This window comes from Streptomyces kaniharaensis (genome assembly GCF_009569385.1).
GTDB lineage: Bacteria > Actinomycetota > Actinomycetes > Streptomycetales > Streptomycetaceae > Kitasatospora > Kitasatospora kaniharaensis.
This window is the reverse complement of the sequence record NZ_WBOF01000001.1, coordinates 3,115,460-3,171,990: the sequence shown is the minus strand read 5'-3', so window position 1 is coordinate 3,171,990 and position 56,531 is coordinate 3,115,460. Positions and strand designations below refer to the sequence as shown.

Annotated in this window: 50 protein-coding genes, 1 tRNA gene and 4 pseudogenes (2 of these 55 running past the window's edge); 21 read left to right on the top strand and 34 right to left on the bottom strand. The window is 73.7% G+C overall.

The features are described from left to right. On the bottom strand, window positions 1-207 hold the 5' portion of the coding sequence (locus F7Q99_RS14545; RefSeq protein WP_326846662.1) for a GNAT family N-acetyltransferase. Its footprint begins 393 nt before the window's first position; 207 of the gene's 600 nt are visible here — the first part of the coding sequence; it begins with the start codon at window positions 205-207; its stop codon lies beyond the left edge, outside the window. 90 nt (window positions 208-297) lie between these two features. Here F7Q99_RS14545 and F7Q99_RS14540 point away from each other — a divergent pair, with 90 nt between their 5' ends. Then, window positions 298-1,053, top strand: a complete 756-nt coding sequence (locus F7Q99_RS14540) for a Clp protease N-terminal domain-containing protein (RefSeq protein ID WP_153461735.1) — start codon at window positions 298-300, stop codon at window positions 1,051-1,053. A gap of 58 nt (window positions 1,054-1,111) precedes the next feature. Here F7Q99_RS14540 and F7Q99_RS14535 read toward each other — a convergent pair whose 3' ends face one another. Further along, window positions 1,112-1,603 (bottom strand): NUDIX domain-containing protein, encoded by a 492-nt coding sequence (locus tag F7Q99_RS14535; RefSeq protein WP_153461733.1) that lies wholly within the window; start codon window positions 1,601-1,603, stop codon window positions 1,112-1,114. Between the two features lie 123 nt (window positions 1,604-1,726). On the opposite strand from F7Q99_RS14535, the gene F7Q99_RS14530 reads away from it, so the two are divergent. Then, window positions 1,727-2,056 (top strand): STAS domain-containing protein, encoded by a 330-nt coding sequence (locus tag F7Q99_RS14530; protein WP_230210219.1) that lies wholly within the window; start codon window positions 1,727-1,729, stop codon window positions 2,054-2,056. On the opposite strand, the gene F7Q99_RS14525 is transcribed toward F7Q99_RS14530, so the two are convergent. From F7Q99_RS14525 to F7Q99_RS14510, 4 genes are all read right to left on the bottom strand, one after another. Further along, a complete protein-coding gene (locus F7Q99_RS14525; RefSeq protein WP_153461729.1) occupies window positions 1,964-2,941 on the bottom strand; it encodes a sigma-70 family RNA polymerase sigma factor in 978 nt (325 codons plus the stop codon). The two genes, F7Q99_RS14530 and F7Q99_RS14525, sit on opposite strands and share 93 nt — an antisense overlap. Window positions 2,942-3,026: 85 nt before the next feature. After that, entirely contained in the window at window positions 3,027-4,271 is a 1,245-nt protein-coding gene (locus F7Q99_RS14520; protein WP_153461727.1) for a serine hydrolase domain-containing protein, read from the bottom strand. A gap of 193 nt (window positions 4,272-4,464) precedes the next feature. After that, window positions 4,465-4,737, bottom strand: a complete 273-nt coding sequence (locus tag F7Q99_RS14515; RefSeq protein ID WP_153461725.1) for a hypothetical protein — start codon at window positions 4,735-4,737, stop codon at window positions 4,465-4,467. A 119-nt stretch (window positions 4,738-4,856) separates the two neighbouring features. Next, window positions 4,857-5,126 (bottom strand): UBP-type zinc finger domain-containing protein, encoded by a 270-nt coding sequence (locus tag F7Q99_RS14510; protein WP_153461722.1) that lies wholly within the window; start codon window positions 5,124-5,126, stop codon window positions 4,857-4,859. A 228-nt stretch (window positions 5,127-5,354) separates the two neighbouring features. Between F7Q99_RS14510 and F7Q99_RS14505 the strand changes: the two genes are divergently transcribed. Then, complete coding sequence (locus F7Q99_RS14505; RefSeq protein WP_153461720.1) at window positions 5,355-7,859, top strand: lysylphosphatidylglycerol synthase domain-containing protein; 2,505 nt, start codon at window positions 5,355-5,357, stop codon at window positions 7,857-7,859. 89 nt (window positions 7,860-7,948) lie between these two features. Here F7Q99_RS14505 and F7Q99_RS14500 read toward each other — a convergent pair whose 3' ends face one another. Then, a complete protein-coding gene (locus F7Q99_RS14500; RefSeq protein ID WP_153461718.1) occupies window positions 7,949-8,146 on the bottom strand; it encodes a hypothetical protein in 198 nt (65 codons plus the stop codon). 196 nt (window positions 8,147-8,342) lie between these two features. Between F7Q99_RS14500 and F7Q99_RS14495 the strand changes: the two genes are divergently transcribed. The 5 genes and pseudogenes from F7Q99_RS14495 to F7Q99_RS41150 all read left to right on the top strand — a co-directional run. Next, window positions 8,343-8,813, top strand: a complete 471-nt coding sequence (locus F7Q99_RS14495) for a carboxymuconolactone decarboxylase family protein (RefSeq protein WP_153461716.1) — start codon at window positions 8,343-8,345, stop codon at window positions 8,811-8,813. A 162-nt stretch (window positions 8,814-8,975) separates the two neighbouring features. Further along, window positions 8,976-9,620 carry a class I SAM-dependent methyltransferase gene (locus F7Q99_RS14490; protein ID WP_153461714.1) on the top strand — a complete coding sequence of 215 codons (645 nt, stop codon included), beginning with the start codon at window positions 8,976-8,978 and terminating at the stop codon, window positions 9,618-9,620. Beyond that, window positions 9,617-10,186: a TrmH family RNA methyltransferase gene (locus tag F7Q99_RS14485; RefSeq protein WP_326846661.1), complete on the top strand. Its 570-nt coding sequence runs from the start codon at window positions 9,617-9,619 to the stop codon at window positions 10,184-10,186. The genes F7Q99_RS14490 and F7Q99_RS14485 overlap by 4 nt, the downstream gene beginning before the upstream one ends. A 197-nt stretch (window positions 10,187-10,383) precedes the next feature. Further along, window positions 10,384-10,947 carry a hypothetical protein gene (locus F7Q99_RS14480; RefSeq protein ID WP_153461712.1) on the top strand — a complete coding sequence of 188 codons (564 nt, stop codon included), beginning with the start codon at window positions 10,384-10,386 and terminating at the stop codon, window positions 10,945-10,947. Window positions 10,948-11,060: 113 nt separating this feature from the next. Further along, window positions 11,061-11,156 (top strand): annotated as a pseudogene (locus tag F7Q99_RS41150) (DNA-binding response regulator); the annotation flags it as partial. A gap of 169 nt (window positions 11,157-11,325) precedes the next feature. Here F7Q99_RS41150 and F7Q99_RS14470 read toward each other — a convergent pair. The 13 genes and pseudogenes from F7Q99_RS14470 to bldG all read right to left on the bottom strand — a co-directional run bounded on the left by F7Q99_RS14470 (window position 11,326) and on the right by bldG (window position 28,209). After that, window positions 11,326-11,399 (bottom strand) — tRNA-Thr (locus F7Q99_RS14470). Between the two features lie 80 nt (window positions 11,400-11,479). Beyond that, on the bottom strand, window positions 11,480-12,130 hold the full coding sequence (leuE, locus tag F7Q99_RS14465; RefSeq protein ID WP_326846660.1) for a leucine efflux protein LeuE: 651 nt from the start codon (window positions 12,128-12,130) through the stop codon (window positions 11,480-11,482). A 125-nt stretch (window positions 12,131-12,255) separates the two neighbouring features. Next, the gene (locus F7Q99_RS14460; RefSeq protein ID WP_153461708.1) at window positions 12,256-13,905 is read right to left on the bottom strand and encodes an alpha/beta hydrolase; all 1,650 of its coding nucleotides are present in this window, start codon (window positions 13,903-13,905) and stop codon (window positions 12,256-12,258) included. A gap of 98 nt (window positions 13,906-14,003) precedes the next feature. Next, window positions 14,004-15,116, bottom strand: coding sequence for a hypothetical protein (locus tag F7Q99_RS14455; protein ID WP_153461706.1), 1,113 nt, complete (start codon window positions 15,114-15,116; stop codon window positions 14,004-14,006). Between the two features lie 235 nt (window positions 15,117-15,351). After that, complete coding sequence (locus tag F7Q99_RS14450; RefSeq protein ID WP_326846659.1) at window positions 15,352-16,563, bottom strand: DNA polymerase III subunit delta'; 1,212 nt, start codon at window positions 16,561-16,563, stop codon at window positions 15,352-15,354. A gap of 186 nt (window positions 16,564-16,749) precedes the next feature. Beyond that, a complete protein-coding gene (gene tmk / locus F7Q99_RS14445; RefSeq protein ID WP_153461702.1) occupies window positions 16,750-20,154 on the bottom strand; it encodes a dTMP kinase in 3,405 nt (1,134 codons plus the stop codon). A 169-nt stretch (window positions 20,155-20,323) separates the two neighbouring features. Further along, entirely contained in the window at window positions 20,324-23,200 is a 2,877-nt protein-coding gene (gene topA, locus F7Q99_RS14440; protein WP_326846658.1) for a type I DNA topoisomerase, read from the bottom strand. Between the two features lie 385 nt (window positions 23,201-23,585). Then, a complete protein-coding gene (locus tag F7Q99_RS40405) occupies window positions 23,586-24,044 on the bottom strand; it encodes a DUF3592 domain-containing protein (RefSeq protein ID WP_195911066.1) in 459 nt (152 codons plus the stop codon). Between the two features lie 222 nt (window positions 24,045-24,266). Beyond that, window positions 24,267-25,799 (bottom strand): DUF7059 domain-containing protein, encoded by a 1,533-nt coding sequence (locus F7Q99_RS14430; RefSeq protein ID WP_326846657.1) that lies wholly within the window; start codon window positions 25,797-25,799, stop codon window positions 24,267-24,269. Window positions 25,800-25,880: 81 nt separating this feature from the next. After that, window positions 25,881-26,624 (bottom strand): small secreted protein, encoded by a 744-nt coding sequence (locus F7Q99_RS14425; protein ID WP_153461700.1) that lies wholly within the window; start codon window positions 26,622-26,624, stop codon window positions 25,881-25,883. 119 nt (window positions 26,625-26,743) lie between these two features. Then, window positions 26,744-27,113: pseudogene (locus F7Q99_RS14420) on the bottom strand (cyclophilin-like fold protein). Between the two features lie 173 nt (window positions 27,114-27,286). Continuing rightward, the gene (locus F7Q99_RS14415; protein WP_153461698.1) at window positions 27,287-27,706 is read right to left on the bottom strand and encodes an ATP-binding protein; all 420 of its coding nucleotides are present in this window, start codon (window positions 27,704-27,706) and stop codon (window positions 27,287-27,289) included. Window positions 27,707-27,867: 161 nt separating this feature from the next. Next, complete coding sequence (gene bldG, locus F7Q99_RS14410) at window positions 27,868-28,209, bottom strand: anti-sigma factor antagonist BldG (RefSeq protein ID WP_316522720.1); 342 nt, start codon at window positions 28,207-28,209, stop codon at window positions 27,868-27,870. Between the two features lie 223 nt (window positions 28,210-28,432). Here bldG and F7Q99_RS14405 point away from each other — a divergent pair, with 223 nt between their 5' ends. Beyond that, complete coding sequence (locus F7Q99_RS14405; protein WP_153461696.1) at window positions 28,433-30,790, top strand: DEAD/DEAH box helicase; 2,358 nt, start codon at window positions 28,433-28,435, stop codon at window positions 30,788-30,790. Here the strand turns inward: F7Q99_RS14405 and F7Q99_RS14400 are convergent. The 7 genes from F7Q99_RS14400 to ssd form a co-directional block, all read right to left on the bottom strand. After that, window positions 30,785-31,219 carry an Rv3654c family TadE-like protein gene (locus F7Q99_RS14400; RefSeq protein ID WP_153461694.1) on the bottom strand — a complete coding sequence of 145 codons (435 nt, stop codon included), beginning with the start codon at window positions 31,217-31,219 and terminating at the stop codon, window positions 30,785-30,787. The genes F7Q99_RS14405 and F7Q99_RS14400 overlap by 6 nt on opposite strands. Continuing rightward, entirely contained in the window at window positions 31,207-31,608 is a 402-nt protein-coding gene (locus tag F7Q99_RS14395) for a TadE family type IV pilus minor pilin (RefSeq protein ID WP_153461692.1), read from the bottom strand. Before F7Q99_RS14395 ends, F7Q99_RS14400 begins: the two co-directional genes overlap by 13 nt. Next, complete coding sequence (locus F7Q99_RS43645) at window positions 31,598-31,870, bottom strand: DUF4244 domain-containing protein (protein WP_407697783.1); 273 nt, start codon at window positions 31,868-31,870, stop codon at window positions 31,598-31,600. The genes F7Q99_RS14395 and F7Q99_RS43645 overlap by 11 nt, the downstream gene beginning before the upstream one ends. A 43-nt stretch (window positions 31,871-31,913) precedes the next feature. Continuing rightward, complete coding sequence (locus tag F7Q99_RS14385) at window positions 31,914-32,498, bottom strand: type II secretion system F family protein (RefSeq protein ID WP_153461690.1); 585 nt, start codon at window positions 32,496-32,498, stop codon at window positions 31,914-31,916. 226 nt (window positions 32,499-32,724) lie between these two features. Beyond that, a complete protein-coding gene (locus F7Q99_RS14380) occupies window positions 32,725-33,873 on the bottom strand; it encodes a type II secretion system F family protein (protein WP_153461688.1) in 1,149 nt (382 codons plus the stop codon). A 103-nt stretch (window positions 33,874-33,976) separates the two neighbouring features. Beyond that, on the bottom strand, window positions 33,977-35,344 hold the full coding sequence (locus F7Q99_RS14375; protein WP_153461685.1) for a TadA family conjugal transfer-associated ATPase: 1,368 nt from the start codon (window positions 35,342-35,344) through the stop codon (window positions 33,977-33,979). Next, on the bottom strand, window positions 35,344-36,468 hold the full coding sequence (gene ssd / locus F7Q99_RS14370; RefSeq protein WP_153461683.1) for a septum site-determining protein Ssd: 1,125 nt from the start codon (window positions 36,466-36,468) through the stop codon (window positions 35,344-35,346). Before ssd ends, F7Q99_RS14375 begins: the two co-directional genes overlap by 1 nt. A 643-nt stretch (window positions 36,469-37,111) precedes the next feature. Between ssd and F7Q99_RS14365 the strand changes: the two genes are divergently transcribed. Continuing rightward, the gene (locus F7Q99_RS14365; RefSeq protein ID WP_326846656.1) at window positions 37,112-38,017 is read left to right on the top strand and encodes an HAD family hydrolase; all 906 of its coding nucleotides are present in this window, start codon (window positions 37,112-37,114) and stop codon (window positions 38,015-38,017) included. A 431-nt stretch (window positions 38,018-38,448) separates the two neighbouring features. Here F7Q99_RS14365 and F7Q99_RS14360 read toward each other — a convergent pair whose 3' ends face one another. Beyond that, on the bottom strand, window positions 38,449-39,339 hold the full coding sequence (locus tag F7Q99_RS14360; RefSeq protein WP_326846655.1) for a Fic family protein: 891 nt from the start codon (window positions 39,337-39,339) through the stop codon (window positions 38,449-38,451). A 220-nt stretch (window positions 39,340-39,559) separates the two neighbouring features. Here F7Q99_RS14360 and F7Q99_RS14355 point away from each other — a divergent pair, with 220 nt between their 5' ends. From F7Q99_RS14355 to F7Q99_RS14325, 7 genes are all read left to right on the top strand, one after another. Continuing rightward, window positions 39,560-40,567, top strand: coding sequence for an ATP-binding protein (locus F7Q99_RS14355; RefSeq protein WP_153461681.1), 1,008 nt, complete (start codon window positions 39,560-39,562; stop codon window positions 40,565-40,567). A gap of 429 nt (window positions 40,568-40,996) precedes the next feature. Further along, window positions 40,997-43,405: a SulP family inorganic anion transporter gene (locus F7Q99_RS14350; RefSeq protein WP_153461679.1), complete on the top strand. Its 2,409-nt coding sequence runs from the start codon at window positions 40,997-40,999 to the stop codon at window positions 43,403-43,405. A 210-nt stretch (window positions 43,406-43,615) separates the two neighbouring features. Then, the gene (acs, locus tag F7Q99_RS14345; RefSeq protein WP_153461677.1) at window positions 43,616-45,571 is read left to right on the top strand and encodes an acetate--CoA ligase; all 1,956 of its coding nucleotides are present in this window, start codon (window positions 43,616-43,618) and stop codon (window positions 45,569-45,571) included. A gap of 234 nt (window positions 45,572-45,805) precedes the next feature. Then, complete coding sequence (gene nhaA / locus F7Q99_RS14340; protein WP_326846654.1) at window positions 45,806-47,194, top strand: Na+/H+ antiporter NhaA; 1,389 nt, start codon at window positions 45,806-45,808, stop codon at window positions 47,192-47,194. Window positions 47,195-47,412: 218 nt separating this feature from the next. After that, a complete protein-coding gene (locus tag F7Q99_RS14335; protein ID WP_153461673.1) occupies window positions 47,413-47,889 on the top strand; it encodes a phage holin family protein in 477 nt (158 codons plus the stop codon). Window positions 47,890-47,966: 77 nt separating this feature from the next. Then, window positions 47,967-49,064, top strand: coding sequence for an alpha/beta fold hydrolase (locus F7Q99_RS14330; RefSeq protein ID WP_230210218.1), 1,098 nt, complete (start codon window positions 47,967-47,969; stop codon window positions 49,062-49,064). A gap of 183 nt (window positions 49,065-49,247) precedes the next feature. Continuing rightward, complete coding sequence (locus tag F7Q99_RS14325) at window positions 49,248-49,457, top strand: hypothetical protein (RefSeq protein ID WP_153461671.1); 210 nt, start codon at window positions 49,248-49,250, stop codon at window positions 49,455-49,457. A gap of 115 nt (window positions 49,458-49,572) precedes the next feature. Here the strand turns inward: F7Q99_RS14325 and F7Q99_RS14320 are convergent, their stop codons facing one another. From F7Q99_RS14320 to nth, 4 genes are all read right to left on the bottom strand, one after another. Further along, the gene (locus F7Q99_RS14320; RefSeq protein ID WP_195911065.1) at window positions 49,573-50,274 is read right to left on the bottom strand and encodes a metal-dependent hydrolase; all 702 of its coding nucleotides are present in this window, start codon (window positions 50,272-50,274) and stop codon (window positions 49,573-49,575) included. A 187-nt stretch (window positions 50,275-50,461) separates the two neighbouring features. Further along, complete coding sequence (locus F7Q99_RS14315; RefSeq protein WP_326846653.1) at window positions 50,462-51,646, bottom strand: MarP family serine protease; 1,185 nt, start codon at window positions 51,644-51,646, stop codon at window positions 50,462-50,464. Between the two features lie 46 nt (window positions 51,647-51,692). After that, window positions 51,693-52,436 carry an NUDIX hydrolase gene (locus F7Q99_RS14310; RefSeq protein ID WP_326846652.1) on the bottom strand — a complete coding sequence of 248 codons (744 nt, stop codon included), beginning with the start codon at window positions 52,434-52,436 and terminating at the stop codon, window positions 51,693-51,695. After that, a complete protein-coding gene (gene nth, locus F7Q99_RS14305; RefSeq protein ID WP_153461666.1) occupies window positions 52,433-53,302 on the bottom strand; it encodes an endonuclease III in 870 nt (289 codons plus the stop codon). Before nth ends, F7Q99_RS14310 begins: the two co-directional genes overlap by 4 nt. 239 nt (window positions 53,303-53,541) lie before the next feature. Here nth and F7Q99_RS14300 point away from each other — a divergent pair. Together F7Q99_RS14300 and F7Q99_RS14295 are read left to right on the top strand one after the other, a co-directional pair. Further along, window positions 53,542-53,646 (top strand): annotated as a pseudogene (locus F7Q99_RS14300) (DUF1772 domain-containing protein); the annotation flags it as partial. Window positions 53,647-53,762: 116 nt separating this feature from the next. Beyond that, entirely contained in the window at window positions 53,763-54,551 is a 789-nt protein-coding gene (locus F7Q99_RS14295) for an alpha/beta fold hydrolase (protein ID WP_153461663.1), read from the top strand. A gap of 75 nt (window positions 54,552-54,626) precedes the next feature. On the opposite strand, the gene F7Q99_RS14290 is transcribed toward F7Q99_RS14295, so the two are convergent. Continuing rightward, window positions 54,627-54,767, bottom strand: a complete 141-nt coding sequence (locus F7Q99_RS14290; protein WP_268267547.1) for a hypothetical protein — start codon at window positions 54,765-54,767, stop codon at window positions 54,627-54,629. 17 nt (window positions 54,768-54,784) lie between these two features. Between F7Q99_RS14290 and F7Q99_RS14285 the strand changes: the two are divergent. Next, window positions 54,785-54,994 (top strand): annotated as a pseudogene (locus tag F7Q99_RS14285) (helix-turn-helix domain-containing protein); the annotation flags it as partial. Window positions 54,995-55,146: 152 nt separating this feature from the next. Further along, window positions 55,147-55,821, top strand: a complete 675-nt coding sequence (locus F7Q99_RS14280; protein WP_030392646.1) for a Crp/Fnr family transcriptional regulator — start codon at window positions 55,147-55,149, stop codon at window positions 55,819-55,821. A 122-nt stretch (window positions 55,822-55,943) separates the two neighbouring features. Here F7Q99_RS14280 and F7Q99_RS14275 read toward each other — a convergent pair whose 3' ends face one another. Continuing rightward, window positions 55,944-56,531: the 3' portion of an MBL fold metallo-hydrolase gene (locus tag F7Q99_RS14275; protein ID WP_326846651.1), read on the bottom strand. 246 nt of this gene lie beyond the right edge of the window; the window shows 588 of its 834 coding nt (coding positions 247-834); its start codon lies off the right edge, out of view; its stop codon occupies window positions 55,944-55,946.

Sequence of the window (56,531 nt, the reverse complement as noted above, 5' to 3'; positions counted from 1 at the left end):
CAGCGCGGCCACCACCCGGGCGCCGTCCAGGAGCAGCAGCGAGACCGGGCACAGGGCCGGATCGTGCACCGGCCCGCCGGACGGGCCGGGCGGGCCCGGCCAGGCCAGATCCTGCAACTCCGCCACCTGGAGCTTGAGTTCGGCGGGCACCTCGGGCTCGGGCAGGGTGAGGATCCGCAGCTCGGCGGTCATGTCCGACACGTTCACTCCGCTCCGTCCTCCGACCTCTCGAAGCCTACCCGGCAACATCGTCAACTATCGGTTGACGACACTGCATCGACAACCTACGGTTGACGCATGGAGAATCCCGTTGTTCCCAGCACGACTCCGCTGCGCCTCGACGACCTGATCACCGCGATCAAGAAGGTCCACACCGACGCGCTCGACCAGCTGTCCGACGCGGTCATCGCCGCCGACCACCTGGGCGACCTCGCCGATCACCTGATCGGCCACTTCGTGGACCAGGCCCGCCGCTCCGGCGCGTCCTGGACCGACATCGGCCGGAGCATGGGCGTGAGCAAGCAGGCCGCCCAGAAGCGCTTCGTCCCCAAGGACCCCGCCACCCCCAACGACCTCGACCCCAGCCAGGGCTTCGCCCGCTTCACCGACCGGGCCCGGCACGTCGTCGTGGTCTCACAGGAGGAGGCCAGGAAGGCGGGCAACGCCGAGATCACCGCCGAGCACCTGCTGCTCGGCCTGATCGCCGAACCCGAGGGCATCGGCGCCAAGGCGCTCGCCGCCCAGGGCGTCAGCGCGGAGGCGGTCCGCACCGCGGCGGGCGCCGCCCTGCCGGCCCCCGCCGACGAACTGCCCGCGCTGATCCCGTTCGACGCGCAGGCCAAGAAGGTGCTGGAGCTGACCTTCCGCGAGGCCCTCAAGCTCGGGCACAACTACGTCGGCACCGAGCACATCCTGCTCGCCCTGCTGGAGCAGGCGAACGGCACGGGCGTGCTCGCCGACCTGAACGTGGACCGGGCCGAGACGGAGACCTTCGTCTCGGAGGCGATCACCGCCATCATCGCCGCCCGGAGCGCGGACCCGACGCAGCCGTGAACCGCGAACGGGTCCCGGGACGGTCGACCGTCCCGGGACCCGCATGCGTGAACCGCCGTCAGAAGCCCGAGACGTGCGTGGTGACGATCCGCACCCGCCCGTCGACGGCCGCCTCCAGCGCGGCCCGCAGCCGCGCCGAACGGGCCGGGCCGAGCAGCTCCAAGGCCTCCTCCTCGGTGACCCAGCGGTAGTCGTCGAGCTCACCGGCCGGGACGGTCACGGGGGTGCCGTCCGGAACGGTGCCGAAGTCGAAGAGCAAGTGCTCGGCGGGATGGTCGAGTTCGGCCGAGGGGTGGGTCCAGGAGATCGCCAGCAGGTCACCGGCGGCCTTGACGATCCCGGTCTCCTCCTCCAACTCCCGCACGGCGCACTCGACCGGGCCCTCGCCGAGGTCGATCGTGCCGCCCGGGAACTGCCAGTGCTCGCGGTACCCGGCCTTCACGATCAGGATCCGGCCGGACTCGTCCCGCAGCAGGCAGCCGGCCGCCGCGTAGATCCGGGGCAGGGACGCCAGCCACTCTTCACGGGCCTTCACGGGGTCGGTCGGCACTGCGGTCCTCCTCGGGCACGGTGGTTTCTGAGGCCCTACTCTGCCACCGCCCGGCCGCCGGTCGGGCGGTGGCCGTTTCGCACCGGACCGATGAGCCGGGGCCGTCGGCGCAGTCCAATCCGCATGGAGACCAAGCGAACGACCGCCGCCCCGGCGCTGACCTGCGACCTCGGCGCCCTCACCGCCCCCGACCTGGCCGTCGTCGACGCCCTCGCCCGGCTGCGGCTCGCCGCCGCCCGGCACGGCGTGGGCGTGCGGCTGCTGAACGCGAGCGGCCCGCTGCGGGAGCTGCTCGCGTTCAGCGGACTGGCGGACGTCCTGCCCGCGGCGCCGGAGATCCTGCCCGCGGCACCCGGGCGCCTACTCCGCGGCCAGCCGGGGCGGGAGACCGAACAGCGGGAACACCACGTCGGTGTCGAGGAAGTTGGTGAACCCGGTGAACCGGCCCTCTGACACCTCCGGCACGATCAGCGCCCACGGCTCCCACCCGCCCGCCGGGCTCGGCCGGTACTGGCCGAACGCCGGGCCGCCGTTGGCCGTCACCGGGACCAACCGCGAGCCCCGGCAGCCGTGGCCCGGGCCGAGCATCCACGCCCGGATCTCGTCCCGGCCCCGCAGCCACATCGCGTACGGCGGCATGTTGAGCGTGACGTCCTCGTGCAGCAGCGCGGCGAGGCCGTCCATGTCGTACGCCTCGAACGCGCTCACGTAGCGGGCCAGCAGCGCGCGGTGGTCGTCGTCCAGGGCGGCGGCCCGGCGGGCGGACTCGCCGTCCGTGGCGAGCACCGCGCGCGCCCGCTGGAGCGCGCTGTTGACCGAGGCCACCGTGACGCCGAGCAGTTCGGCCACCTCGGCGGCCTTCCAGCCGAGCACCTCGCGCAGGATCAGCACCGCCCGCTGCCGGGGCGCGAGGCGCTGGAGCACCGCGACGAAGGCCAGCTTCACCGACTCGCGCCGGGCGGCCACCTCGGCCGGATCCCCGGTCTCGGGCAGCACCCGGCCGTCCGGCGCGGGGCCGATCCAGGTCACCTCGGGCAGCTGGGTGTCGCTCGCGGTGGCCACCGTCACCGGGCCGGCCAGGTCCATCGGGCGGGCCCGGTGGTTGCGGCCGTTCAGCGCGTCCAGGCAGACGTTGGTGGCGATCCGGTACAGCCAGGAGCGCAGCGCGGCCCGGCCCTCGAAGCCCTTGTGCCCCCGCCAGGCGCGGATCATGGTCTCCTGGGCCGCGTCCTCGGCCTCGAAGACCGAGCCGAGCATCCGGTAGCAGTAGCCGGTCAGTTCGGTCCGGTGCCGCTCCAGCTGGAGCTCGACCGGCTCCTCCGTGATCGCGTCGACCATCGTGCGCCCCCGTCGTCCTGACGTGCACTCAGGCCGCGCACGTGGTGAACGGCACGAACGTACCGCAGCCGACCGACAGCCCGCCTCAGCGCTGCGGGTACACCTGCCCCGAGCCGAACGAGGCGGTGGCCAGCTTCCACAGGGTCGGGAACTCCTCGCCGCTGATGCCGGTCGGGTTCAGCGCGACCACCACGGTCCGGGAGAGGTCGCGGGTGGCGAAGACGCCGTTGCTGTAGCCGGGCCGGGAGCCGGCCTTGCCCCAGATCTCCGTGCCGTTCGGCAGGACGGCGCGCATCAGGCCCTTGCTGAAGCACGCGTGCCCGGCGGTGGGGCCGATCTCGCAGTTCTTGTTGTTGTGGTTCGGCAGGTTCGGGACGGCGAACAGCTCGGCCTGCTGCGCGGGCGGCAGCAGGCGGCCGCGGAACAGGGCGGTGAAGAAGCGCTCCAGGTCGGCGGGGGAGGAGATCATGCCTCCCTCGGCCCACGGGTACGGGCTCTGCTCGGTGACGTCCACCCGGGTGCTCGCGCCGTCGGCGGCCGGGACGTCCACGTAGGCGGGCGCGTGCGGGTCCGGGAGGTCGAGGTCGTCGGCGGCCGGGACGTAGGTGTCGTGCAGGCCGAGCGGGCGGGTGATCCGCCGCTCCACCTGGTGGGCGAAGGTGTCGCCGGTGACCTTCTCGATCACCATCCCGGCGACGAAGGTGTTGTTCCCGTTGTACTGCTGCGCGGTGCCGGGCGGGAAGCTCATCGGCTGGGTGAGCATGTCCGCCACCACCTGCTCGGGCGTGAAGGCGTCCGCCTTGTGCGCGACGAACCACCGCGTGCTGCCGTCCCCGGACGTCAGGCCGCCACCGCCGGGCAGGCCGCTGGTGTGGTCGAGCAACTGGCCGACGGTGACCGGCGGGTAGCCCTCGGGCAGGAGCCCCGGCAGGTAGTGCTGCACGGTGCCGTTCAGGTCGACCCTGCCCTCGGCGGCCAGTTGGAGCATCACGGTCGCGGTGAACACCTTGGAGATGCTGCCGATCCGGAAGTCGGCGTTCGCCGGGACGTCCTCTCCCCCTGTGCCGCGCCACCGCCCGTCCCGGCCGCCGACCCGGACCACCGCGCCGGTGACGTTCGCCGGCAGGGCGTCGAGCGTCGCCGCGAGCGTGGCGCGGTCCACCGGTCCGGCCTGGCCGGCGCCGGCAGCGACGGTGATCGGTGTGCGGTCCGCCCCGCCCGCCGCGTCCGCCGCGAGGGCGGGCGTCGCCGCCCCGGCCGTGACGGCGGCGAGCACGGCTCCCGAAGCGACGAGGACGGTCCAACGGCGGTTGCGCGTACGGGTGTTCATGTGAATGCTCTCCAACTGCGACTAGTCCGGCAGGTGCTGGCGCCGAGAACTGGCGCCGACCGAACGAGTCTGCGGGAGAGCGGCGGCGCGGCCCATCCGGGACGACCCCCCACCCGCCCCCGAGAACCGCCCCTGATCACACGTCAGGGGTGGACACCCGGTGCGGGCGTCCACCCCTGTGCGGCGGGAGCGTTCAGTGCGCGGAGTGCTTCTCCGCGCCGCGGTGCCGGTGGCCCTTGAGCTCGGCGTGCATGGCCGGGGCGGCGAGCATCGAGGACGTCCCCGTCTCGCGCCCGCCGTGCCGGAAGGGGTCTCCGGCGGCGTACCCGGCGGTGGCGGCGGGCGGGGCGTTGGTGCGCAGTCGAGGCGCGAGCGACTTGGGGCTGCTCGCCATGCCACGGCGCTCCAGCAGTTCCTGGGCGCCCCGGCGGAGCTTGCCGGTGCTGGCCGTCGTTCGCTTGGTCATCGTCGACCTCCTTCGGCGGTCACCGGCCGGACGGGCGCCGACCGGAGGGCCGCACGGGCGTTATGTCCGGATTTTATCCGGGTTACACCGCCACGCCACGGGGAACGGGCGTCCCGCGCTCAGCCCATGACCTCGTGGACGAAGCACCAGCGCCAGTCCTCCCCCGGCTCGTACGAGCGGACCACCGGGTGCGAGGTGGCGTGGAAGTGCGCGGCGGCATGCCGCTGTGGCGAGAAGTCGCAGCAGCCGATATGGCCGCAGTCCAGGCAGATCCGCAGGTGCACCCAGTCCCGGCGCCCCTGTGCCAGGCACTCGGCGCAGCCGTCGGTGGGCGGGAGGGGGTCGATGGTCCGGGGGGCCATGGCGAGGTCTTCGCAGGCGGCACTCATGAGCGCAGGGTAGTGACGGCCGGCCCGGGCTGTGTCCCAAGACACGCCCGCCCGCGTCCGCCGTGGGTCTCCTCCCGAACCGGCGATGCGCCCGGAGCCGGCGGAACTCCTTGCTGCGCACCGACGGTTCGCCCACCGGCGCGCGCGGCCCGGCGCCCTCCGTGTGCGGCCCGGCATCCCGGCGTAGACGGGCGACCGTCTTCAGACCGGCATGGGAGCATGCCACCCGTGGCAATCGTGACAGGGAGAACGGACGGCGGCACCGGCGGTAGCGACACCGCCGGTGCGCCCAGGCGCATACGCGAGCGGGGTCCGCGAGGCCGGGGCCAGGTGGCCGACAGCGGCCGGATCCGCCAGCCGGTCGCCCTGATCCGGCTGGTCACCGGCCTCGTCGGCATCGCCCTCACCCTGCTCCTCGCCGACTACGCGCGCGCCACCACCGTCGGCATCGCCGCCGACGTCGCCGGGGCCACCGAACTCGTGCCCCGCCCGCTCGCCGACCTCGCCGACGGCCTCACCACCGCCGCCGTCCTGCTCCTGCCGGCCGGCCTCGCCGCCCGCCGCCTCCTCGGCCCCGACCGGCGGCGCGCCCTCCAGCAGGTCTCCGACGGCCTGCTCGCCGCCGTCCTCGCCTACGGCGTCTCGCTCGCCGTCGACCTGTGGGCCGACGGCGTCGCCCCGGCCTCCCTGCTCGCCGCCCTCACCCAGGCCCTGCCGGGCGGCCACCCCGGCCACACCGAGCCGGTGTACGGCTACCTCGCGCCCGTCCTCGCCTTCATGGCGGCCTCCGGCAGCCGCGAACGCCGCTTGTCCCGGGCCGTCCTCGCCCTCTCCGGCCTCGCCGGACTCGCCGGCGGCTACGCCACCCCCACCGCCCTGCTCCTCGGCCTCCTCCTCGGCTGGACCGCCGCCCACGGCGTCCTCTACGCCTTCGGCACCCCCGATCCCCGGCCGCGGCCCGCCGAGATCCTCCGCAGCCTGCGCGAAACCGGCCTACGCCCCGCCGACGTCCACCCCGCGGGCCCCGACCGCTACCTCGTCCGACAGGCCGACGGCCGCCCCGACCTCGACGTCCAGCTGCTCGACCGCCAGGCCGTCACCGCCGCGGCCGTCCAGCGCGCCTGGCGGCGCCTGCGGCTGCGCACCGCGCCCCACCCGCGCGCCCTGCGCTCCCCGCGCACCGGCCTGGAACACGAGGCCCTGGTCTCGTACGCGGCCGTCGCCGCCGGCGTCCGCACCCGCCGCATCGCCGCCACCGCCGGCCTCGGCCACGACACCGCCCTCATCGCCTACGAGCACCTCGCCGGCCGCACCCTCGACGAACTCGCCGACGAGGAGATCACCGACGCCCTCCTCACCGACGCCTGGCAGCAACTCGCCCGCCTCCAGCGCCGGGAGATCTCCCACCGCGCGCTCGTCCCCTCCGCCCTCCTGGTGGACGACGCGGGCGCGGTGCACCTGGTCGACTTCGCGGACGGCGACATCGCCGCGAGCGAACTCGTCCTGCGCTGCGACATCGCCCAGCTCCTCACCACGCTCGCGCTCCGCACCGGCGCCGCCCGTTCCGTCCGCACCGCCGTCGCCGCACTCGGCCCCGACCCCGTCGCCGGCGCCCTCCCCCTCCTCCAGCCCATAGCCCTCGCCCCCACCACCCGCCACTGCCTGAAACGCGCCGCCCAGCGGCCGAACGGCGAGCAGGCCGGTCAAGCGGCCTCACCGCCGGTCGACCTGCTCGACGCGATCCGGGCCGAGGTGCTTCGGGCGCAGCCGCAGGCGGCGGTGAGGCCGGTGCGGCTGGAGCGGCTGCGGCCCCGGACGCTGCTCGCGGTGGCGGGCGGGGTGGTCGCCGGGTGGCTGCTGATCCCGCAGCTGTTCGCGACGGAGCAGAATCCGATCGCCGCCGTGGCCGATGCCGATCCGGTGTGGCTGCTGCTCGCCCTGTTCGCCGCCGCGACGAGCCACGTGACCGCCGCCATGGGCTTCGTCGGGTTCGTACCGGAGCGGTTGGACTTCCGGAACGCGGTGTACGCGCAGCTCGCCGGGTCGTTCGTGAAGCTGGTGTCGCCGGGCGGGGTCGGCGGGGTCGCGTTGAACACGCGGCTCCTCCAGCAGGCGGGCATCCCGACCGCGCAGGCGTTGTCCAGTGTCGGGGTGGGCCAGCTGATCGGCCTGGTGCTGCACCTGTTGCAGCTGGGCGCGTTCGTCTATCTGCTGGGCCAGGAGCCCGGCGGCTCGGAGCTGGACGCGCTGCCTGCCGTGGCGGGCGGCCTGGCGGGGGCGGCGGTGCTGCTCGCGGCCGTGTCCGCGGTGCCGCCGGCCCGGCGGTGGCTGGCGGCGCGGCTGCGGCCGCTGACGGCCGAGGTGCTGCCCCGCCTGCTGGAGCTGCTGCGCAATCCGGGGCGGCTGACGGTCGGCGTGGCGGGGCAGCTGCTGGTCTCGATGTGTCTGACCACCTGCCTGTACTGCTGTGCCCGGGCGGTGGGCCGGGAGCCGTCGTTCGCGGCGGTCGCGGTGGTGTTCCTGACCGGCAGCCCGGTCGGCAACGCGGCTCCGACCCCCGGCGGGGCAGGGGTCATGGACGGTGTGCTGGTGGGACTGCTGCAGTCGGCGGCGTCGATGGAGGAGGGCGGCGCGGTGGCCGCGGTGGTCCTCTACCGTTCGCTGACGCTGATCCTGCCGGTGCTGCCGGGCTGGGCGGCGTTCGCGTGGCTGCAGCGCCGCCGCGCCCTGTAGCAGCCCTGCAGGTCCTGACAACGGTACGAACGGCTGACGGTACGAACGGCTGACGGTAGGGACGGCCTGACAGTAGGGACGGCCCCCGCCTACTCGCGGTACTCGTCCTCGTCGAGCTGGACCACGCGGCTCTGCTCGGCGGCGTCCGCGACGTCGGTGGCGGGGTCGGCGCCGACGGCCCGGCGCTCGGCCACCTCGTCGTACTCGTCGCTCTCGGGTGCCTCGTCGTCGGGCTCGACGGTCTCGACGGCCTCGTCGATCAGGTAGTCCTCGTGATTCTGCGGCATGGCGTCCGTCCTCGCTGTAGGGAGGCTCCCACGGGCCCGGATGGCGGTACTCAGTATCCGCCGCCGGGCGCTCGGACGCGACGTGCCGACGCCACCTGGCGTGTTGTCCGGCGCCCGCCGCCCGCACAATTGACCCACGAATCCGGTGATCGAATGACACACAGACATGGTTCATTCCGATCCTAGAGTCGTTGTCATGACGACGAACGAGATCGCCGAAGCCCCCGCCCGCCGCCTCGACTACGCCCGCACCGTCCCCAAGGTGTTCCGCGCGATGATCGCCCTGGACGCCGCCGCCCGCGAGGGCCTGGACCCGGCCCTGGTCGAGCTGGTGCAGATGCGCACCTCGCAGCTGAACGGCTGCGCCTACTGCCTGGACATGCACGCCAGGGACGCCCGCAAGGCCGGCGAGACCGACGAGCGGATCTACCTGCTGCCGGTGTGGCACGAGGCCCCGGCCGGGGTCTACTCCGCGCGCGAGCGGGCCGCCCTGGCGCTCGCCGAGGAGATCGCCGCCATCGGCGGCGGCGTCTCGGACGCGGTGTACGCGCGTGCCGCCGCCCACTTCGGGGAGGAAGAGCTGGCCCACCTGATCTCGGTCTGCCTCACCATCAACGCCTGGAACCGGATCAACGTGGCCACCCGCAAGGCCCCGGGCACCCTGTAGTTCAGCCCCGGCCGTGGTCCCGTTCCCGCCCCCTGTCCCGCCCGGCCGCCGCGGGCCGGGCGGAACGCGCCCCGGACCGCCGGGGGTACGATCGGTGCCGTACCAGGGCTTACCCACACCCACCCGGTGGCCCCGAGGCCCACACGAACGACGGGGAACAGCATGTCCGGCTCGCACTACTTCACGGGTGCACCCGAGGTCGCCAGCGAGCGCCGGCCGATCACGGTCTCCCTGCCGGACGTCACCCTGGAACTGACCACCGACGCCGGGGTGTTCTCGCGCAGCCGGCTCGACCCGGGCACCCGGATCCTGCTGGAGCACGCCCCGCCGCCACGCGTCCGCGGCCCGATCCTGGACGTCGGCTGCGGCTACGGCCCGATCGCGCTCACCTGGGCGACCCGGCGCAAGCGCCTCCCGGTCTGGGCGGTGGACGTCAACGAGCGTGCCCTGGAGCTCGTGCGGCTGAACGCCGAGGCACTGCAGCTGGGGAACGTGCACGCCGCGCTGCCCGACGACGTCCCCGAGGACGTCCGCTTCGCGACGATCTACTCCAACCCGCCGATCCGGATCGGCAAGGCCGCGCTGCGCCGGCTGCTGACGCACTGGCTCGGCCGCCTGACCCCCGACGGTTCGGCGTTCCTGGTCGTGCAGAAGCACCTGGGCTCGGACTCGCTGCAGAAGTGGCTGAACGAGCAGGGCTACCCGACCTCCCGGGTCACGTCGGTCAACGGGTTCCGGATTCTGGAAGCGCGGCCCCACCCGGAAGCGGGCGAGGGCTCCGAGAGTGGACGAGGTACGACGTCGTGAAGCAGCTCCGCGGGACCGAACTGAAGCGTCTGCACCGCTCGTGGCGGCGCAGCAACGAGTTCCGGCTCGCGATGATCCTGGAGAACCTGCAGTCGCCGTTCAACGTCGGCTCGGTCGTCCGGACCGGCGCGGCGATGGGCGCCGAGAAGCTGTACCTGACCGGGGACACCCCGTCGGTGCGCTCGGCCGGTGCGCAGAAGGCCGCGATGGGGACCGACAAGTACCTGAAGGTGGAGCACTTCCCAACCGTCGCCGAGGCGGTCGCGGCGGCGAAGGCGGACGGCTTCAAGGTGGTCGGCCTGGAGCTGGCGGACGAGGCGGTGCCGATGTTCGCGGCCGAGCTGACCCCGGCGGTGGCCTTCGTGCTGGGCCACGAGGACCGCGGGATCACGCCGGAGGCGCTGGCGCTCTGCGACCAGGTGGTGTTCGTCCCGCAGCTGGGCCGGGTCGGCTCGCTGAACGTGTCCGCCGCCGCGACGGTGGCCTGCTACGAGGCGCGCCGCCAGGGGTACGCGATCAGCGGCACCCCGGACGGCAGCGACGTCGGCGGTCTCGACGACGAGTAGCACCCGATCGCCCGATCAGGGCCTGATCATCCGGGGCGGGGTGTAGCCGAAAGGCTCATCCCGCCCCCGTTCTTGCTCCCCCGCGCGGGGGAGCCGGTCCGTTCTTGCGGTGGACGTCCGGGCACCGCCCTCACTGCGATCTTTGAGGCAGCGAGGGGCGAAGGCCCCAACTCCCCTACCAGGACGAAGGAATGACCATGCGGAAGTTCGCCGCCGGAATCGCCCTCACCACCGCCGTGACCGCTCTCACCGGCACCGCCGCCTCGGCGGCCCCGGCCCACGCCACCGAGCACGCCCGCCACCAGCGCCTGCACGCCTGGACCCTCCTCAACGACCGCGGCACGGGCCCCACCCCCCACGAACGGCTCACCACGATGGTCGACGCCCGCACCACCGACGGCCACGAGGCCCGTGGCCACGCCACCGTCCGGCACGCGTTCCCGGACGGTGGCGTCGTGCGGGTCGAGATCAGCATCGACTGCCTCACCACGGGCGCCGACGGCGCCGTCACCGTGACCGGCCCCATCGAGTCGATCCACTTCACCGTCCCGCCCGGCGGGACCCAGCCGGCCCCGGCGCCGAGCACCTGGCACCCCGAAACCAGCCTCACCTTCTACCCCGCCGACGTGACCGGCGAGCGCCGGGTCGGCTGGTCGGGCGCAAACGCACTCGACTACAGCGCCCCGGCCAAGGCCACCAAATGCGGGCCCACCGCCCCCAACACCTGGGTCATCAAGGGCGGTTACACCCTCCACCGGTGACCGGGGGTACAGCTGGATACACCCCCCTCGGGCAGCTACACGCAATGGCCGCCCGTCCGCGAACCGGAATCGCCGAACCCGAGACGTACGGGCCTGACGCCCCGTACGGACTGGAACCCGACGTCGCCGTCGTCGACATCCGCCTGCCCCCGACCTTCACCGACGAAGGCCTCCAGGCCGCCCTCGAAGCCCGCCGCACCTGCCCCGGCCGCCGACGACAACCGCCTCGTCCTCGCCGTCCTCGCCTACCTCAAGCGCTGATCAAATGCGGGCGATCGTACGGGCCCACCTGAGAAGTGCCGCCGGCAACAGGGGCCCTGAGCGGACCGTCCACGGAAAAAGGCCAGGTCGCGGGGCACGCGACCTGGCCTTCTTCTGAGCCGCCTGCGGGATTCGAACCCGCGACCTACGCATTACGAGTGCGTTGCTCTGGCCAACTGAGCTAAGGCGGCACCGTTGCCGTGTGTGCTGGCAACGCGGGTCAGTCTACACAGGTTTCGCGCGTGATCCGTACCGGGATTGTGGGTGGGGGTCAGGCGGAGGAGACGGCGAGCTTGGCGGCGAAGCCGGCGAAGACGACGGCGACGCCGCTCGTGAGGGTGGCGGAGAGGCCCTTGCGGCGGCGGAAGGCGGTGGCGAGGGTGGTGCCGGCCAAGATCAGCAGGGAGAGGTAGAGGAGGCTGAAGGTCTGCAGGATGCCGCCGAGCAGGCCGAAGGAGAGGGCGGGCTGCCCGTACGACGGGTCCACGAACTGCGTGAAGAACGAGAGCAGGAACAAGATCGCCTTCGGGTTCAGGAGGCTGATCACGAGGGCGCGGCGGAACGGGTGCTCGATGGGTTCGGGGGCCTGCTCGGCAACGGGGTCGGCTGCGGCGTGGCGTTCGCGCCAGAGCTGGCGGGCGGCGCGGAGCATGCCGAAGCCGATCCAGAGCAGGTAGGCGGCGCCGCCGAGCTTGACCACGGCGAAGACGGCGGGGTTGGCCTTGAGCAGGGAGGCGGCGCCCAGCGAGGTGAGGCTGATGAGGGTGAAGTCGCCGAGGAAGACGCCGGCGGCGGCCCGGTAGCCGGTCCGGATGCCCTTGCGGGCGGCGACGGACAGCACGTACAGGGAGTTGGGGCCGGGCAGAAGGATGATGACGAGGGCGCCGAGGACGTACGTCGCCAGGTCGTTGACTCCGAGCACGGTGCGCTCCGGGGAGGCGTGGGGGCGGGGGCGCTCATCGTATCGTCGGACCAGTGATCGATTGAAGTTAAAACTATCCGGTAACCCGGACTGCCCGACGGCCCGGACTGCCCCGACGCCCCGCCCTACTGCCCGCAGCGCATGCCCTGCTCAGGCGCCTCGCCCGTCAGCAGGAAGCGGTTGACCGCGCCGTCCACGCACGCGTTGTGCCGTCCGTACGCGGTGTGCCCGTCCCCGTCGTAGGTGAGCAGCCGGCCGGACTCCAGCTGCGCGGCGAGCGACCGGGCCCACGCGTACGGGGTGGCCGGGTCGCGGGTGGTGCCGATGACGACGATCGGGGCGGCCCCGGCGGCGCGGATGGTGTGCGCCGCGCCGGTGGCCTTGACCGGCCAGTAGGCGCAGGTCAGCGCCATCCAGGCCAGGTCGCGGCCGAAGTGCGGCGAGGTCCGCTCGAAGTCCGGCACCGCCCGCTGGACGTCCTCCGGGCTGCCGAACGGGGCGGGCAGGTCGAGGCAGTTCACCGCGGTGTTGGCGAACATCAGGTTGGGGTACGAGCCGTTCGCCTCGCGCCCGTAGTAGGAGTCGGAGAGCTTCAGCAGGCCGGTGCCGTCCCCGGCTTTGGCTTCGGCGAGCGCGGTGCGCAGCTTGGGCCAGAGGAAGTCGGCGTACATGGCCTGGACGACGCCGGTGGTCGCCTGGGCGTCAGCGAGCCGGCGGCCGTTGTCCGTGGTGGGCAGCGGTTGGGCGTGGACGGCCGCGAACAGGGCCGTGAGCTGGTCGCCCACCTGCTGCTCGGTGCGGCCGAGCGGGCAGTCGTCGCGTCGCGCGCAGTCCTCCGCGAAGGCAGCCCAGGCCGTCTCGAAGCCGCCTGCCTGGGTGCGGTTGCCGGTGACCGAGTCGAGGGACGGGTCCATCGCGCCGTCGAGGACGAGCCGGCCGGTCCGGGCCGGGAAGAGCCCGGCGTAGGTGGCGCCGAGGAAGGTGCCGTAGGACTTGCCGACGTAGTTGAGCTTCTCGTCGCCGAGCAGGGCGCGCAGCACGTCCATGTCGCGGGCGGCTTCGACGGTGCCGAGGTGGCCGAGCGCCGCGCCGGCGCGCTGCCGGCAGCCCTCGGCGAACTCCTTGTCGGCGCTGACCAGGGCGTCGATCTCGCGCTGGTCGGCGGGGGTGAGGCCGACGGACGTGTAGGCGTCCATCCGGTCACCGCTCAGGCAGGTGACGGGGCTGCTGCGGCCGACTCCGCGCGGATCGAGGCCGACCAGGTCGTAACGGGCGCGCACGCCGCCGTCGTACGTCCTGGCGGTGGCCTCCACGTACTCGACCGCCGAGGCGCCGGGGCCGCCCGGGTTGAGCAGCAGCGAGCCGAGTCGCCCGCCCGCGGACGAGGCGCCGGAAGCGGGGGCACCGGATGCGGGGCCACCGGAAGCGGGGGCGCGGACGGCCGACAGAGTGAGGTCGCCGTCGGCCGGGTGGTCGTAGTCGAGCGGCACCCGGAAGGTGGTGCACTCGAACCCGTCGTCGCACGCCTGCCAGGCGAGCTTCTGCCCGTAGTAGGGGCCGAGCGCAGGCGGCATCGTGGCAGGGAGTGGCTGCAACGGCGTGGCCCCGGGCGCGGCCGACCCGCCGGGCCCCATCGCGTCGGACGAGGCCGCACCCGGACCGGCCGTCGTCGCCGCGTTCCCGGGGCCGGCGGGGGCGGAGGTGGCACTGCACCCTCCCGTCAGCAGTCCGGCAGCGGCGAGTGCCATGGCCAGGGCCCGCCCGGTGGCGTTCATCCAGGATCCCTCCGAACCGTCCGACAAGAGGAGCTGCCCGGTACCCGTCCGGGGTACCGGGCAGCGTAGTGCCCGCGGAAGGCCGCGGTCGGCGGCGCTCAGGAGGCCTTGGCCAGGGCGTCGGACAGGTACTGCGCCGCCTGCCGGACCAGCCGCAGCCGATCCCGGTCGGTCGAGTAGTCCTGCACGTTGTCCGAGATCCGCACCTCGGCCTTGGCCGCCGGGCCACCGCCGCCGTGCAGCGCGGCCTGGAGCTTGCGGGCCGAGTCCAGCCCGGCGGTGTCGGCCTTGGCGGCGGCGAGCAGCAGCTTCGCCTCCGTACCCGCGGGCGCCTCGGAGCCCGCCTGGGTGATCGCGGCGGCGTCGTACCGGCCGGAGACCGCGGCCGCCGCGCCGTACAGGTCGGGGCGGGCCAGTCCGGCCGCGGCGGCGCACGGCGCTCCGCCCTCGACGCCGAGCGCGCCCCAGGAGGCCGGGCCGGGCGGCAGGGCGCGGAAGGAGGCCGCGACGGTGGTGCGCAGCGACGCGTCGTCGGCGACCGCCTGCGGAGCGGCGGCGACCAGGTCGCAGGGGTGCGCGGTGCCGTTCGGCGCCTCGGGGGCGACCAGGATGAACGGCCGGGCCTTGCCGGTCTGCAGGGCCCAGCCGATGCCCTCGAAGACGTTCGGGACCTCGGCGTCGGCGGTCCTGCTCGGGGTCGCGGCCTGCATCACGACGACCGGGAAGCGGACGTTCGGCTCCGTGGCGTACTGCGGCGGCAGCCAGACCCGGACGTTGCGCGGTCGGCCGTCGGGCCCGAGCACGGCGGACTGCAGCAGCTCGCCGCCGCCGGGGTGGCCGACGCTGTCGAACCGGCTGGCCACGGCGGGGGCCACCGGGCGCGCGGCCTCGTCCGCGGGCGGCGCCGCCGGCTGCCGGGTGCCCGCACCCGCGGCCGCGTCCACGGCGGGCTCGGCCTTCTCCGCCGGCTCCTGGTCGGTCCGGCTCAGGCCGCCGAACGCGCCGACGGCCGTGAGCAGCGTCAGCGCCGTGACGCACACCCCGCACACCATCGCCCCGGCCGCGCGCAGCAGCATCGGCCACCGGTCGCCGGCCAGCTCGTAGGACTCGGCGGCGCGCAGGTCGCGCCAGCGCTGATGGGCGCCGCGCGCCAGCCACAGGCCGCCCAGGGCAGCGGCCAGCAGGGGAATGACGAGGAGCGAACGGACCACGGGACGCACCACCTCGGGCGGAGGGCCGGACCACCGGGACGGGCCCGGCGCCGTACGGGACGCGACGGCCCCGGCGTCGGGGCGCAGTCGGCCCCCAGCGTGCAAGACGACCCGACAGTCACACGTCGGTGTGCCCGGCGCGTATCGCCCGTTCACTCGAAGGTGGGACGGCGAGGTACGACGGGAAGCGGAACGCCAGGGACTCGGGGCGCAGCGGAAACTGACGGACGGCGGCTCAGCCCGCGCGCAGCGCCACCGTCATCGCCTCGACCGCGAGCAGCGGGTCGACGTTGCGGTCCAGCGCCTCGCGGCAGGCGAGCACCGCCTCGATCCGGCGCAGCGTGCTCTCCGGCGGACCGGCCTGGGCGACCCGGTTCAGCGCCTGCCGCTGGTCCTCGTTGGCCAGCGCGCCGGTGGAGCCGAGCTGAAGCGCGAGCACGTCCCGGTAGAAGCCGAGCAGGTCGAGCAGGGCGACGCCGAGGGTCTCCCGCCGGGTGCGGGTGGCCCGGCTCTTCTGCCGCTTCTCCAGCTCCTTGACCGCCCCGGCCATGCCGCGCGGCGCCTTGCTGCCCTCGGCGGCGCCGTAGGCGGCCTTCAGGTCGTCGGTCTCCTTGGCGTCCTGGGTCTCGGCGAGCGCCTCGGCGTCGGCCTTGGCGGTGTCCACGAGGCGCTGGGCGGCGGCCAGGCAGCCGCCGATGTCGGCGACCTCCAGCGGGATCCGCAGCACGTCGGTGCGCCGGACGCGGGCCTGCTCGTCGACGGCGAGGCGGCGCGAGCGCTCGATGTCGCCCTGGCCGGCGAGCGCTGCCAGCCGGGCGGTCTCCGGTTCGACGCCGTCGCGGCGGACCAGCATGTCGGCGACGGCCTCGGCGGCCGGGGTGCGCAGGACGAGCAGGCGGCAGCGCGAGCGGATCGTCGGCAGCACGTCCTGGACGGAGGGGGCGCAGAGCAGCCAGACGGTCCGCGGGGAGGGCTCCTCTACCCCCTTGAGCAGCGCGTTCGCGGCGGCCTCGGTGAGCCGGTGGGCGGCGTCCACGAGGATCACCGACCAGCGCCCGCCGGTCGGGTAGCTGGAGGCGCGCAGCACGAGGTCGCGCATGTCGCCGACGCCGATGGACAGGCCGTCGGTCCGGACGTACTTCACGTCGGCGTGGCTGCCGGCCAGCACCGTGTGGCAGCCCTCGCAGAACCCGCAGCCGGGCGTGCCGCCGAGCGCGAGGTCCGGGCTGGTGCACTGGAGGGCCGCCGCGAACGCCCGCGCGGCGGTGACCTGCCCGGCCCCGGGCGGGCCGGTGAACAGCCAGGCATGCGTCATCAGGGAGGCGTTCGCGCCCTCCTCCGGCGCGGCTCCCCGGCCGGCCGCCACCGTCGCCCCGGCCGCCCGGGCGGCGGCGGTCAGCTGCTCGACCACCCGATCCTGGCCCACCAGGTCGTCCCAGACGGCCACTGCTGCTCCCAAGCTCCGTACGGCTGCGCTCCCGGCGCCTCTTCCCCGGCGTCGAGCATACGTGGCCGCCACGACAGCGACCGCGCCGTTCGAGCGGCCGACCCTCCGGCCACGACGCGGGCGGCGCCGCCGGGCTCAGCCACCCGGCGACGCCGCCCGTCACCTGTTCCGCACAGCGCCCGGGGCTCAGCCCCGGCGGCCCCAGCGGCGGCCCTTGCCCTTGCCGCCGTCGCCCGTGTCATCGCCACCCGTGTCGGCGTCACCGTCGCTGTCGCCGGCGCCGCCGGCCGGGCCCTGCGGGTCCTGGCCGGCGCCGCCGCTCCGCTCCCAGCGGGTCCACTCGTCACGCGAGCCGAGCAGCGTGTCGGTGAGGCTCGGCAGGTCGTCCATCGGCGTCTCCTCGGCCCACTCGGGCCGCGGCCGCGGCTCGGTGGCGTCGGGCTGCGCCTGGCCCTCGTCCACCACCGGCAGCTCCCGCGTGGTGTCCGTCGGCTCCTCGCGCCACAGACCCGGGGGCACCCGGTCCTCGGCGCGGCCCGACTCGACCCGCGGCAGCACCTCGGTCCGGTCGGCCTGGGGCCGGTCGGCCTCGGCGGGCACCCGGGGCAGCACGGCCGTCTCGTCCGCGGCCTCCGCCGGGACGGCCGGCAGCTTCGCGGTCACGTCCATCGCCGTCGCCGGGACGGCTGGCAGCTTCGTCGTCTCCTCGGCGGCATCCTCCGCCCGGACGGCAGGCTGCCGGTCCCGCAGCGACAGCTCGCGCGTCGCCTCGTCGCCGACCGCACCCGGAGCACCGCTGCCCGCAGCGCCCCCACCCGGACCCGGCCGTCCGCCGGCCACGCCCGCGGCGCCATCGGCCGCCGCCCCGGTCGCCTTGGCCGTCTCGGCCGCCGCCGCAGCCGCAGCCGCGGCCGCGGCGAGCGCGGCGGCCCGCGCCAGCCGGGCCTCCTCCGCCCGCTGCAGCGCCTCCTCGGCCCGGCGGCGCTGCTCCTCGCGCTGGAGCTCCCGCTGCCGCTGGAGCTCCGCCTGCGCGGCGGCCTCGTCGGCGAGCCGCTTGCGCTCGGCGGCCTCCGCGACCAGCCGGGCCTCCTCGGCGGCGCGGCGCTTCGCCTCCTCCTCGGCGCGGCGGCGGGCTTCCTCCTCCGCCTTGCGCCGGGCCTCCTCCTCGGCCTTGCGCCGGGCCTCGGCGGCGGCACGCTCGGCCTCCTCCTTGGCCAGTCGCTCCTTCTCGGCCTGCTCGGCGCGCAGCTGCTCCAGCAGTTCCTGCCGCTTGCGTTCGGCGGCCTCCGCCTCGGCCTTCTTGCGGGCCTCCTCGGCGGCGCACCGCTCGGCCTCCTCGCGGGCGAGCCGCTCCTGCTCGGCGCGGGCGACCTTCTCCTGCTCGGAGAGCGGCAGCTCCCGGTCGAGCCGGTGCCGGATGGCCGTGGTGACGAGGCCGGGCGCCTGGCTGCCGTCGACGACGAGGTAGCGCGCCGGGTCGGCGGCCGCGAGGGCGAGGAAGCCGGACCGGACCCGCTGGTGGAACTCGGTCGGCTCGGACTCCAGCCGGTCCAGCGCCTCGGTGAAGCGCTCCCGGGCCTTGGTCGGGTCGACGTCCAGGACGACGGTCAGGTCGGGCACCAGCCCGCCGGTCGCCCAGCGGGAGATCCGGGCGACCTCGGTCGCGGCGAGGTCGCGTCCGGCGCCCTGGTAGGCGATGGAGGAGTCCATGTACCGGTCGGTGATGACGACGGCACCGCGGGCGAGGGCCGGCCGGATGACGTTCTCGACGTGCTCGGCCCGGTCGGCGGCGTAGATCAGGGCCTCGGCGCGGTGCGAGAGGCCGGTGTTGCCGACGTCGAGGACGAGGCCGCGCAGCCGCTGCCCGACCGGGCTGCCGCCGGGCTCGCGGGTGAGCACGACCTCGTGGCCCTTGCCGCGGATCCAGTCGGCGAGCGCCTGGGCCTGGGTGGACTTGCCGGCGCCGTCGCCGCCCTCCAGGGCGATGAAGAAGCCGGTGCCGGTGGTCCGGTGCGCTGCCGGGCCGCTGTCGCCGCGCAGCGCGTCCAGCAGGTCACGGCCGAACGGGGCGGTGCCGCGCCGGTCGTCGGTCTTGAGCAGGACGACGGCGGCGAGCACGAGCGTCAGCAGGCCCGTGGTGGCGACGGCGAGGGCCGCGCCACCGTGGATGAAGGTGAAGGAACCGGGCTTGACGGTGCCGTACTCGACGTCCCCGTAGGCGGCGGCGATCAGCGGGACGGCGACCAGCGCGCTGCCGACCACGGCCCGCAGCACCGCGTACAGGTGCTCGGTGACCTTGGGCAGCCGTGCCTCCTCGACCTCCTGGGCGAGCAGGGTGCGCCCCGCCGAGACGACGATTCCGGCGGCGAGCCCGGCCAGCCCGGTGAGCAGCAGGACGAGCACGAAGTCGAGGACCAGCCCGGCCAGGATCAGCGTCACGCCCTCGGCGAGCAGCGCCAGCGCGAGCAGCCGGCGGCGGGAGAGCGCGGGCAGGGTCGCCCGGGTGAGGCGGGCTCCGACGGCGGGCGCCCCGGCGGCGGCGAGCACGAGCAGGCCGTAGCCGATCGGCCCGGCCCGGTGCTCGGCGGCGGTGAGCAGCGCGAGCGCGGCGACGCCGGCCATCGACGCGAAACCGGCCGCGACGGCGAAGGTGAAGTACGGGGCGCTGCCGGTGCGGCCCTTGCTCAGGGCGGGGCCGGGGGTGGCGTCGGTGGGGGCGCGCAGACCCTGAAGCGGCGAGTGCGGGGCGGCGGCGACCGGCCCGCCGGGCAGCTGCTGGAGGTAGTCGCGGACGGCGGCGGCGGTGAACAGGCCGGCCGCTCCGAGGGCGGCGAAGGTGACCTGGTGGGCCCGGAACCAGTCCGAGCCGAGCGCCGCGGCGATGTTGTTGACCAGGGTGAACCCGATCAGGCCGACGGCCGCGAGCGGCACGGTGGCCCAGCCGGTGAACCGGTCCAGGCTCCGGACGGTGTCCAGGTTGGCGGCGGACGGCCGCTGCTCGGCGGCGGGCGCGTAGGGGTTGGCGGGCGGCAGCAGACCCGGGACGGTCACGGTCTTCGCGATCTCCCAAACCCGCTCGGCGGCGCCGGTCACGAAGACGGTGGCGAGCAGGACGTACGTGGTGGCGCCGGACGGCTTCGGGCCGGAGCCCAGCCAGACGATCCACCAGGGCGCGACGGCGATCAGCACGGCGCGCAGCGCGTCCGCGCCGAACAGCGTCCAGCGCCGGTCGAGCTTGCCGGCGACCAGCTGGTGCACCGGCCCGAGCAGCAGGACGCCGACCAGCACGGTCGCGGCCAGCCGGACGGCGAAGACGGCGGCGATGGCGAAGGCCAGGCTGCGCGGCAGGTCGCCGAACTGGCCGCCGAGGGCGGCGGCGATCACGGTGAGCGCGAGCAGGACCAGCAGACCGAGCCGGTCGGCGGCGCCGCCGATCAGCTGGGTGGTCCAGAGGCGCCGGTAGGGGCGCGTCCGCAGCAGGGCTCGGGCACGCTCCGTCGGGGTCCCGGCCGGCACGACCTCGGGCAGGTCGGGCATGGCGGCTCTGGCGGCCGGGGCGGCGCTGGGGGTGGGCTGCTCCTCGCTCGTCATACGGTCAGCGTAGCGGGCGGGGGTTGGCCGGAAAGAGACGAACGGTGTTCCGGATCCGGCTCATCACCGGGTTGTGACGATCCCCGCACAGACCCTCGGGCCCCTGCACGGACCTCGGGCCCGCGTCCCCGGTGTGGGGGCGCGGGCCTGCAGGGGCACCGACGGGGGATCAGCCCTCGTCGGTGGACGTGGTCCTGCTCGTGGTGGTCTTCTCGGCGGCCGTCTTCTTCGCCGCGGCCGTCGTGGTCTTCTTGGCCACCGTCTTCTTCGCGGTCGTCGTCTTGGCGGTCGTCTTCTTCGCCGCCGTCTTGGCCGCCGCCGTCTTCTTGGCCGCGGTCGCCTTCTTAGCCGGGGCCTTCTTCGCCGCCTTCTTCACCGGCCCGCGCGCCCGCTTCTCGGCGAGCAGCTCGTAGCCGCGCTCCGGCGTGATGGTCTCGACGTCGTCGTCCTTGCGCAGCGTGGCGTTCGTCTCGCCGTCGGTCACGTACGGGCCGAAGCGACCGTCCTTGACCACCACCGGGCGCTCGCTGACCGGGTCGGTGCCCAGCTCCTTGAGCGGCGGGGCGGCGGCGGCCCGGCCGCGCTGCTTGGGCTGGGCGTAGATCGCCAGCGCCTCGTCGAGGGTGATCGTGAAGAGCTGGTCCTCGCTGGTGAGCGAGCGCGAGTCGGTGCCGCGCTTGAGGTATGGGCCGTAGCGGCCGTTCTGCGCGGTGATCTCCGCGCCCTCGGCGTCGGTGCCGACCACGCGCGGCAGCGAGAGCAGCCGCAGCGCGTCCTCCAGGGTGACGGTGTCCAGCGACATCGTCTTGAAGAGTGAGGCGGTGCGCGGCTTGACCGCGTTCTTGCCGGTCTTGGGCGTGCCTTCGGGCAGGATCTCGGTCACGTACGGGCCGTAGCGGCCGTCCTTGGCCACCAGCATGTTGCCGCTGACCGGGTCCGGGCCGAGCTCGAAGTCGCCACTGGGCTTGGCCAGCAGCTCCTCGGCCAGCTCGACGGTGAGCTCGTCCGGCGGCAGGTCGTCCGGGATGTCGGCGCGCTGGCCGGGCTCGCCCTCGACGGCGGAGGCGCGCTCGACGTACGGGCCGTAGCGGCCGACCCGCAGGGTGAGGTCGTCGCTGATCCGGAACGAGCTGATCTCCCGGGCGTCGATCGCGCCGAGGTCGGTGACCAGCTCCTTCAGGCCGCCCAGGTGGTCGCCGTCGCCGTTGCCGGCCTCGGCGGCGCCGCCGGTGGCGTGGCCCTCGCCCTCACCGAAGTAGAAACGCTTCAGCCACGGCACGGACTGCGCCTCACCCGCGGCGATCCGGTCGAGGTCGTCCTCCATCTTGGCGGTGAAGTCGTAGTCGACCAGTCGGCCGAAGTGCTTCTCCAGCAGGTTGACCACGGCGAAGGAGAGGAAGGACGGGACGAGCGCCGTCCCCTTCTTGAACACGTACCGGCGCTGGATGATCGTGTCGATGATCGACGCGTAGGTGGAGGGGCGGCCGATCTCCCGGTCCTCCAGCTCCTTGACCAGCGAGGCCTCGGTGTAGCGGGCCGGCGGCTTGGTGGCGTGGCCCTCCGGGGTGATCCGCTCGGCGCCCAGCGGGTCGCCCTGGGCGACCTGCGGCAGTCGGCGCTCGCGGTCGTCGAGCTCGGCGTTCGGGTCGTCGGCGCCCTCGACGTAGGCCTTCAGGAAGCCGTGGAAGGTGATGATCTTGCCGGACGCGGAGAACTCGACGTCCCGGCCGTCCCCGGAGGTGCCGCCGACCCGGACGGTGACGGACTGGCCGACCGCGTCCTTCATCTGGGAGGCGACGGTGCGCATCCAGATCAGCTCGTACAGCTTGAAGTCGTCGCCGCTCAGGCCGGTCTCGGCGGGGGTGCGGAACCGGTCGCCGGAGGGGCGGACGGCCTCGTGCGCCTCCTGCGCGTTCTTGACCTTGCTGGCGTAGGTGCGCGGCGCGTCCGGCAGGTAGTCGGCGCCGTAGAGCTGGGTGACCTGGGCCCGGGCGGCGGCGATCGCGGTGTCCGACAGCGTGGTGGAGTCGGTACGCATATAGGTGATGAAGCCGTTCTCGTACAGCTTCTGGGCCACCTGCATGGTCCGCTTGGCGCCGAAGCCCAGCTTGCGGCTGGCCTCCTGCTGGAGCGTGGTGGTGCGGAACGGCGCGTACGGCGAGCGGCGGTAGGGCTTGGACTCGACGCTGCGGACGCTGAACGCGGTCTGCGCCAGGGCGGCGGCCAGCTGCCGGGCGGCCTGCTCGTCCAGGTGCAGGGCGTTGGCACTGGCGGCCTTCAGCCGACCGTCCGGGCCGAAGTCGCGGCCGCTGGCGATCCGCTTGCCGTCGACCGTGGCGAGCCGGGCGCCGAACGTCTCCGGGTTGGCCGCGTCGGCCGGGGTGCGGCCGGTGCCGAAGGTGCCGACCAGGTCCCAGTAGGACGCGCTGCGGAAGGCCATCCGCTCGCGCTCGCGCTCGACCACCAGGCGGGTCGCGACGGACTGCACGCGGCCGGCCGACAGCTTCGGCATGACCTTCTTCCACAGCACCGGCGAGACCTCGAAGCCGTAGAGGCGGTCGAGGATGCGGCGGGTCTCCTGGGCGTCGACCAGGCGCTGGTTCAGCTCGCGCGGGTTGGCCACGGCCTCCTGGATCGCGGTCTTGGTGATCTCGTGGAACACCATCCGGTGCACCGGCACCTTGGGCTTGAGGACCTGCTGGAGGTGCCACGCGATGGCCTCGCCCTCGCGGTCCTCATCGGTGGCGAGGAAGAGCTCGTCGGACTCCGCGAGCAGCGACTTCAACTTGCTGACCTGGGACTTCTTGTCCGCATTGACCACGTAGATGGGCGCGAAGTCGTGGTCGACGTCCACCCCGAGGCGGCGCACCTCGCCGGTGTACTTGTCCGGCACCTCGGCCGCGGTGCTGGGCAGGTCGCGGATGTGCCCGACGCTCGCCTCGACGATGTAGCCGGGGCCCAGGTAGCCCTTGATCGTCTTCGCCTTGGCCGGCGACTCGACAATGACGAGTCGCTGTCCGTGCGCGGTCTCGCTGCTCGGGGACACCTTCGCTCTTCTCTCCCGGTCGTTATGTGAGCTGGTCGGCGCTGGCAGCACGGGCTGCGCTCCGCCCGACCCCTCCACCGTCCCGGGGTGCCGCTGCACGACTACCCCACCAGCGGAGTGTGACCGTACCCCGGCCACCCTTGTCAAACGGACGGATCCCGCTTTTTCACTTGCCAGGCCCACCGACGCCACTCGAACGGTAACCCGATGATGGAGGATCGCGCCCCGTGGAGGGGGGCTTCGGCGGGTTCCGGAGGATGGAATGACGGATTTCAAGATCTGTCAACGGAAATTCGGCGGGCCGCAGGGGTCCGCATGAATGCGAACCACCGGCTGCGCCCCGGCCAGACCTTCGGCTGCCCCGGCCGGGCTCTCGGCGGTGCGCTCAGCCGATGACCGCGGCCAGCAGGCCGGCGCCCGCAGCCAGGCAGCCCGTGCCGAGCGCGGTCCACAGCAGGTCGGCGACCGCGGGGCGGCTGACCTCGCCCGCCGCCAGCACGACCCGGCTCGGGCGGCGCGGGTCGTAGCAGATCCGCACGGAGGCGCCGGGCGCGAGGCGGTCCGGACGGCGCAGCGGGGTGTGGCCGCGCGGACGGGCGAGCACCCGCTCGGCGACCCGCCCCGCTCCGGGACCGCCGACCGACGGCAGGGCGGAGAAGGCGAGCAGCGGCGCGCTGTCGAGCTCGCCGTGCACGTCGGCCTCGGCGACGACGACGGCCACGGCCGGCACTCCCCGGCGGCGCACACGATGGCGCAGGCGCACTTCGGCGGCGCACCAGAGCAACAACGCGCCACCGAAGAGGGCGAGCACCAGCCCGCCCACCGTCGCCGTCGTCGGATCCACCCCTCGCCCCCGGCTCCCCAGCTCTGTCCACAGCCTGTGGACAGAGCCTCACAGTCGGGGACCAACGGGGGACGGCCGTCCGGCGACGGCGCAGCGAAGCGGGGGCTACGGAAAGATGAACCGGTTGGCCGAATCCGGCCTTTGCGGTTTCGGCGTCTGCGGATTCGGCGTCCGCGGATCTTTTGCGGATCCGGCCTCTACGGACGGCCTCTGCCGCCCCGGTCAGCCGACCGGGTGGATGAAGCCCTGCTCGGTCAGCAGCCGCAGCGACTCGGGCACCCGGTCCCGCAGGACCACCCTGTCCTCGCCGAGCAGGTGCGCGATGGCGTCCACGATCTCGCCGGCCGACAGCGTCCCGTCGCAGACCCCGACGAAGCCCGCGCCCACCGTGTCCACCTTGGTGGCGCGCCGCATGCCGCGGTTGTGACGCAGGATCACGTGCTCCGGGTCCTCCGCCCCGGGCGCGCCCACCTGCTCCTGGACCACCTCGTCGGCCAGCACGTAGCGGGCCGCGAGCAGGCCCGCGTCGTCGTGGGAGCGCAGGAAGTCCTGCCGGCCGAACCACTCCTCGATGTGGGGGCCGAGCGGCTGCTCCACCGGGTGCGGCCACTCCTCCACCCGGACCGCCGGGCGCTCGGCGCCGCCCGCCCGCAGGGTGATCCAGCCCATGCCGATGCCCTCGACCCGGCCCGCCTCGAAGGCGTCCAGCCACTCGCCGTACCGGGCCTGGTAGTCGCCGCCCGGGCCGCGGTGGTCGCCGCCGTCGCGCAGCCACAACTCGGCGTACTGGGCGACGTCCTGGACCTCGCGCTGGACGATCCATGCGTCCAGACTGGTGCCGGCGACCCAGCCGGCCAGCCGCTCGTGCCAGTCCTCGCCCTTGACGTGTTGCCAGTTGGCCAGCAGCTGGCAGTAACCACCGGGCTCCAGGTGGGCAGCGGCGGAGCGGACCAGGCTGCGGCACAGGTCGTCGCCGGCCATGCCGCCGTCGCGGTAAGTGAACCGGCCGGCCGGCGAGATGACGAACGGCGGGTTGGAGACGATCAGGTCGAACTTCCGCTCCCCGATCGGCTCGAAGAGACTGCCGGTGAGGGCCTCCGTGTTGTCGAAACCGGACAGCGCCAGGGTCAGCTCGGAGAAGCGCAGCGCACGCGGGTTGAGGTCGGTGGCGGTGACCCGCTGGGCGTGCCGGGCCGCGTGCAGCGCCTGCACACCGGAGCCCGAACCGAGGTCCAGCGCGGTCCGGACCGGGCGGCGCACGGTGATGTTGGCCAGCGTCGTGGACGCTCCGCCGACGCCGAGCACCAGGTCCTTGCGGGCGACGCCGTGCGCGGTCTCGCCGGATCCGATGCCGCCCGCGCCGCCCACCGCGCAGCCCAGGTCGGAGACCACCCAGGCGTCCGAACTGGGCATCCCGGCCACCTCGTTGGCGTACGGGCGGACGTCCACGGTGGCGCGCACCAGATCGCCGTCCGGGCGCAGCCAGCCGTCGGCCAGGCAGTCCTCGACCGGCAGCGCGGCGGCGGCCGCCTTGTACGGGACGGGCTGCTGGAGGAGGAACAGCCGGACCAGCGTCTCCAGCGGGCTGCCACCGCGGGTCGCGCGCAGCGCCGGGACCGCCTCGCTGCGGGCCAGTGCCGCGTAGCCGGTGGGCCCGAGCAGGTCGAGGCAGCCGTCGGCGGTGAACGAGGCGGCGAGCAGCGCCTCGCGCAACTTGGCGAGGCGGGTGGGGTCGAGAGCGGGGCTACTGATCACCCCGTCATTGTCCCTCGGGGCGGGGTGCCGGGCCGCCGCGCCCGGGCCGGGCGCGGCGGATGTGCCGTGGCGGGTTCGGGCTCAGCTCGCGCTGGGCGCGGGCGTGGACGGGGCGGCGGCCGGGGTGGTGCCGGCGCTCGCGCCGGGGGTGGCCGCCGGGCTGGCGCCGCCCGTGGCGGACGGGGCGGGGGTGCCGGGGGCCGGAGTGCCGGTCGCACCGGCGGTCGGCGCACCGGTCGCACCGGCAGTCGGCGTACCCGTCGCCCCGGCGGTCGGAGCGGTGCTCGCGGCGGGCTTGCAGCCGTCCTGCTTGGCCATCGCCGCGCCGAGTTCGCCGCGCTGGAGCTTGGCCTGCGCCTGGGTGGACAGCGAGGCCAGCTGCTGCACCTGGTCGGCGACGCTGCGCAGCCCGTCGGCGAACTTCGCCTGGTCGGTGTTGGACAGCGCGTCCAGCTTCTTCTGGACGTCCAGGTAGCCGTCGGCCGCCTTGTTCAGCTCGGCGACGGTGTCCTTCTGTAGGTTCGTGCCGTCGTCGACCTTGGGGGCCCCGGCCGCGTCGATGGACTTCGCGATGTCCTGGTTGGTCTTGGCCAGCCGCCCGATGTCCGTGGAGAGTCGTTTCTGCAGATCGGCCGGGGTCTCGCCGGTCTTCACCTGGCCGGTGTCGGCGAGCGCCGTCTGCGCCTGGGCGATCGGGTCCTTGGCCGCGCCGCAGACGTTCGACGCCCAGGACTCCAGCTGCTTGCTGTTGTCGTCGCCGCAGCCCACGGCGCCGAACGCGAGCAGCGCGCCGAGGGCGGGTACGGCCAGCAGTCGCTTGTTCACCAGGAGAAGCCTTTCGGTTCGATCGTCTTCGGTCGTCGAACCTACACGGCCGCGGACCCGGCCCCGGTTCCCGGTCGGCCAGGCCCTTCTGGACCCGCGCAGGGCCCGCTCGGGGCCGCTCAGGCCCGCTCCACGCGGATCGGGTCGCCCGACCGGACCGTCCGCAGCACCCGGGTATCGCCGTCCAGCGTGCCGAGGACGTTGCAGGGGCCGGCCAGCCGGCACTCGTCACCGCGCGGGATCGGCGTCGGCCCGTACGGCAGCGCGAGGCTGTCGCAGTCCGTCCAGTACGCCACCGTGCCGGGCTCGACGACCTGCCGGGCGTCGGCCTCACACGGCACGCTGACCGGCGTACCGAAGTAGGCCTCCTCGCCCCAGGTGCTCGCCGACGAGCCGATCGGCAGCTCGGCCCAGAGCGCCTCGGCGGTGGGGGTGGCTCGCAGGGGTGGCGGTCGCCTGCCCGGTCGGCCACAGAATGCGTATCCGCATGGTCGTCCTCTTCCGCGACTGGTCCGATCAGCGATCGGACCCGGTCGTGCCGGAAGCAGCGAACCGCCACGCTCAACAGTTTGTCAACGGGATCCCGGGAAATGGGCGCAGGCCGCAACAGATGCGGACCGCAGGGGCTCAGACCGCAAGGCCCGGACCTCAGGGCTGACGGCTCAGACCGCGACGGCGTCGGCCGAGACCGGCCAGCTCATCCGGATCACGCCGCCGTCCGTGCCGTTGCTGACCTCCAGGTCCTCGACCAGGCCGGTGATCACGGCCAGGCCCAGGGTGTCCTCGTCCGGGTCTGCGCCCTCGGCCGCGCCAGCGGTCGGGACGGCAGGCGGACCGGCCTCGTCCTCGACCTCGATGAGGAAACGCTTCTCCTGATCGATCAGCGCGACCCGGACCGCGCCGCCGGTGCCACCGCGCTGGTGCAGGCCGACCGCACGGGAGCACGCCTCGCCGACCGCGAGCCGTACCTCGTCGAGCACCGACTCGTCGACCCCGGCTCGTCTGGCGACTGCCGCGGCGACCAGCCGGGCCGTCCGCACGTGCTCGGGAAGCGCGCTGAATCGAAGTTCGACGGTTGCCATCTCTCCCCCTCGGGGTACTCCGACCGGGGCCGACGGTGCGGCCCCTGCGGGCCGGCTGTACCGGCCCCGGTGCGACCGGGCGGCACCGGGGCTGTTCGCCCCGGCACCCCGGACGCATGGATCGGGCAGGCGGGCCGGCCACGGGGACCGGCCCGGCCGCGTCAGTCGGTCGCCTGGACCGCGTCGTCCACCGAGGTGTGGATCGGGAAGACCTTGGTCAGGCCGGTAATACGGAAGATCTTCAGGATGCGCTCCTGGTTGCAGACGAGGCGCAGCGAGCCCTCGTGAGCGCGCACCCTCTTAAGACCGCCCACCAGCACGCCCAGGCCGGTCGAGTCGAGGAAGTCCACACCCTCCATGTCGACGACGAGGTGGTACTTGCCGTCGTTGACGAGCTCGACCAGCTGCTCCCGCAGCTTCGGGGCGGTGTACACATCGATCTCGCCGCCAACCTCGACGACCGTGCGATCGCCGACTGAACGGGTCGACAGGGACAGGTCCACGGAACCTCCAGCACCTTGCCTTGCTACGTCATGTGCGTTCCTCGGCCGGACGGCCGCCACCGCATGGTCGCGAGCCCCGGGCGCGCCCAGCCAACGCGTGGCAAGCCTCGGCGCTGCGACCCACGGCCATACGGCCGTCACGGCCACATTCAACCACCTGCGACCATGCCCGCACGATGGCTTACGACGATTCTCCGTCACGCCGGTGACACACTGGGTCCCCATGCCGCCCCGACACAGCCTGCCCGAGGCACTGCTCACGACCCTGTCCACCGCCCGGGGGCGATCAGACCGGCTCACCCATACGGAGCATCTTCCCGCCCGACCTGCGCGTTATGCCCCGTGGCCGGACTCGATCCGGCCCGAGATCGTGACCGCCGCGGCGGACGTCGGCGTGGAACAGCCCTGGGCGCACCAGGCGGAAGCCATGAACCTGGCCAAAACCGGCCAGACTGTGGTGATCGCCACAGGCACCGCCTCGGGCAAATCGCTCGGCTATCTGGCCCCGGTCCTGAGCGACCTGCTGGACGGCACCGAGGCGCGCAACGGCCGCGGCGCCACCGCGCTCTACCTCGCCCCGACCAAGGCGCTCGCCGCCGACCAGCGCCGCCGGGCCGCCGAACTCGCCCCGCCCCGGGTCCGGGCCGCCCTCTACGACGGCGACACCCCACCCGAGGAGCGCGAGTGGGTGCGCCAGTACGCCTCGTACGTCCTCACCAACCCGGACATGCTGCACCGCGGCATCCTGCCCGCACATGCCCGCTGGTCCTCCTTCCTCAAAGTCCTGCGCTACGTCGTCGTCGACGAATGCCACAGCTACCGCGGCGTGTTCGGCTCACACGTCGCCCAGGTGCTGCGCCGGCTGCGCCGGATCTGCGCCCGTTACGGCTCGTCGCCCACCTTCCTGCTCGCCTCCGCCACCACCGCCGACCCGGCCGACACCGCCCGTCGCCTGACCGGTCTGCCCGCCGTGGCCGTCACCGACGACGCCTCGCCGCGCGGGCCGATGGTCTTCGGCCTCTGGGAGCCGCCGCTGACCGAGAACGTCGGCGAGCACGGCGCGCCCATCCGGCGGACCGCCACCGCCGAGGCCGCACACCTGCTGACCGACCTGGTCGAGCAGCAGACCCGCACCGTCGTCTTCGTCCGCTCCCGACGCGCCGCCGAACTGGTCGCGCTCCAGGCCCAGGACCAGCTCGGCCGACCGCTCGCCGACCGGGTGGCCGCCTATCGCGGCGGCTACCTCGCCGACGAACGCCGGGCCCTGGAACGCGCCCTGCACAGCGGCCGACTGCTCGGACTCGCCTCCACCTCCGCTCTCGAACTCGGCGTCGACGTCTCCGGCCTCGACGCCGTCCTGATGGCCGGATACCCCGGCACCCGGGCTTCGCTCTGGCAGCAGGCGGGCAGGGCCGGGCGCGAGGCCCAGGGCGCGTTGGCCGTTCTGATCGCCCGGGACGACCCGCTGGACACCTACCTGGTGCACCACCCGGAGGCGCTGTTCGCGGCGCCCGTCGAGGCCACCGTGCTCGACCCCGACAACCCACACGTCCTCGCCCCGCACCTGTGCGCCGCAGCCGCCGAACTCCCGCTCGCCGACGGCGACCTGGAGCTGTTCGGGCCCTCTGCCGAACCGCTGCTGCCAGTCCTGGAACGGCGCGACCTGCTGCGTCGCCGCAGCGACGGCTCCTGGTACTGGACCCGCCGCGAACGCGCGGCCGACGCCGTCGACCTGCGGGGCAGCGGCGGCAGCCCGGTGCAGATCGTCGAGGCCGAAACCGGCCGCCTGCTCGGCACGGTGGACGCCTCCGCCGCCCACACCACCGTCCACACCGGCGCCGTCCACCTCCATCAGGGGCGCACCTACCTGGTCCGGGAGCTCGACCTGGAGAACTCGGTCGCCCTGGTCGAACCGGCCGACCCTCCGTACACCACGGCCGCCCGCGACATCACCTCCATCTCCGTGCTCGACACCGACACCACCGTCCGCTGGGGCGAGGGCCGGCTCAGTTTCGGTTCGGTGGAGGTGGTCAACCAGGTGGTCGGCTACCTCCGGAAGCGGATCTCGACCGGGGAGATCATGGGCGAGAGCAAACTCGACCTGCCGCCCCGCACACTGCGCACCCGCGCGGTCTGGTGGTCCGTCACCGAGGACCAGCTGCTCGACGGGGACATCCCGCTCGACCAGCTGCCCGGTGCCGCCCACGCCGCCGAGCACGCCTCGATCGGCCTGCTGCCGCTGTTCGCCACGTGCGACCGCTGGGACATCGGCGGCGTCTCCGTCCCGCTGCACCCCGACACCGAGCTGCCCACCGTGTTCGTCTACGACGGCCACCCCGGCGGGGCCGGCTTCGCCGAACGAGGCTTCCAGCAGGCCGTCCGGTGGCTGACGGCCACCCGCGAGGCGATCGCCGCCTGCGAGTGCGAGCGCGGCTGCCCGTCCTGCGTGCAGTCACCCAAGTGCGGCAACGGGAACGAACCGCTGGACAAGAGCGCCGCCGTCCGCCTCCTGGACGTCCTGCTCGCGGGCGCCCCGAAGGCGGCGGGCGGGGCCAGCGACCCTGCTGACACGGACTCATGAGCCCTCCTCCGCTGCGATGACCGGCGCCCGGACCGGTCCGGCGCGGGCCCGGGCGCGCGCGGGACCGAGCGGAAGGCGCACGGGCAGTCCGCCGACCGGCACTTCGGCCACCACCTCGACGGCGTCCTCCTCCCGGTCCACCGCACAGGAAGCCAGGCCCGCGCCCTGCGCCGCGGCGATCCCCGCCGCCCGCAGACACCCGCCGTCCGAATCGAGCAGCAGCCGGTCAGCCGCCGCGAGGGCCGCGAGGTCGGCCGCCGACTCGGCCCGGTGCCGGGCGGCGACCACCGCACCGACCGCCAGCGTCGCCGTGAAGACCGAACAGCCGAGCACCGCTAAGGCGAGCAGCCAGACCGTCGCCGAGCCGGCGTCCGCCCCGCGCCCACCCCCCGCCGCAGTCCGAATCCGACCCGCGATCAGGCCGGCCATGCTCCCTCACCTCCTCCCACCAGGGTGTCCTCCCGTGCCGCCACGGCGACGGCACTCAGTTGCACCGAGAGCAGACCGCCGAGCCTGCCCGGCGCCGTGCTGGGCGCGTCCACCGTGACCCGCACCGTGTCGGAGGCCAGGGCGACCTGTACCTGGGCCCCCAGCGGGGCTGCCGCGCGGGCGAGCGCGGCGGCATCCACCTCCCCACGGGCGGCGGCCCGGGCGCCGATCCGAGCCGCGTCCACGCAGCGGATCTGGGCCGCCGCCGCGAGCACGCCCCAGATCAGCATCGCCGCGAGCAGGACCAGCGCCGGCAGGGCCACCGCCGTCTCCGCCGTAACGAACCCCGCGTCCCCGCGTCGGTGGCCGGGCGTGCGGCTAAATCGCATGGAGCGCCCGCTCCAGCAGATCGGTCAGCGCCCCCGTGACGGTCGCACTGGTCACCACCTTGTAGAGCCCGGCCGCGAGGGCGCAGGCGCCCAGCGTGCCGACGGCGTACTCCGCCGTGGTCATCCCCGCGTCCGACCGGCCCCTGGCCAAGGCCATCCGGCGGATCCGGCGCGCCGCCCAACGGTTCCTGCGCGTCCACACCCCGAGCAGGTGCCGGGGCAGACGCCCGGTGACGAACCTGGGTGTGATCACTACAGCCATGGTTTTCCTCCTGTGATCTGGTTGATTCAGGTGTGACAGCTGGTCACACCAACTGCGCGAAGCGGGTGGTCAACCCGATGACGACCGGCACCACGCCGATCAGCACGAAGGCCGGGAGGAAGCAGAGCCCGAGCGGCGCGGTGGCGAGCACCCCCGCGCGGCGGACCCGGGCGTGGGCGGCCCGGCCGGCCGCCGCCCGCCGGGCGTGGGCGAGCCCGATCAGCGGCCCGGCGGCCGGGGCTCCGCCGAGGCTCGTCCGGACCATGCAGCGGGCCAGCGGCGCCAGCGAGGGATGCTGCTCGCCCAACCGGCTCCAGCACAGCTCCGGCGGTGCGCCCAGCGAGAGTTCGGCACCGATCGCCACCAGCCGTGGCCCCATCGGGGCGCCCACGCTCCGGCCGACCGCCACAACGGCTGCGGAGGGCGAAGACGCCGAGCCGAGGCATGCCGCCAACAGTTCGGCACTGAGCGGGAGTTGCCGGGTGAGCAGCTCCTCCTCCCGCTCCGCCCGTCGATCCGCCGCAGACCGCGCCCGAGCCAGTGCTCGGTACGTCCCCGCCGCCAGAACCACCCCGACGGTCAGGCCGGCGCCACCGCCGAACAGCAGTGCGGCCCCCGCCCCCGCCATGACCGCTGTCACCGTTCGCCGCACCCGCTCGCCGCCGCCCCGGACGGACGGGGTCGCCCGACGCGCCGGCTCGGCACGGGCCATCGTCCGAAGCCAGGCGGACGCGCGCCGCCGCCTCGCCCATCGGCGCGTCAACACGATTCCCGCCAGCATTGCCGTTGCGGCTGCCAGCACACCCCACATCACCCCGGCACCGCCTCTGCCCGCGCCGCCCCGCCGGGGCCGGTCACCGATCTCCCCCTGCCCGCCCGCGAGACCTGCCGGGCGGAGAGGAGCCGCGACACCCCGAGCCTCCGGCGCCGCCCCGACGGGCAGGGCACGACACCATCGGCCTGCCACCCGAAGGACCGGGCAGGGTCTCGAAGGCGGACCTGACAGCGGCAGTCGACGTCCGGAACCGTCCGCGCGGCATCCACGTGCGGGGTGCGATGCCATCGCCGCTCCACCGCTCGGAGGGCCGCCATGGGTCCTCCAGGGCTCCCTGGGCCGCCGTCCGGACGATCCGCGCCGTCCAGGCCACGCCCAGCCCCTCCAACACCGCTCCTGCCGCGAGGCATCCGAGCCCGGCAGGCGTGTGCAGGAGGACGTCCACCGGCCGCGCCCCGAGGGTCACGCCGAGCAGGAGGCCGGCGACGGGCAGGGCCGCCAGGACGGCGATCGTCGTCCGCGGGCCGGCCAGCTCCCCGGCGATCTCCTCGGCCAAGGCCTGCTCGCCCCGCAGCGCCTCCGCCACCCGATCGAGCGCGGCGGCCAACCCCGACCCGCCGTCGGAGGCGACCCACCAGCAGGCCGCGATCGCCGCCGCACCGCTGCCGCCCGGGAGTTCGGCGAGCAGGTGGAGGGCCGCGGGCACGTCTCCGCCGTACCGGCCCGCCGCCAGCCGCGCCACCGGCTCCTCGCCCAGCCGGCTAAGCGCCTCCGGGTCCGCGGCGATGCGTGTCGTCACCAGGTGCAGCGCCTGCTCCGGTGTCGAACCGCTGCGCAGTTCCCCGGCCAGCCCGGCGCAGAGTTCGACGACACCGGCCGCGCGGCGTCCGGCCTCCGCCACCGTGCGCCGCCGCTGCCGCCACCGCCGAAACGGCAGGACGGCCAGGGCGGCGGCGAGCACCGGCACCGGCGAGGCCACGGCATGGCCTGCTGCCAAACCGGCCGGAAGGAGCAGCAGTTCGGTCACGAGCCACTGCGGAGGACGGGGCATGCCCGCCGAACTCCCGGTTACGGCCTGGCCCATGGGCGGCACCGGTGGGCCGGTACCCGCCAGCACCAGCTTGGACCGCCGCCCACCCGACACCTGCTGTTGCAACGCACACCACCCGGCGAACGCCACGACACAGAGCACCATGGCGCACCACAGGGCGTTCTGACTATCAGTCACTTCACATTCTCCTTGCCGTCGACTCGTCGCGCCTCGCGCCTCTGCTCAGCCCCAAGCTCCACCACCCGCACGCCCGCCCTCGCGAGCCCCGCCCCCGCGGCCATCACTCCGGCCTCACCGCGGGTGACACCCCACGCGCCGCCAGCAGCCCGACCAGCCGCGCCCACCCCGCTCCCAGGACCATCCCGCCCTCCGCGGTGAACTCCACCGCCGGAGTCGTCACGGCCAGGCCGTCGCGGTCCCCGACCAGCGTGTGGATCTCGGTCACCCGTCGACGCCCCGAGCCCGGCTCCCGAACGAGGTGCACCACCAGGTCGAGTGCGGCGCGGAGTTGGCTGTGCAATGCCGGCCGGTCGAGCCCGGCGAGCGAGCCGAGCGCCTCCAGCCGCACCGGCACGTCCGCCGCCGTGTTGGCGTGAACAGTGCCGCAGCCGCCGTGCCCTGTGTTCAGCGCGGCCAGCAGGTCCGACACCTCGGCCCCGCGGACCTCGCCGATGACCAGCCGGTCGGGGCGCATCCGCAGCGCCTGCCGGACGAGGTCCCGAAGGGTGAGCTCTCCGAGCCCCTCCTGGTTGGGTGGTCGGCTCTGCAGCCGGACCACGTGCGGATGGGCCGGTTGCAGTTCGGCGGAGTCCTCCGCGACCACGATCCGTTCGTCCGGCCCGGCGAGACCGAGCAGGGCTGCGAGGAGCGTGGTCTTGCCCGTGCCGGTGCCGCCCGAGATGAGGAGCGACAGCCGCGCCCGCAGGATGCCGGCCAGCAGTTCGGCGCCCCCTGGCGGCAGTGCCCCGCCCGCCACCAACTCGGCGAGCGTGAACGGGCGGGGCCGGCAGACCCTCAGCGAGATGTGCGTGCAGCCGGCGGCGATCGGCGGGAGCACGGCGTGCAGCCTGGTGCCGTCCGGCAGCCTGGCGTCCACCCAGGGGCGCGCGTCGTCCAGCCGCCGCCCGGCCGCGGTCGCCAGCCGGTGGGCCAGCCGCCGGACCGCCTCGGCGTCGGCGAACCGGATCCCGGTGGCCCGGTGCAGGCCGCCTCCACGGTCGACCCACACCTCGTCCGGACCGTTCACCAGGACGTCCGTGACATCGGGCTCCGCCAGCAGACGGTCCAGCGGGCCCGCACCCACCAGTTCAGCGCGCAGCGAGCGCACGGTGTCCAGCACCTCGTCCCCACCGAGCGGCGGCCGGGTGGCTCGAAGGGCGGCGGCGACGGACCCGTCCGTCGGGGCGGCGCCCGACTCGGCCAGCCGCAGCCGGACCGCGTCCACCAGCGCCGCCGTCCGCTCCTCCCGGGCCGTCCGCCCGTAGGGGCACGGCCGGGGAGCCTCGGGCGGACCGCCGAGCGGCGGCAGGCTCCGGAGCAGCCGGCGTTCCCGCCCACCGTCGCCCCGACCCGGTGAACCACCCGAGCTACCGGAGCCGGCCGAGCCGCCCGAACCGCCAAGGAAACCCGTTCTGCGCAGACGGACCATCAGTACACACCTCCTCCCACCGCCGGTACCGGCGGCAGCACCTCGTCCAGGAAGGTGGAGCAGAAGCGCGCCAGTGGGCCGCTCTCCCGGATCCCGGGCGGCACGCCCTTCTCGACGTCCTCGGCCAGCCCCGGCTCCGGCTCCAGTTCCCCCGCGAGCTCCAGTCGCAGTCCGCGGGCGATCCGCTGGGCCGGGAGTCCGAAGGCCCGCAGCGGACGCACCACCGCCCGGACGTCCCCGAGACGCATCCGCGCCGCCGCCGCGACCCGGTCTGCTGCGGCCACCGCGCGCAGTTCGGCCGGCACCACCAGCAGGGCCAGGTCGGACTGCTCCAGCGCTTGCCCGGCCGCCGCGTCGAGATGGCGCGGTACGTCGACCACCACCAGCCCGCCGCGCCGTCTGGAGGCGGCCAGAACGCTGCGCATGGCCTCGGGTGGCACGGCCAGGGTGTCACCGCGGTCCCAGGAGAGGCAGGACAGCGAGGACAGCCGTTTGAGCGCCGGCAGCGCCCTGGCCAGCTCGGCCCCGCTGACCCGACCGCGCGAGCCCGCGAGATCGGGCCAGCGCAGCCCGCGGGCCCTCTCGCCGCCCAGCAGGATGTCCAGGCCGCCGCCCAGCGGATCGCCGTCGATCAGCATCGTCCGGCGGCCCGCCCGTGCCGCCGTGACGGCGAGGGCGCAGGCCAGCGTGGAGGCCCCGGCCCCGCCGCGGCCGCCGAGCACGGCGACGGTGAGCGCCGAGGGTCCGACGCCCTCGGCCGCGTCGGCGATCCGGTCGAGCAGCCAGGCCTCGGCATCGGGCAGGAACAGCACGTGCTCGGCGCCGAGTTGGACGGCTCTGACCCACACCTCCGGGTCGTCCAGGTCCAGCCCGAGCAGCAGCACACCGCTGCGTCGGGGCAGTCCGGCGCAGCGCGCCACCTGGTCGTCCCCGACCAGGACGAGCGAGGAGCTCTCCCAGAGGCCTCGCGGCGGCGGGGCACCCCGGATCAGCTGCGGTTCGGTGCCCGCGGCCGCGCAGAGCCGTAGCAGGTGCTCGGCGAGGCGCTCGTCCTCGGTGACGACGAGCGGGCCGGTGGGCTCGGGCTCCCCGACGGTGGCGTGGCCGGTGATCGGCGTCGACATGGCGCTCTCCCCTCTGCGCCGCCGACCGCTCGGAGCGGCCGACGGCGCACGTCGGACGGTTGCGGCGGACGGTCGCCGGGAGAGCCCCGAGGGGCCCTGAAGGGGGTGCCCGGCGACCGCCGCCGACCCTCACGGTGGGGGGTGATCAGGATTCCGTCATCCGGCTTCCGATTCCCTGTGGACAACTCGGAGCCTGTGGATAAATACGTTCACCCGGGCGGGGGGCTAAAGAGTCAAGAATTGACGAACCGGGATCACCGAGATCATCCGGTGGCTCGACTCCCACCTGTGGGATCGCCGACGGTGATGAGCAATCGGCAACACAGAGTGACGAAAGATGGCGCGCGGCGCCCCGCGCCGACACCCCCTGTACACCGTCGGGCAACCAGCCGGCGATACCTGCCGAGAAGGGTCTTCAAGCCCTGAAAATGGCCCCGGACGTGCGACGACCCCCGCCGGGGGGGAGAGCGGGGGTCGTCTATCCACGGCCCGACTCGGGGGGGAGGAGCCGGACCGGGTTAGCACGGTCGCGAACGATCCGTGACTTCCATGGTGTACCCGAGCGGCCAGAAACACAAACCCGCACGCCCGCGAGTACGCCGAATGGCGGGGTGATTTGCGGCTCCCTCTATCCTCGGTTCCCGTGGACACCACAGAGAACGCCGACGACCACGCCGACGAGTCCCGAGGCGACGCCACCGGGCCCGCCGAAGCGGCCCCCGAGCTCGCCCGCCTCCCGCGACCGGGCGGCCCGCGGACGGCGGCCTTCTTCGACCTGGACAAGACCATCATCGCCAAGTCGAGCGCGCTGGCCTTCAGCCGCCCGTTCTACCAGGGCGGTCTGATCAACCGTCGGGCCGTACTCCGCAGCGCGTACGCCCAGTTCGTCTTCCTGGTCGGCGGCGCGGACCACGACCAGATGGAGAAGATGCGCGAGTACCTCTCGTCGCTCACCCGGGGCTGGAACGTCCAGCAGGTCCGCGAGATCGTCGCCGAGACCCTGCACAACCTGATCGACCCGATCATCTACGACGAGGCCGCCTCGCTGATCGAGCAGCACCACGCGGCCGGCCGCGACGTGGTGATCGTCAGCAGCTCGGGCTCCGAAGTGGTCGAGCCGATCGGCGCCCTGCTCGGCGCGGACCACGTGATCGCCACCCGGCTGAAGATCGAGGACGGCTGCTACACCGGCGAGATCGATTACTACGCCTACGCCGAGAACAAGGCCGCCGCCATCCGGGAGTTGGCGGAGACCGAGGGCTACGACCTGGCCGAGTCCTACGCGTACAGCGACTCCTCCACCGACCTGCCGCTGCTGGCGGCCGTCGGCCACCCGTCGGCCGTCAACCCCGACCGCGCGCTACGGAAGGAGGCGGCGGCCCGCGAGTGGCCGGTGCTGGTCTTCGACAAACCGGTGGAACTGCGGCGGCGGCTCCCGGAGTTCTCCGCTCCGAGCGGATCGGTCCTGACGGCCGTGGCGGTCGGGACGGCCGCGCTGACCGCCGGGGTCATCTGGTACCTGGCCAGGCGACGCCGCCCGGCCGTCTGAACTCCGAGCCCGTCGAGGCCGAACCCATCAAATCTCTGCAATTGGGACAAAACGGGCAAATTGCAGCAGACTTCCTGTTTCGGGTTCCCCTTTCGCCCGAAACGCGATACAAATGAAGCACGGCCCGCGAGACCCGGTCAGGACCCGAAGAGGTCGAACCGACAACGCAGTTCAGGCCCACGGACCGCGTGTACAGATAACCGAGCACCCACATGCAGCCGACCCGCTGTCGGGCCGCCGCACCAGACGAACGGGCAGGATCCCCGTCTGATCGGCACTTCCGGTGCATGCATGGTCACCCGGTACCTGTGCCAGCGGCGGCACCCAGCAGGATCAGGTGCCGCCGCATCTCTGCGCTCACGAGACGTCCACGAGGCGCCCGCGGGCTTCGATGAGCCCTGGCGCCCGCGCGCGGGCACGGGCCCAGCCGCTCAGACCATCCCGCGCTGCATCGCCTCGCAGACCGCCGTGCTCTCGCGCACGCCGAGCCGCAACGCCTTGCCGCAGTGCTCGATCCAGGCCTCCATCCCCTCCGCCGTCCCGGCCAGGTAGCCGGCCAGCGCGCGCCGGTAGGCGTCCGTGCCGAGCTCCGCGAGCCCGACCTCGGCCGGGCAGATCGACTTCGGGTCGAGGCCCTCGGCGATCAGCACGATCCGCTGGGCGGCCCGCGCGATCACTCCGTTGTACGAGCCGAACGGGCGCAGCGCGAGCAGTTCGCCGTGCACCACCGAGGCGACCACGAGGGCCGGCGTTCCCACGCCCTGCCCCTCCGCCCGCGCGACCAGCAGCCGGGAGAGCTGGTCGAGCCGCGCGGCGACCTCCTCGGCGCCCGGGGCGGGCGGCAGTGCCGGCAGCGGGCCGTCCACCACGGCAGCGTCGACGCTCTCCACCGGCTTGAGCTCAAGCGGGAACAGCTCCTCGGCCGCCTCGCCCGCCCGCCGCGGCCGTCCCGCGGACGGGTCGGCGTCGCCGACCGCGAGCAGGTGCAGCCGGGCCAGCACCTGGAGCGGCGAGTGCCGCCAGATGCTGAGCAGCTGGCCGGCCTCGGCGGCGATCCGCAGGGCCGCGCCGACGGTCCGGGCTTCGGGGTCCGCGCCGAAGTCGCTGCGTCGCCGGACCTCCTCCAGCGGCCAGTCCGCCCCGGCCAGCGCCGCCGACGCGCGGGCGCCGCGGAGCGCGGACTCGGAGGTGACCTCGGCCGCGCGGCGGCGCATCACCCGGTGGCCGTAGAGGCGGTCGACGGCCTTGCGCACCTCGGCCACCGCGTGGGGCACCCCGGGGAGCTGGGCCAGCGGGGCGAGGGGATCAGTTCCAGTGCTCACCTACCCGAGAGTAATGAACCGACCGCCCCTCCCGGAACAGCAACCCCGCATCACCCGTTAGAGGCAATCCTCACTTCCCGTCCGCAGCGAGGCGCAAACCCCGGCTAGCATGGCCACTATCGGAGACGATAACGATTTCCACTTAGTCCCGAGTTGGCCCCGGAGCCGGCACCCGAGCCAGCCCCCGAGCGAGGGCCCAGAGCGAGAGCCGGAGTCCCAGATGAAGATCGCCTTCGTCGGCAAGGGCGGCAGCGGCAAGACCACGCTGTCCGCGCTGTTCATCCGCCACCTGGCCGCCTCGGGCCGGCCCGTCATCGCCGTCGACGCCGACATCAACCAGCACCTGGGCCCCGCACTCGGACTGACGGATGCCCAGGCCGCGCGGCTGCCCTCGCTCGGCGCGCACCTGCCGGAGATCAAGGAGTACCTGCGCGGCAGCAACCCGCTGATCCGCTCGGCGGACGAGATGATCAAAACCACGCCGCCCGGCCGGGGTTCGCGCCTTCTGCGGATCGTCGAGGAGAACCCGGTCTACGCCGCCTGCGCGCGGCCGATCGCACTGGACGAGGGCTCGGTGCGGCTGCTGGCGACCGGCGCGTTCGCCGAGGAGGATCTCGGCGTCGCCTGCTACCACTCCAAGGTCGGCGCGGTCGAGCTGCTGCTCAACCACCTGCTGGACGGCCCCGACGAGTACCTGGTCACCGACATGACGGCCGGCTCCGACTCCTTCGCCTCCGGCCTGTTCACGCGCTTCGACCTGACCTTCCTGGTCGCCGAGCCGACCCGCAAGGGAGTCTCGGTCTACCGCCAGTACAAGGACTACGCCCGCGACTTCGGCGTGCACCTGCGGGTGATCGGCAACAAGGTGCAGGGCCCGGACGACCTGGAGTTCCTGCGCCGCGAGGTCGGGGACGACCTGTTCGCCACCTTCGGCCACTCGGACTGGGTGCGCCGCCTGGAGCAGGGCGCCGAGCCGCCGCTGAAGTCCCTGGAGCCGGCCAACCGGGCCGTGCTGGAGCAGCTGAGGTCCGAGGTCGACGCCGCCTTCGCCCGACGGGACGCGCACCGCTACACGGAGCAGGCCGTGCTCTTCCACCTGCGCAACGCGGAGAGCTGGGCCAGCGCCAAGGTGGGCGTCGACCTCGCGACCCAGGTGGACCGCGCGTTCGTCCTGGGCGCGTTCGTGCCCGACGGCGAGCAGCCCGCTCCGGCCGGCGCGCACGTCTGATCAAGGCCCGCGACAAGCGCCCGAACGGGCCGTGGCCTCCCCATCTCCGGGGAGCCCACGGCCCGTTCGGCGTATGCAGGGCACTCACCAGCGGCTTTCCGTCGGCTCGCACCTCGCCCAATGGGGTGAACCAGGGCCTTTTCCCCTTTCCTCACCGAACGACGCTGTGCAAAGCTTTCATTACCCTCGGTTTACCGAGTCTTGATGGTCCGTCCCGGCGGCCCTCTGCGAGGCTCCCGCTCCTCGCCGAGGCCCCGTGGCGGGCCCTGATGGTCAAGGTCCGGCCGGTGACACCCGCACTCCCCGCCGCGCCCACGCCATCCCGCCACACCGTCGCGACCCACGACAGCCGATCCGCCCCCGAGCCCCACCGCCGGACTCACCACCGGACCTGACTGCGTTCGTTCACCCCGGACAGACGGGAAGACAATGACCCTGGACATCTCAAGCGCTCCCAACGCCTCCGACACCACCGATCACGCGCCGCCGGACCCCGGCTCCGTCACCCGCACACGGTGGATGCAGGACCTCTCCGCCTCCCTGGTGGTCTTCCTGATCGCCGTGCCGTTCTCCCTCGGTATCGCGCTCGCCACCGGCGCCCCGCTCAGCGCAGGACTCGCCGCGGCCGCCGTCGGCGGTATCGTCGCCGGCCTGCTCGGCGGCACGCCTCTCCAGGTCAGCGGCCCCTCGGCCGCGCTGACCGTGATCACCGCCGGGCTGATCGCCCGCTACGGCTGGCAGGCGACCTGCGCCATCACGATGGCCGCCGGCCTGCTCCAACTCCTGCTCGGTGCACGCCGGGTGGCCCGGACGGCGCTCGCCGTCTCGCCCGCCATCGTGCACGGCATGCTGGCCGGGGTCGGGCTCACCATCGCCATCGCACAGCTGCACGTCGTCCTCGGCGGCTCCCCGCAGAGCTCCGCGATCGCCAACCTCCGCGCCCTGCCAGGACAGTTGGCGGGCCCGCACCCGCCGGCGCTGCTGGTCGGCGCGGTGACCGTGACCGTCCTCCTCGGCTGGCCCCGGCTCGGCCGCCTCCCCGGACGTGCGGGCGGGTCGGGCGCCCGGTTGGCCAGGCTACCCGGCCCACTGGCGGCCGTCGCCGCCGCCACCGCGCTCGCCGTGACCATGGATCTGCGGCTCGCCCACGTCGAACTCCCTTCCTGGCAGCCGCACTCACTCGTCCCCGCCCTGCCGCACGGACCGCTCGTCGGCGTGCTCGCCGCCGTCCTCACCGTCACCGCCGTCGCCAGCGTCGAGTCGCTGCTCTCCGCGGTCGCGGTCGACCGGATGTCCCAGCGCACCGGGAACCTCGACCGCGAACTGCGCGGGCAGGGCGTCGCCAACATGATCAGCGGCCTGATCGGCGGGCTCCCCGTCGCCGGCGGCGCGGTGCGCAGCACCGCCAACGTCCGCGCGGGCGGGCGGACCAGGTGGGCGTCGGTCCTGCACGGCGTCTGGGTACTCGCCGCCGCACTGGCGCTGACTGGCGGGCTGCGCCGGATCCCGCTGGCCGCGCTGGCCGCGCTGGTCCTGGTCGTCGGGCTGCAGATGATGAGCTTCGCGCACATCCGCAACGTGCACCGGCACCGCGAGTTCCCGGTCTACCTGGCCACCGTGCTGGGCGTGGTGGTGTTCGGCGTGCTGTGGGGCGTGACGCTCGGCGCCGTCACCGCCGTCCTGCTCGCGCTCTACCGGCTGACCCGCGCCCACGTGGACGTGCTGACGGGCCCCGACGGCTCGGTGACCGTCCAGACGCACGGCCCGCTCACCTTCACCGCCGTACCCCGGCTGAGCCGCGCGCTGGCCGGCATCCCCGCCGGCGCCGAGGTGACGGTGATCCACGACGGCTCCCTCCTCGACCACGCCGCGTACGAGATGCTGCACAGCTGGCGCACCGGACACCAGGCCGCGGGCGGGCAGGTCTCGATGGTGACGAGGCGTCAGGACGACGACGTGCTCGACCCCGACGGGACGGTCCGCGCGGGCAGTTCCCCCAGCCCGCACCGGTGCCGGGCCTGGACGCCCTGGGTCGGCCACCACTGCATCGAGCAGCAGGAGGACCCACACGGCCGCCTGCTCGACGGCGTCCGGGTGTTCCAGCAGCACACCGCTCCGCTGATCCGGCCCGAACTCGCCCGGCTGGCCCGGGAGGGGCAGACCCCCTCCCAGCTCTTCCTGACCTGCGCGGACTCGCGGATGGTCACCAGCATGATCACCAACAGCGGCCCGGGCGACCTGTTCACCGTCCGCAACGTCGGCAACCTGGTGCCGGCCCCGTTCGAGCCCGGCGCGGCCGACGACTCGGTGGCCGCCGCGGTGCAGTACGCCGTCGAGGCCCTGGAGGTGCGCTCGATCACGGTCTGCGGCCACTCCGGCTGCGGCGCGATGAAGGCCCTGCTGGACGGCGTGCACGAGCGCCCCGGTCCGCCGACCCCGCTGACCCGCTGGCTGCGGAACGGCCGCGGCTCGCTGGACCGGCTCCGACGCGCCCCCGCCGAGTTCGCCGCCCGGCCTGTGGCGGACCTGGTGGAGCAGCTCTGCATCACCAACGTCGTCCAGCAGCTGGACCAGCTGACGGCGAACCCGGCCGTGGAGCGCCGGGTCGAGGAGGGCACCCTGCGCCTGGTCGGGATGTACTTCGACTTCGCGACCGCCCAGGCGTACGTGCTCGACCCGGCGAGCGGCACCTTCAGCCCCGTCGAGGCGCACCCGACCGAGGATTTCCCGGGGGCGGTACCGGCCGCGCCGGCGGGGTACCCGCCCGATGGGGCGAACGAGAGTGCGGACGGGGTGCGCACCGACGGCAGTGAGGAGGATCCCCGGCTGGCCGCCTGAGGCCCGGGCCCGTGTCCCCGCCGTGCGGGCCGGGGCACGGGCCCGCCCCGGCCATGACGCCGTCCGTTCGACTCTCGGTCAAAGGTCTACACCAATTCCTGGTGCCTCTTGTCAACCGGCCTGTTCGCCTGATGAGCTGTGCGCTGGGACACACGGGACAATCCCCCTACACGGGATCATCCCCGATCAAGACTCGATGAGGAGTGCGCGTTGAGCAACGAGAGCCTGGCCAACCTGCTCAGGGAGGAGCGGCGCTTCGCCCCGCCGGCAGAGCTCGCCGCAGCCGCCAACGTCACCGCGGCCGCGTACGCGCAGGCCTCCGAGGACCGCCTGGGCTTCTGGGCCGAGCAGGCCCGCCGCCTGGACTGGGCCGTCGAACCCACCCAGACCCTGGACTGGTCGAACCCGCCGTTCGCGAAGTGGTTCGCCGACGGCCGGCTCAACGTGGCCTACAACTGCGTCGACCGGCACGTCGAGAACGGCCTCGGCGACCGGGTCGCCATCCACTTCGAGGGCGAGCCCGGCGACAGCCGCTCCCTCACCTACGCCCAGCTCAAGGACGAGGTCTGCCAGGCCGCCAACGCCCTGCTGGAACTCGGCGTCACCAAGGGCGACCGGGTCGCGATCTACCTGCCGATGATCGCCGAGGCCGTCGTCGCGATCCTCGCCTGCGCCCGCATCGGCGCCACCCACTCGGTGGTCTTCGGGGGCTTCTCCGCCGACGCCGTCGCCTCCCGCATCCAGGACGCCAAGGCCAAGCTCGTCATCACCGCCGACGGCGGCTACCGCCGCGGCAAGCCCTCCGCGCTCAAGCCCGCCATCGACGAGGCCCTCACCAAGGCCGACGGCGTCGAGCACGTCCTGGTCGTGCGCCGCACCGGCCAGGACATCCCGTGGACCCAGGGCCGCGACGTGTGGTGGCACGAGATCACCGCCCGCCAGTCCACCCAGCACACCCCCGAGGCGCACGAGGCCGAGCACCCGCTGTTCATCCTCTACACCTCCGGCACCACGGGTAAGCCCAAGGGCATCCTGCACACTTCGGGCGGCTACCTCACCCAGGCCGCCTACACCCACCACGCGGTCTTCGACCTCAAGCCCGACACCGACGTGTACTGGTGCACCGCCGACATCGGCTGGGTCACCGGCCACTCCTACATCGTGTACGGGCCGCTGGCCAACGGCGCCACCCAGGTCATCTACGAGGGCACCCCGGACACCCCGCACCAGGGCCGGTTCTGGGAGATCGTCCACAAGTACCGGGTGACGATCCTCTACACCGCGCCGACCGCGATCCGCACCTTCATGAAGTGGGGCGACGACATCCCCGCGAAGTTCGACCTCTCCAGCCTGCGCGTTCTGGGCAGTGTCGGTGAGCCGATCAACCCCGAGGCGTGGATCTGGTACCGCGAGCACATCGGCGCCGGCAAGGCCCCGATCGTGGACACCTGGTGGCAGACCGAGACCGGCGCGATCATGATCAGCCCGCTGCCGGGCGTCACCGAGACCAAGCCCGGCTCCGCCCAGCGCGCCCTGCCGGGCATCGCGGCCACCGTCGTCGACGACAACGGCACCGAGGTCCCCAACGGCTCCGGCGGCTACCTCGTCCTCACCGAACCGTGGCCGTCCATGCTCCGCACCATCTGGGGCGACGACCAGCGCTACATCGACACCTACTGGTCACGCTTCGCCGGCCGCTACTTCGCCGGTGACGGCGCCAAGAAGGACGAGGACGGCGACATCTGGCTGCTCGGCCGGGTCGACGACGTCATGCTCGTCTCCGGCCACAACATCTCCACCACCGAGGTCGAGTCGGCCCTGGTCGGTCACTCCTCCGTCGCCGAGTCCGCCGTGGTCGGCGCGAGCGACGCCACCACCGGCCAGGCCATCGTCGCCTTCGTCATCCTGCGCGGCGGCGTCACCGAAACCCCCGAACTCGTCGAGGAACTGCGCGCCCACGTCGGCCGCACCCTCGGCCCCATCGCCAAACCCAAGCAGATCAAGATCGTCGGCGAACTCCCCAAGACCCGCTCCGGCAAGATCATGCGCCGCCTCCTGCGCGACATCGCCGAAGGCCGCGAGGTCGGCGACACCACCACCCTCGCCGACAGCACCGTCATGACCCACATCCAGGCCCAACTCCCGGCCACCGACACCAACGACTGAGCGCACTGAGCAGCAGACCGTGCCCCGGGCGGGATCACCGCCCGGGGCACGGCCGTCACTCCTGCACTTCGTCCAGCACGGGGTCGTCCGAGCGTTCTCGTTAGACTGTCAACGACGCATCAAGATCCTCGAACGGGAATCCGGGCGTCACAGGGCGCGCCGGGAAGTCTGGTCGGCAACCGCACCACGTGTGCAGCCGTTCGCCGTTCCAGTCGGTCCTCAGGAGGTCCGCGCGTGACCCATCAGCCGCCCGTCGACGAGCCGACGACCCGCCGCCGACAGCTTCTCGGCCGGCTGCCACTGCCCGAGCGGACGTTCATCACCGATGCGTTGCGCACCGAGACGGTCGGCGGCGTGCTGCTGCTGGCCGCCGCCGTGATCGCGCTGATCTGGGCCAACGTCTGGCCGCACGCCTACGAGAACGTCCTCGACCACGCCGTCGGCCCGTCCGCCCCGCTCCACCTCCACCTCACCCTGGGCGAGTGGGCCGAGGACGGCCTGCTGACGATCTTCTTCTTCGTGGCCGGCATCGAGCTCAAACGCGAGTTCGTCGCGGGCGAGCTGCGCAGCCCGAGCGCCGCGCTGCTGCCGGTGACAGCCGCGGTCTGCGGCGTCGCGATTCCCGCGGTCCTGTTCGCCGTCACCAACTCCGGCAGCGGCGGCCACCCCGGCGGCTGGGCGATCCCGACCGCCACCGACATCGCCTTCGCGCTCGGCGTGCTGGCCGTGGTCGGCAGCCACCTGCCCTCGGCACTGCGCGCCTTCCTGCTCACCCTGGCCGTCGTCGACGACCTGATCGCGATCCTGATCATCGCGATCTTCTACAGCTCCGGCATCCGGTTCTGGGCGCTCGGCCTGGCCGTCGCCGGTCTGGTGCTGTTCTGGTTCCTGCACCGGCGCGGGGTGCACGGCTGGTACCTGTTCGTGCCGCTGGCCGCCGTGATCTGGGCGCTGATGCACGAGAGCGGCGTGCACGCCACGGTGGCGGGCGTCGCCATGGGCCTGATGCTGCGCTGCCACCGCGAGGGCGACGAGCAGCACTCCCCCGGCGAGCACATCGAGCACCTCGTCCGCCCGCTCTCGGCCGGGCTGGCCGTCCCGGTGTTCGCGCTGTTCGCGGCCGGGGTGACGATCTCCGGCTCGGCGCTCGGCCAGGTGTTCACCCAGGCCACGCCGCTCGGCATCGTCCTCGGCCTGCTGGTCGGCAAGACGGTGGGCATATTCGGCGGCACCTGGCTGACCGCCCGGTTCACCCGGGCCGAGCTGAACCCGCAGCTCAGGTGGGCCGACATGTTCGCGGTCTCGGTGCTCGGGGGGATCGGTTTCACGGTATCGCTGCTGATCAGCGAGCTGGCCTTCCCCGGGGACCCGGCGCTGGCCGACCGCTCCAAGACCGCCGTCCTGGTGGGCTCGCTGCTGTGCGCGCTGGTCGCCACCGTGCTGCTCAAGCTGCGCAACCGGCACTACCGGGAGCTGTGCGAGGAGGAGGACCGGGATTTGGACGGCGACGGCATTCCGGACGTCTACCAGCAGGACGACCCGGCGTGGCGGGCATGGGTGGGCGAGTTCGCCCCGCGCGCAGGCGATGACCGGACGGACGGCGGGCCGGGCCCCTCGCAATGAGGTCCCGAGGCCCGCTCCGCGGACCGCGCCCGCCCTCCCGAAGGCCTCCGCGGCCGGGACACGTCGCTCCGGCGGGGCCCCGGAGTGGTGTCCGACTGACCGGTACGGGCATGATTCTGAGCTGTCGACAGTCCACTGACGCCTCCGGGCCCCCTCCGGCCTCCGGAACCGCACCACCCGGCGGCGTCGCACCGCACAGCCGCAGAGGAGAACACCTGATGCCCACAGGAGCCGCAGACCCGTCCAGCAACGGCCGGGCGCCCTACGAGGGCGAGCGTTCGGTGGGCCAGTTGTTCGCGGCGGCCACCGCCGACCTGTCCGCGCTGGTCCACGACGAGATCGCCCTGGCCAAGGCGGAGCTGCGGGCGGACGTCAAGCGCGGCGTCTCCGGCGGGGTCTCGCTGACGGTCGCCGGCGTGGTCGCGCTGGCCTCCGTCCCGATGCTGAGCGCCGCGGCGGCCTTCGGCATCCACGCGCTGGGTCTGTCGCTCGGCTGGTCGTTCCTCATCGTGGCCGGCGCGTACCTGCTGCTCGCGGTCGTGCTCGGACTGCTGGCGTGGCGTTCGTTCTCGCGGATCGAGAAGCCGGTCCGCACCATCGAGGGCGCCCAGAAGACCGCCGACGTGCTGAAGAACGCCCGGCCGCGGCCGGCCACCAAGGAGGAGATCGACCGGGCGCTGGGCCGCATCCCGTAACGGCGCATCCCCGGTTGGACGCACCGACAGCGAGTGCCGGGCACGTGTCCGGCGCACGGATGTGACACGCTCTCGGTATGCCGCTTGACCAGAAGCCCGTGCCCGCGCAGCCGTCCGCCGACTCCGGTCCCGACCGGGAGCCCGGCCGCGAGGCCACCGACCGGGCCGCCGACCACGCGGTCGACGAGGTCGCCGCCGAGCCCTCTGCCGGGGCCGTCGACGGCGGCGCCGGCGTGGCGCCTGCGGGTTCGGCCGGGGCCGGGGCCGGCGCCGAGGCCTGGAGCATCCGGCAGAGCGGCCCGTGGACGCACCGCGACCTCGCCGCCAACGGCGCCCGGTTCCACATCGCCGAGCTGGGTGCGGGCCCGCTGGTGCTGCTGGTGCACGGCTGGCCCGAGTACTGGTGGGCCTGGCGCCACCAGATGACTGCGCTCGCCGAGGCCGGCTACCGCGCCGTCGCACTCGACGTGCGCGGCATCGGCGGCAGCGACCGCACGCCACGCGGCTACGACCCGGGCAACCTGGCACTGGACGTCACCGGGGTGATCCGCTCGCTCGGCGAACGCCGGGCCCACCTGGTCGGACACGCCTCCGGCGGCACGCTGGCCTGGGTGGCGGCGGTGATGCGCCCGTCGGTCATCCAGAGCCTCACCGTGGTCTCCGCCGCGCACCCCCGGGACCTGCGCCGGGCGCTGCTCACCGACCGCCGCCAGATGGCCGCCTTCGAGCACGTGCTGGGCTTCCAGCGGCCGTGGATACCGGAACGCCGCCTGGTGGCCGACGACGCCGCGGTGGTCGGCCGGTACCTGGACGCCTGGACCGGGCCGAAGAAGCTGGACGAGGCGGCGGTGCACGCGTACCGGCAGGCGATCCAGATCCCCAGCACGGCGCACTGCTCGATCGAGCCGTACCGCTGGCTGCTGCGGTCGATGGCCCGCCCGGACGGCATCCAGTTCGCGCGGCGGATGAAGAAGCCCATCACCGCGCCCACGCTGCACGTCCAGGGCGCGGCGGACCCGGTGCTGCTGTCGCACACCGCACTCGGCGGTGGCGAGTACGTGTCGGCGCCGTACCGCTGGCGGCTGCTGCCGGGTGTCGGGCACTTCCCGCACGAGGAGGCGCCGGAGCGGTTCACGGCGGAGCTGTTGGACTGGGTGGGCCAGCACAAGGAGTGAGCGCCTCGCTGAGCGCCTCTCCCAGGGGGACCTCGGGCCCGGGTCCGAGGTCCCGACAGGAGACCCCAGGTCCAGACCAAGACCCCAACTGCCTTGATGTTGCGCTCATATGACAAACGCATAGGCCACTTTCGATGCCCCGCGGGCGGTTACCCCGACCGGCCCAGGGGCATCCATTCCGGTATGACCTGGATGCCCGATCGCGGCGGCGCATCGCGCGGCCGACACCACAACAGCTCGCACCGGTCCGCCCACCGTTCCGACTGGGCGGACGACGTCGGCTACGACGGCACGGACCCCCGTCAGCGCTCGGCGCAGCGGCAGCTCGGCATCCCACGCATCCTCGGCCGGCGCGCCCGCTGGGTGGGCGCACGACTGCGGCGCGAGACCTGAGGCCTCGCGCCGCGTTCCTTCGAATCCGGGTGCCCCCGGTCAGCTCACGATCGTCGCCCCAAGCCCCGGTCGTCGGCCCAAGCCCCAGTCGTCGGGTCGGTCCACGATCGTCGGGTCAGTTCACGATCTGCGGCGACAGCGCGGTGAACCAGAGCAGGGCGAAGGTCGCCACCGACATGATCGGCACCAGCACCTTGGTCTCGACGTCGTTGCCGCTGCGCTTGATCAGCACCACCTCGTAGCGCTCCTTGTGCGGCCAGAGCAGCGGCGCGCCCTTCTTGGTCAGGCAGTCACCCAGCAGGTGCGCCAGCGTGCCCAGCGCCACCGCGTACGGCAGCCAGCCCGGGGCGTTCGGCATCCAGGCGTTCATCCCGAAGGTGCCGAGCGCGGCCAGGCCGATGACGGTGATCCACGCCTCCGGGCCGTCGCCGGGCGGGCACAGCCGCAGCGCCCTGATCGCCAGCGCGAGCAGGAAGAACGTCAGGCCGAGGGTGAAGTAGCGGCCTGCGAAGGTGACGCCCGCCCAGGTTCCGGCGCCCATCAGGGCGACGAACAGCAGCGAGTGGGTGGCGTGCCGGTGACCGCCGGAGGCCCAGGCCACGAAGCGGCAGAGGGCCTTGGAGACCGGGCCGAGGAAGTTGGCGATCGACCCGTCGTGGTGGTCGAGGTCCGGCAGCAGGGCGGCGCCCGCGCACAGGACCGTGCCCATGAGGATGTCCGCCGGCTGGAGCGTGGTGTCCAGCAGCAGCGGCGGCAGGAACGGCGCCGAGGCCGCGTACAGCATCGCGCCGCTGACCGCGTGCGAGTGACCCATCATCGGACTACCACGACCTCCCCGTTGGGCTCACTCCGGTACGGCGCCGGATTGAGCCGAACGGGTGAACGCGGCAGAGGCTACCAGGGCGGACTGACGGTACGACGGATATCGGATCGTCCTACCGGGCGCGTCGCCCGAAACACGACCGAGCAGGCACCAGCGGACCGTGACGAGAGCGCGACCTGCATCAGAGCGCGCAGCCCTGGGTGTCCACCCGCGCCGTCGCGGTGCTGCCCTTGTCGGCGTCGTCCTTCACCTCGGCCGAGGTGAGCACGTACCCGGTGTCGGCGCTGTCCAGCGACTTGGCGAACACCACGCCGTACACCTGGCCGTCCGGGGTGAGCAGCGGGCCGCCGCTGTTGCCCTGGCGGACCAGCGAGCGGACCGAGTAGACGTCGCGCACGACCTGGCCGCGGTGGTAGATGTCCGGGCCGTTGGCCTGGATCCGGCCGCGGATGCGGGCCGGCTGGACGTTGAAGGCGCCGTTCTCCGGGAAGCCGGCCACGATCGCGCTGTCGTTGGTCTTCGCCTCGCCCGCGAAGGCCAGCGGGGGTGCGTTCAGCTTGGGCACGTCCAGGATCGCGATGTCGCGCTGCCAGTCGTAGCGGACCACCGTCGCGTCGTACAGCTGGCCGGCACCGCCGATCTGGACGGTCGGCTCGTCGACCCCGCCGACCACGTGCGCGTTGGTCATCACCCGGTGAGGGGCGTAGACGAAACCGCTGCCCTCCAGCGTCTTGCCGCAGGAGGTGGCGGTGCCGACCACCTTGACCAGGCTCTGCCTGGCCTTCGCCACCGTCGGGCTGGCGGCCAGCGCCGGGTCGGGGGTGTCGACCTGGGTGATCGGCTCGTGCTCGAAGGGGTTGAAGACCTGCGGGAAGCCGTTGCGGGCGAGCACCTTGGAGAAGTCCGAGAACCAGTTCGGCGCGTCGCCGGGCAGCGCGTCCTGGACGCCTCCGAGGATCGCCGAGGAGCGGACCTGCTTGGAGACCGTCGGCAGAGACGTTCCGGCGAGCGCGGAACCGATCAGCCAGGCCACCAGCAGCATCGAGATCACGTTGACGACCGCGCCGCCGGCCGCGTCCAGCACCCGCGCCGGACGGCGGTCGATGTGACCGCGCAGCTTCCAGCCGAAGTGCGTGGTGATCGCCTGGCCGATCGCGGCGAACACGATCACCACCACCACGGCCACCACCGAGGCCGTGGTGCCCGGGCTCAGGTGGTCGAGCAGCAGCGGCAGCAGCTGGACCGCCAGCAGGCCGCCGCCGAGGAACCCCACGACCGACAGGACGCCGACCACGAAGCCCTGCCGGTAGCCCGACACGGCGAATCCGACGGCGGCGAGGATCAGCAGCACATCCAGGACGTTCACCCGGACACCCTCCCACGACCGGCGGCGCCGCTGTGCGGACAGGCCCTCACGAGGGACCGGCGTCGCCCACCGGCAGCACGCGGGTACGGTCGGTGTCCTCCCGGTCCTCCCGCACCAGGGCCAGTGCGTCGTCCGAGAGGGAGACGATCCGGGACGGGTCCCAGGGCCGCTCCATGCCGCTGTGGTGCAGCACCCGGTCGATCACCCCCGCCGTGAAACCCCAGACCAGCCGCCCCGCGACCGCGAAGGCCGGGCCCACGTGACCGGACGGGTGGCGCAGCCGGACCCGGTTCGCCGGATCGGCCAGCTCCGCGATCGTCACGCGGAACACCGCGCCCGTCTCCCCCTTGTCCACCGGCCGGACGGGCGACTCCTCGCGCCACCAGCCGAGCACCGGGGTCACCACGAAGCGGCTCACCGGGATGTACAGGGCCGGCAGCGCGGCGAACACCTGCACCCCGGCCGGGTCCAGGCCCGTCTCCTCCCAGGCTTCGCGCAGCGCCGCCGCGATCGGGCCCGGCCCGTCCGGGTCGCCGTCCTCCGGATCCAGCGCGCCGCCCGGGAACGAGGACTGCCCGGCGTGCGAGCGCAGCGAGCGTGCCCGCTCGATCAGCAGCAGGTCCGGGCCCTCCTCGCTCTCGCCGAAGAGCATCAGCACCGCGGCGGCCCGGGCGTCCTCCACCGGCGGCAGGAATCGGCTCAGCTGCTCCGGCAGCACCCGCTCGGCGGCGTCCCGCACCGGCTCCAGCCACTGCGGCAGGCCGTCGCGCTCGATCACCCGGTTCGTCACTGGCCCACCGCCATGTCCGCGACCTTCCCCTGGTGGGCAGCGGCGTCGGCCCGGGCGGCGGCCTCGCCGGGGAAGTTCCCCGGGGGCTTCAGCCGCTGGCCGGGCTGGCCGCCCAGTTCGTACTTGAGCAGCTTGCCCGCCTTCTCCGGATCGGTCTCGCCCTCGCCGTACGACGGGCAGAGCGGCGCGATCGGGCAGGCCCCGCAGGCGGGCCTCTGGGAGTGGCAGATCCGCCGGCCGTGGAAGACCACCCGGTGCGACAGCATCGTCCACTCGGACTTCGGGAAGATCTCGCCGACCACCGCCTCGACCTTCACCGGGTCCTCCTCGGTGGTCCAGCCGAAGCGCCGGGCCAGCCGCCCGAAGTGGGTGTCCACGGTGATCCCGGGGACGCCGAAGGCGTTGCCGAGGACGACGTTGGCTGTCTTGCGGCCGACACCGGGCAGGGTCACCAGGTCGGCCAGGCGGCCCGGGACCTCGCCGCCGAACTCGTCGCGCAGCGCGATCGACAGGCCGATCAGCGACTTCGCCTTGTTACGGAAGAACCCGGTCGGGCGGATGATCTCCTCCAGCTCCTCCGGGTTCGCCGCCGCCATGTCCTCCGGCGTGGGGTACTTCGCGAACAGCGCGGGCGTCGTCTGGTTCACCCGCAGGTCCGTGGTCTGCGCCGACAGCACCGTCGCCACCAGCAGCTGGAACGGGTTCTCGAAGTCCAGCTCCGGGTGCGCGTACGGATACAGCTCCGCCAGCTCCCGGTTGATCCTCCGTGCCCGCCGCACCATCGCCAGACGGGTCTCAGGCTTCCTCGGTTTCGCGGCCGGCTTCGCCTTCGGCGGCGCCGCCTTGCGGACCTTGCTCTCTGCCATGCACGAAGGCTACGCCGGACGGCCGAACCCGCGCGCCGCATTGGCCACGTCGGCGACGTCCGGGCGCTGGCCGGGAGGCGTCCGGTCAGGCTTCCGACCCGGGACGGACGGGTGGGAGCGTGCGGGGGTCACCGGCCTCGGCGGACCTTGACGCCTCCGCCCCCGGCTCCGGGTCCGTCCACAGACTGTGGACGGACCCGGAGTTCAGCGCCCGCCGTCAGGACGCGGCGAAGCGCGTCCCGACGGACTGGCGGCAGCAGCTCGGCCGCCGGAACCGGTTCCACTACGTGCGCGTCGCCGTCATCGTCACGGCGTTCGTCCTGCTGGTCGTCGCCCTGGTGTGACGCCCTGCGAAGCGTCCGAGAAATTTTCCGCCCGGGAGCGATGAGTTCTGCGGCGGCGCCCGGTCCACCCCTGCGAAAGCACGGAAACACCAAGCGCCACCCCCGAAGGGAACCTCATGAACACCGTTGTGTCCGCCGACGGCACCGAGATCGCCTACTCCGTCACCGGCTCCGGCCCGGCCGTCGTCTTCGTCGACGGCGCGCTCTGCCACCGGGCGTTCGGGCCCGGCACGGCGGTGGCCCAGCAGCTGGCGGCGCACCACACCGTCTACACCTACGACCGCCGCGGGCGCGGGGAGAGCGGTGACACCTCGCCGTTCGCCGTCGAGCGCGAGATCGAGGACCTGGCGGCCGTCATCGAGGCCGCCGGTGGCTCGGCCCGCGTCGTCGGGGTCTCCTCCGGTGCCGCGCTCGCGCTGCGGGCCGCCGCGAGCGGGGTCGGGATCAGCCGGATCGCCGTCTATGAGCCGCCGTTCAGCACCGAGGACGGGCAGCGCGCACGGTTCACCGCGTACCTGACGGACCTGGAGGCGGCACTCGCCGAGGAGCGGCGTGGTGACGCCGCCGCCCGGTTCATGACCATCGTCGGCATGCCGGCCGAGATGGTCGACCAGATGCGCGGCGCGCCGATGTGGCCGGCCTTCGAGGCGGTGGCTCCGACGCTCGCGTACGACGCGGCCTGCCTGGGGGCGGGGACGGGCGGATCCGTCCCGGTCGAGATCCTCGCCGAGGTCGCCGTGCCCGCGCTCGTGCTGGACGGCGGCGCCAGCCCGGAGCTGCTGCGCGCGCCGGCCCGCGAGGTCGCGGCGGCCGTCCCGGGCGCCGAGCACCGGACGCTCGCGGACCAGACGCACGAGGTGGCCGCCGAGGTCCTGGCGCCGGTGCTGGTCGAGTTCTTCGCCTGACCCACCGAGCCTGGTGGCGCCGGCCGGGCGCGAGGAGACGCGGGCGGCGGCCCGGTCGAGGGCCGATCAACCCCGCTACAGCGCGTTCAGCTCGCCGAAGCCGAGCGAGCCGTCCAGCTCCGCCAGCGTCTCGGCGCCCAGCAGTTCGGCCGCGGCCCGGCGGGCGGCGGTGTACGCGAGCTGGGCGAGGCCGGTGCCGACGCTGACCCGCCGCACCCCCGCGGCGGCGAGTTGCCTCGACCACCGAGCTGGCCCGCCGCACCGGCCTGTCCGCCGCAGGGGTCTCCCAGCACCTCACCGCGCTGCGCGCCGCCGGCCTGACCAGCGCCCACCGGGCCGGCCACACCGTCCTCTACGCCCGCACGGCGGTGGCCGAATCCCTGCTCGACCCGACCGAGTCCGCGTTCGACCGGGCGGGCCGTCCGGCCGGCCCCGGCGTGTAACCGGTCGGTACGAATGGCCCCGCGCAGCACACCTCGACACACCCCCTCCTCATATGATCGGAGCGACATGCGCCATGCTTGGTGATGCAGAACACTGAACGGAACTTGCGCCGGACGGCCCACCCGCCTGACGGCCGAGAAGGAGGAAGCACGTGGACGACGTTCTGCGGCGCGCCGCACTCTTCGCGGCACTCGACGACGAACAGGCCGGCGAGCTGCGCGCTTCCATGACCGAGGTCACCCTCGCCCGTGGTGAGTCGCTGTTCCACGAGGGCGACCCGGGCGACCGGCTGTACGTCGTCGCCGAGGGCAAGGTCAAGCTCCACCGCGCCTCGCCGGACGGACGCGAGAACATGCTCGCCGTCCTCGGCCCCAGCGAGATGATCGGCGAGCTGTCCCTGTTCGACCCGGGCCCGCGCACCGCGACCGCCAGCGCGCTGACCGAGGTCAAGCTGCTCGGCCTCGGCCACGGCGACCTCCAGCCCTGGCTGCACGCCCGCCCCGAGGTGTCCATCGCACTGCTGCGGGCCATCGCCCGCCGCCTGCGCCGCACCAACGACGTGATGTCCGACCTGGTCTTCTCCGACGTGCCCGGCCGCGTCGCCAAGGCCCTGCTGGACCTCTCCCGCCGCTTCGGCGTGCAGTCCGACGAGGGCATCCACGTCGCCCACGACCTCACCCAGGAGGAGCTGGCCCAGCTGGTCGGCGCCTCCCGCGAGACGGTCAACAAGGCGCTCGCCGACTTCGCCGGCCGCGGCTGGCTGAAGCTGGAGGCGCGTGCGGTGGTCCTGATGGACGTCGAGCGGCTGTCGCGCCGCTCGCGCTGACGCCGGTACGAACGCCGGCACCGGCACGAAAGCCGACGCCGGTACGAACACCGCGAAGGGCCCGTCCGCTCGGACGGGCCCTTCGGCCTTCGCGGCTCTGCTTCGGCGTTCGCGGCCCCGCTTCAGTCGAGGTCGGGGATCAGCCCGTGCTCCTCCAGGTACTCCAGCTGGGCCCGGACGGACAGCTCGGCGGCCGGCCAGAGCGAGCGGTCGACGTCCGCGTAGACCCGGGCCACCACCTCGGACGTGGTCCGGCAGCCCGCCTCGACCGCCGTCTCCACCTGAGCGAGCCGGGTGGCCCGGTGGGCGAGGTAGTAGTCGACGGCGCCCAGCGCGTCCGCGAGCACCGGTCCGTGACCGGGCAGCACGGTCCGCACGCCGTGCCGGGAGGCCATGGTGTGCAGGCGGCGCAGCGAGTCCAGGTAGTCGCCGAGCCGCCCGTCGGGGTGGGCGACCATCGTGGTGCCGCGGCCGAGAACGGTGTCGCCGGTGAGGATCGCGCCGTCGTCGGGCAGGTGGAAGGTCAGCGAGTCCGAGGTGTGGCCGGGGGTGGCGACCACCCGCAGGTCCAGGCCGCCGACGTCCAGGCGCTGCCCGTTGACCAGGCCCTCCGAGCCGAGCCGGTACGCCGGGTCCAGGGCGCGGACCTCGGTGCCGGTGAGCTCGGCGAAGCGGGCCGCGCCCTCGGAGTGGTCGGGGTGGCCGTGGGT

Coding starts and splice junctions, on each gene's coding strand:
- F7Q99_RS14540 (WP_153461735.1), top strand. CDS start 298: ATGGAGAATCCCGTTGTTCCCAGCACGACTCCGCTGCGCCTCGACGAC.
- F7Q99_RS14530 (WP_230210219.1), top strand. CDS start 1,727: ATGGAGACCAAGCGAACGACCGCCGCCCCGGCGCTGACCTGCGACCTC.
- F7Q99_RS14525 (WP_153461729.1), bottom strand. CDS start 2,941: ATGGTCGACGCGATCACGGAGGAGCCGGTCGAGCTCCAGCTGGAGCGG.
- F7Q99_RS14520 (WP_153461727.1), bottom strand. CDS start 4,271: ATGAACACCCGTACGCGCAACCGCCGTTGGACCGTCCTCGTCGCTTCG.
- F7Q99_RS14515 (WP_153461725.1), bottom strand. CDS start 4,737: ATGACCAAGCGAACGACGGCCAGCACCGGCAAGCTCCGCCGGGGCGCC.
- F7Q99_RS14510 (WP_153461722.1), bottom strand. CDS start 5,126: ATGAGTGCCGCCTGCGAAGACCTCGCCATGGCCCCCCGGACCATCGAC.
- F7Q99_RS14500 (WP_153461718.1), bottom strand. CDS start 8,146: ATGCCGCAGAATCACGAGGACTACCTGATCGACGAGGCCGTCGAGACC.
- F7Q99_RS14495 (WP_153461716.1), top strand. CDS start 8,343: ATGACGACGAACGAGATCGCCGAAGCCCCCGCCCGCCGCCTCGACTAC.
- F7Q99_RS14490 (WP_153461714.1), top strand. CDS start 8,976: ATGTCCGGCTCGCACTACTTCACGGGTGCACCCGAGGTCGCCAGCGAG.
- F7Q99_RS14480 (WP_153461712.1), top strand. CDS start 10,384: ATGCGGAAGTTCGCCGCCGGAATCGCCCTCACCACCGCCGTGACCGCT.
- F7Q99_RS14460 (WP_153461708.1), bottom strand. CDS start 13,905: ATGAACGCCACCGGGCGGGCCCTGGCCATGGCACTCGCCGCTGCCGGA.
- tmk (WP_153461702.1), bottom strand. CDS start 20,154: ATGACGAGCGAGGAGCAGCCCACCCCCAGCGCCGCCCCGGCCGCCAGA.
- F7Q99_RS14415 (WP_153461698.1), bottom strand. CDS start 27,706: ATGGCAACCGTCGAACTTCGATTCAGCGCGCTTCCCGAGCACGTGCGG.
- F7Q99_RS14405 (WP_153461696.1), top strand. CDS start 28,433: ATGCCGCCCCGACACAGCCTGCCCGAGGCACTGCTCACGACCCTGTCC.
- F7Q99_RS14400 (WP_153461694.1), bottom strand. CDS start 31,219: ATGGCCGGCCTGATCGCGGGTCGGATTCGGACTGCGGCGGGGGGTGGG.
- F7Q99_RS14395 (WP_153461692.1), bottom strand. CDS start 31,608: ATGCGATTTAGCCGCACGCCCGGCCACCGACGCGGGGACGCGGGGTTC.
- F7Q99_RS43645 (WP_407697783.1), bottom strand. CDS start 31,870: ATGGCTGTAGTGATCACACCCAGGTTCGTCACCGGGCGTCTGCCCCGG.
- F7Q99_RS14385 (WP_153461690.1), bottom strand. CDS start 32,498: ATGGCGGGGGCGGGGGCCGCACTGCTGTTCGGCGGTGGCGCCGGCCTG.
- F7Q99_RS14375 (WP_153461685.1), bottom strand. CDS start 35,344: ATGGTCCGTCTGCGCAGAACGGGTTTCCTTGGCGGTTCGGGCGGCTCG.
- ssd (WP_153461683.1), bottom strand. CDS start 36,468: ATGTCGACGCCGATCACCGGCCACGCCACCGTCGGGGAGCCCGAGCCC.
- F7Q99_RS14355 (WP_153461681.1), top strand. CDS start 39,560: ATGAAGATCGCCTTCGTCGGCAAGGGCGGCAGCGGCAAGACCACGCTG.
- F7Q99_RS14350 (WP_153461679.1), top strand. CDS start 40,997: ATGACCCTGGACATCTCAAGCGCTCCCAACGCCTCCGACACCACCGAT.
- F7Q99_RS14335 (WP_153461673.1), top strand. CDS start 47,413: ATGCCCACAGGAGCCGCAGACCCGTCCAGCAACGGCCGGGCGCCCTAC.
- F7Q99_RS14330 (WP_230210218.1), top strand. CDS start 47,967: ATGCCGCTTGACCAGAAGCCCGTGCCCGCGCAGCCGTCCGCCGACTCC.
- F7Q99_RS14325 (WP_153461671.1), top strand. CDS start 49,248: ATGACCTGGATGCCCGATCGCGGCGGCGCATCGCGCGGCCGACACCAC.
- F7Q99_RS14320 (WP_195911065.1), bottom strand. CDS start 50,274: ATGATGGGTCACTCGCACGCGGTCAGCGGCGCGATGCTGTACGCGGCC.
- nth (WP_153461666.1), bottom strand. CDS start 53,302: ATGGCAGAGAGCAAGGTCCGCAAGGCGGCGCCGCCGAAGGCGAAGCCG.
- F7Q99_RS14295 (WP_153461663.1), top strand. CDS start 53,763: ATGAACACCGTTGTGTCCGCCGACGGCACCGAGATCGCCTACTCCGTC.